57 protein-coding genes (2 of these 57 cut by a window edge) are annotated in these 57,087 nt (G+C 53.7%); 28 read left to right on the forward strand and 29 right to left on the reverse strand.

Going from position 1 to position 57,087, the window contains the following annotated elements:
- The 5 genes from C3708_RS01920 to C3708_RS01940 all read right to left on the reverse strand — a co-directional run.
- Positions 1 to 198, reverse strand: partial view of an ABC transporter permease gene (locus C3708_RS01920; protein WP_103945981.1) — the beginning only. 747 nt of this gene lie to the left of the window's left edge; 198 of the gene's 945 nt are visible here — the first part of the coding sequence; it begins with the start codon at positions 196 to 198; the stop codon falls past the left edge of the window.
- A gap of 1 nt (position 199) precedes the next feature.
- A complete protein-coding gene (locus C3708_RS01925) occupies positions 200 to 1,213 on the reverse strand; it encodes an ABC transporter ATP-binding protein (RefSeq protein WP_103949306.1) in 1,014 nt (337 codons plus the stop codon).
- A gap of 17 nt (positions 1,214 to 1,230) precedes the next feature.
- Entirely contained in the window at positions 1,231 to 2,376 is a 1,146-nt protein-coding gene (gene ydcS / locus C3708_RS01930; RefSeq protein ID WP_095282169.1) for a putative ABC transporter substrate-binding protein YdcS, read from the reverse strand.
- 293 nt (positions 2,377 to 2,669) lie between these two features.
- Positions 2,670 to 4,079: a PLP-dependent aminotransferase family protein gene (locus C3708_RS01935; protein WP_103949307.1), complete on the reverse strand. Its 1,410-nt coding sequence runs from the start codon at positions 4,077 to 4,079 to the stop codon at positions 2,670 to 2,672.
- An 81-nt stretch (positions 4,080 to 4,160) separates the two neighbouring features.
- Entirely contained in the window at positions 4,161 to 4,352 is a 192-nt protein-coding gene (locus tag C3708_RS01940; RefSeq protein WP_095282171.1) for a cold-shock protein, read from the reverse strand.
- Positions 4,353 to 4,780: 428 nt separating this feature from the next.
- On the opposite strand from C3708_RS01940, the gene C3708_RS01945 reads away from it, so the two are divergent.
- The 4 genes from C3708_RS01945 (at position 4,781) to hslJ (ending at position 7,868) form a co-directional block, all read left to right on the forward strand.
- Complete coding sequence (locus C3708_RS01945; RefSeq protein ID WP_103949308.1) at positions 4,781 to 6,187, forward strand: cytochrome ubiquinol oxidase subunit I; 1,407 nt, start codon at positions 4,781 to 4,783, stop codon at positions 6,185 to 6,187.
- Complete coding sequence (gene cydB, locus C3708_RS01950; protein ID WP_103945984.1) at positions 6,187 to 7,197, forward strand: cytochrome d ubiquinol oxidase subunit II; 1,011 nt, start codon at positions 6,187 to 6,189, stop codon at positions 7,195 to 7,197. Before C3708_RS01945 ends, cydB begins: the two co-directional genes overlap by 1 nt.
- Complete coding sequence (locus C3708_RS01955) at positions 7,197 to 7,325, forward strand: DUF2474 domain-containing protein (protein ID WP_095282174.1); 129 nt, start codon at positions 7,197 to 7,199, stop codon at positions 7,323 to 7,325. Before cydB ends, C3708_RS01955 begins: the two co-directional genes overlap by 1 nt.
- Before the next feature lie 129 nt (positions 7,326 to 7,454).
- Entirely contained in the window at positions 7,455 to 7,868 is a 414-nt protein-coding gene (hslJ, locus tag C3708_RS01960) for a heat shock protein HslJ (protein WP_095282175.1), read from the forward strand.
- Here hslJ and C3708_RS01965 read toward each other — a convergent pair whose 3' ends face one another.
- Positions 7,869 to 8,135 (reverse strand): DUF333 domain-containing protein, encoded by a 267-nt coding sequence (locus C3708_RS01965; RefSeq protein ID WP_095282176.1) that lies wholly within the window; start codon positions 8,133 to 8,135, stop codon positions 7,869 to 7,871.
- Positions 8,136 to 8,392: 257 nt separating this feature from the next.
- Between C3708_RS01965 and nifJ the strand changes: the two genes are divergently transcribed.
- The 3 genes from nifJ to ttcA all read left to right on the forward strand — a co-directional run bounded on the left by nifJ (position 8,393) and on the right by ttcA (position 13,652).
- Entirely contained in the window at positions 8,393 to 11,917 is a 3,525-nt protein-coding gene (gene nifJ / locus C3708_RS01970) for a pyruvate:ferredoxin (flavodoxin) oxidoreductase (RefSeq protein WP_103949309.1), read from the forward strand.
- Between the two features lie 302 nt (positions 11,918 to 12,219).
- Positions 12,220 to 12,432: a KTSC domain-containing protein gene (locus C3708_RS01975; protein WP_095282178.1), complete on the forward strand. Its 213-nt coding sequence runs from the start codon at positions 12,220 to 12,222 to the stop codon at positions 12,430 to 12,432.
- A 284-nt stretch (positions 12,433 to 12,716) separates the two neighbouring features.
- A complete protein-coding gene (gene ttcA / locus C3708_RS01980; protein ID WP_095282179.1) occupies positions 12,717 to 13,652 on the forward strand; it encodes a tRNA 2-thiocytidine(32) synthetase TtcA in 936 nt (311 codons plus the stop codon).
- 45 nt (positions 13,653 to 13,697) lie between these two features.
- On the opposite strand, the gene dbpA is transcribed toward ttcA, so the two are convergent.
- The 3 genes from dbpA to zntB form a co-directional block, all read right to left on the reverse strand.
- Positions 13,698 to 15,071 carry an ATP-dependent RNA helicase DbpA gene (gene dbpA, locus C3708_RS01985; RefSeq protein WP_095282180.1) on the reverse strand — a complete coding sequence of 458 codons (1,374 nt, stop codon included), beginning with the start codon at positions 15,069 to 15,071 and terminating at the stop codon, positions 13,698 to 13,700.
- Positions 15,072 to 15,128: 57 nt separating this feature from the next.
- Positions 15,129 to 15,248, reverse strand: a complete 120-nt coding sequence (locus tag C3708_RS23660; protein WP_370446860.1) for a hypothetical protein — start codon at positions 15,246 to 15,248, stop codon at positions 15,129 to 15,131.
- A 307-nt stretch (positions 15,249 to 15,555) separates the two neighbouring features.
- Entirely contained in the window at positions 15,556 to 16,539 is a 984-nt protein-coding gene (gene zntB, locus C3708_RS01995; protein WP_103949310.1) for a zinc transporter ZntB, read from the reverse strand.
- 201 nt (positions 16,540 to 16,740) lie between these two features.
- Between zntB and C3708_RS02000 the strand changes: the two genes are divergently transcribed.
- Positions 16,741 to 17,859: a GGDEF domain-containing protein gene (locus C3708_RS02000; RefSeq protein WP_233210385.1), complete on the forward strand. Its 1,119-nt coding sequence runs from the start codon at positions 16,741 to 16,743 to the stop codon at positions 17,857 to 17,859.
- A 31-nt stretch (positions 17,860 to 17,890) separates the two neighbouring features.
- On the opposite strand, the gene C3708_RS02005 is transcribed toward C3708_RS02000, so the two are convergent.
- Positions 17,891 to 19,045 carry a methyl-accepting chemotaxis protein gene (locus C3708_RS02005; RefSeq protein WP_103949311.1) on the reverse strand — a complete coding sequence of 385 codons (1,155 nt, stop codon included), beginning with the start codon at positions 19,043 to 19,045 and terminating at the stop codon, positions 17,891 to 17,893.
- A 454-nt stretch (positions 19,046 to 19,499) separates the two neighbouring features.
- Between C3708_RS02005 and C3708_RS02010 the strand changes: the two genes are divergently transcribed.
- From C3708_RS02010 to C3708_RS23665, 3 genes are all read left to right on the forward strand, one after another.
- Complete coding sequence (locus C3708_RS02010) at positions 19,500 to 21,629, forward strand: bifunctional diguanylate cyclase/phosphodiesterase (RefSeq protein WP_103949312.1); 2,130 nt, start codon at positions 19,500 to 19,502, stop codon at positions 21,627 to 21,629.
- Between the two features lie 91 nt (positions 21,630 to 21,720).
- Complete coding sequence (locus C3708_RS02015) at positions 21,721 to 22,953, forward strand: sensor domain-containing diguanylate cyclase (RefSeq protein WP_103945990.1); 1,233 nt, start codon at positions 21,721 to 21,723, stop codon at positions 22,951 to 22,953.
- 73 nt (positions 22,954 to 23,026) lie between these two features.
- Positions 23,027 to 23,170: an Ecr family regulatory small membrane protein gene (locus tag C3708_RS23665; RefSeq protein WP_157738401.1), complete on the forward strand. Its 144-nt coding sequence runs from the start codon at positions 23,027 to 23,029 to the stop codon at positions 23,168 to 23,170.
- Positions 23,171 to 23,221: 51 nt separating this feature from the next.
- Here the strand turns inward: C3708_RS23665 and C3708_RS02020 are convergent, their stop codons facing one another.
- Positions 23,222 to 24,838: an ABC transporter substrate-binding protein gene (locus C3708_RS02020; RefSeq protein ID WP_103949313.1), complete on the reverse strand. Its 1,617-nt coding sequence runs from the start codon at positions 24,836 to 24,838 to the stop codon at positions 23,222 to 23,224.
- Between the two features lie 184 nt (positions 24,839 to 25,022).
- On the opposite strand from C3708_RS02020, the gene mpaA reads away from it, so the two are divergent.
- The gene (gene mpaA, locus C3708_RS02025) at positions 25,023 to 25,736 is read left to right on the forward strand and encodes a murein tripeptide amidase MpaA (RefSeq protein WP_095282186.1); all 714 of its coding nucleotides are present in this window, start codon (positions 25,023 to 25,025) and stop codon (positions 25,734 to 25,736) included.
- Here mpaA and ycjG read toward each other — a convergent pair.
- Entirely contained in the window at positions 25,727 to 26,692 is a 966-nt protein-coding gene (ycjG, locus tag C3708_RS02030; protein WP_103949314.1) for an L-Ala-D/L-Glu epimerase, read from the reverse strand. The two genes, mpaA and ycjG, sit on opposite strands and share 10 nt — an antisense overlap.
- Positions 26,693 to 26,787: 95 nt before the next feature.
- On the opposite strand from ycjG, the gene tpx reads away from it, so the two are divergent.
- Both tpx and C3708_RS02040 read left to right on the forward strand, forming a co-directional pair.
- Complete coding sequence (tpx, locus tag C3708_RS02035) at positions 26,788 to 27,294, forward strand: thiol peroxidase (RefSeq protein WP_103949315.1); 507 nt, start codon at positions 26,788 to 26,790, stop codon at positions 27,292 to 27,294.
- Positions 27,295 to 27,429: 135 nt separating this feature from the next.
- Positions 27,430 to 27,789: a glyoxalase superfamily protein gene (locus C3708_RS02040; RefSeq protein WP_095282189.1), complete on the forward strand. Its 360-nt coding sequence runs from the start codon at positions 27,430 to 27,432 to the stop codon at positions 27,787 to 27,789.
- Positions 27,790 to 27,893: 104 nt separating this feature from the next.
- Here C3708_RS02040 and C3708_RS02045 read toward each other — a convergent pair whose 3' ends face one another.
- The 8 genes from C3708_RS02045 to pspA form a co-directional block, all read right to left on the reverse strand.
- The gene (locus C3708_RS02045; protein ID WP_095282190.1) at positions 27,894 to 28,130 is read right to left on the reverse strand and encodes a DUF2543 family protein; all 237 of its coding nucleotides are present in this window, start codon (positions 28,128 to 28,130) and stop codon (positions 27,894 to 27,896) included.
- 12 nt (positions 28,131 to 28,142) lie between these two features.
- On the reverse strand, positions 28,143 to 29,684 hold the full coding sequence (tyrR, locus tag C3708_RS02050; protein ID WP_103949316.1) for a transcriptional regulator TyrR: 1,542 nt from the start codon (positions 29,682 to 29,684) through the stop codon (positions 28,143 to 28,145).
- Between the two features lie 106 nt (positions 29,685 to 29,790).
- Complete coding sequence (locus tag C3708_RS02055; protein WP_103949317.1) at positions 29,791 to 30,840, reverse strand: YcjF family protein; 1,050 nt, start codon at positions 30,838 to 30,840, stop codon at positions 29,791 to 29,793.
- Complete coding sequence (locus C3708_RS02060) at positions 30,837 to 32,234, reverse strand: YcjX family protein (protein WP_103949372.1); 1,398 nt, start codon at positions 32,232 to 32,234, stop codon at positions 30,837 to 30,839. The genes C3708_RS02055 and C3708_RS02060 overlap by 4 nt, the downstream gene beginning before the upstream one ends.
- A gap of 113 nt (positions 32,235 to 32,347) precedes the next feature.
- Complete coding sequence (gene pspD / locus C3708_RS02065) at positions 32,348 to 32,566, reverse strand: phage shock protein PspD (RefSeq protein WP_103945992.1); 219 nt, start codon at positions 32,564 to 32,566, stop codon at positions 32,348 to 32,350.
- Positions 32,567 to 32,581: 15 nt separating this feature from the next.
- Entirely contained in the window at positions 32,582 to 32,941 is a 360-nt protein-coding gene (gene pspC, locus C3708_RS02070; protein WP_095282194.1) for an envelope stress response membrane protein PspC, read from the reverse strand.
- Positions 32,941 to 33,165: an envelope stress response membrane protein PspB gene (gene pspB, locus C3708_RS02075; RefSeq protein ID WP_095282195.1), complete on the reverse strand. Its 225-nt coding sequence runs from the start codon at positions 33,163 to 33,165 to the stop codon at positions 32,941 to 32,943. The genes pspC and pspB overlap by 1 nt, the downstream gene beginning before the upstream one ends.
- 54 nt (positions 33,166 to 33,219) lie before the next feature.
- Positions 33,220 to 33,888, reverse strand: coding sequence for a phage shock protein PspA (pspA, locus tag C3708_RS02080; RefSeq protein WP_103949318.1), 669 nt, complete (start codon positions 33,886 to 33,888; stop codon positions 33,220 to 33,222).
- 151 nt (positions 33,889 to 34,039) lie between these two features.
- Between pspA and pspF the strand changes: the two genes are divergently transcribed.
- From pspF to pdeR, 10 genes are all read left to right on the forward strand, one after another.
- A complete protein-coding gene (gene pspF / locus C3708_RS02085; RefSeq protein WP_165790587.1) occupies positions 34,040 to 35,032 on the forward strand; it encodes a phage shock protein operon transcriptional activator in 993 nt (330 codons plus the stop codon).
- Positions 35,033 to 35,119: 87 nt separating this feature from the next.
- Positions 35,120 to 36,760 (forward strand): ABC transporter substrate-binding protein SapA, encoded by a 1,641-nt coding sequence (gene sapA / locus C3708_RS02090; protein ID WP_103949319.1) that lies wholly within the window; start codon positions 35,120 to 35,122, stop codon positions 36,758 to 36,760.
- Positions 36,757 to 37,722 carry a putrescine export ABC transporter permease SapB gene (sapB, locus tag C3708_RS02095; protein ID WP_095282199.1) on the forward strand — a complete coding sequence of 322 codons (966 nt, stop codon included), beginning with the start codon at positions 36,757 to 36,759 and terminating at the stop codon, positions 37,720 to 37,722. Before sapA ends, sapB begins: the two co-directional genes overlap by 4 nt.
- Positions 37,709 to 38,599, forward strand: a complete 891-nt coding sequence (gene sapC / locus C3708_RS02100) for a putrescine export ABC transporter permease SapC (RefSeq protein ID WP_095282200.1) — start codon at positions 37,709 to 37,711, stop codon at positions 38,597 to 38,599. Before sapB ends, sapC begins: the two co-directional genes overlap by 14 nt.
- Entirely contained in the window at positions 38,599 to 39,591 is a 993-nt protein-coding gene (gene sapD / locus C3708_RS02105) for a putrescine export ABC transporter ATP-binding protein SapD (RefSeq protein ID WP_103949320.1), read from the forward strand. Before sapC ends, sapD begins: the two co-directional genes overlap by 1 nt.
- Positions 39,592 to 40,398, forward strand: a complete 807-nt coding sequence (sapF, locus tag C3708_RS02110; protein WP_095282202.1) for a putrescine export ABC transporter ATP-binding protein SapF — start codon at positions 39,592 to 39,594, stop codon at positions 40,396 to 40,398.
- Positions 40,399 to 40,523: 125 nt separating this feature from the next.
- On the forward strand, positions 40,524 to 41,312 hold the full coding sequence (gene fabI / locus C3708_RS02115; protein WP_012017568.1) for an enoyl-ACP reductase FabI: 789 nt from the start codon (positions 40,524 to 40,526) through the stop codon (positions 41,310 to 41,312).
- 143 nt (positions 41,313 to 41,455) lie between these two features.
- Positions 41,456 to 42,457, forward strand: coding sequence for a CMD domain-containing protein (locus C3708_RS02120; protein WP_103949321.1), 1,002 nt, complete (start codon positions 41,456 to 41,458; stop codon positions 42,455 to 42,457).
- 87 nt (positions 42,458 to 42,544) lie between these two features.
- Positions 42,545 to 44,479 carry an exoribonuclease II gene (locus C3708_RS02125; RefSeq protein WP_103949322.1) on the forward strand — a complete coding sequence of 645 codons (1,935 nt, stop codon included), beginning with the start codon at positions 42,545 to 42,547 and terminating at the stop codon, positions 44,477 to 44,479.
- Positions 44,480 to 44,801: 322 nt separating this feature from the next.
- The gene (gene pdeR / locus C3708_RS02130; protein WP_095282205.1) at positions 44,802 to 46,793 is read left to right on the forward strand and encodes a cyclic di-GMP phosphodiesterase; all 1,992 of its coding nucleotides are present in this window, start codon (positions 44,802 to 44,804) and stop codon (positions 46,791 to 46,793) included.
- Here the strand turns inward: pdeR and C3708_RS02135 are convergent.
- Positions 46,790 to 47,659: a crotonase/enoyl-CoA hydratase family protein gene (locus C3708_RS02135; protein WP_095282206.1), complete on the reverse strand. Its 870-nt coding sequence runs from the start codon at positions 47,657 to 47,659 to the stop codon at positions 46,790 to 46,792. The two genes, pdeR and C3708_RS02135, sit on opposite strands and share 4 nt — an antisense overlap.
- Positions 47,660 to 47,852: 193 nt before the next feature.
- On the opposite strand from C3708_RS02135, the gene C3708_RS02140 reads away from it, so the two are divergent.
- From C3708_RS02140 to osmB, 3 genes are all read left to right on the forward strand, one after another.
- Positions 47,853 to 48,035 carry a hypothetical protein gene (locus tag C3708_RS02140; protein ID WP_095282207.1) on the forward strand — a complete coding sequence of 61 codons (183 nt, stop codon included), beginning with the start codon at positions 47,853 to 47,855 and terminating at the stop codon, positions 48,033 to 48,035.
- Positions 48,036 to 48,077: 42 nt separating this feature from the next.
- Positions 48,078 to 48,830: a DNA-binding transcriptional regulator YciT gene (locus C3708_RS02145; RefSeq protein WP_103949323.1), complete on the forward strand. Its 753-nt coding sequence runs from the start codon at positions 48,078 to 48,080 to the stop codon at positions 48,828 to 48,830.
- Between the two features lie 267 nt (positions 48,831 to 49,097).
- Positions 49,098 to 49,316 carry an osmotically-inducible lipoprotein OsmB gene (gene osmB / locus C3708_RS02155; RefSeq protein WP_095284293.1) on the forward strand — a complete coding sequence of 73 codons (219 nt, stop codon included), beginning with the start codon at positions 49,098 to 49,100 and terminating at the stop codon, positions 49,314 to 49,316.
- Between the two features lie 101 nt (positions 49,317 to 49,417).
- Here the strand turns inward: osmB and yciH are convergent, their stop codons facing one another.
- The 5 genes from yciH to pgpB form a co-directional block, all read right to left on the reverse strand.
- Complete coding sequence (gene yciH / locus C3708_RS02160; RefSeq protein ID WP_103949325.1) at positions 49,418 to 49,744, reverse strand: stress response translation initiation inhibitor YciH; 327 nt, start codon at positions 49,742 to 49,744, stop codon at positions 49,418 to 49,420.
- Positions 49,744 to 50,481: an orotidine-5'-phosphate decarboxylase gene (gene pyrF / locus C3708_RS02165; protein ID WP_103949326.1), complete on the reverse strand. Its 738-nt coding sequence runs from the start codon at positions 50,479 to 50,481 to the stop codon at positions 49,744 to 49,746. The genes yciH and pyrF overlap by 1 nt, the downstream gene beginning before the upstream one ends.
- 185 nt (positions 50,482 to 50,666) lie before the next feature.
- Positions 50,667 to 51,836, reverse strand: coding sequence for a lipopolysaccharide assembly protein LapB (gene lapB / locus C3708_RS02170; RefSeq protein WP_095282211.1), 1,170 nt, complete (start codon positions 51,834 to 51,836; stop codon positions 50,667 to 50,669).
- A gap of 6 nt (positions 51,837 to 51,842) precedes the next feature.
- The gene (locus C3708_RS02175; RefSeq protein ID WP_095282212.1) at positions 51,843 to 52,151 is read right to left on the reverse strand and encodes a LapA family protein; all 309 of its coding nucleotides are present in this window, start codon (positions 52,149 to 52,151) and stop codon (positions 51,843 to 51,845) included.
- 148 nt (positions 52,152 to 52,299) lie between these two features.
- Positions 52,300 to 53,067, reverse strand: a complete 768-nt coding sequence (pgpB, locus tag C3708_RS02180) for a phosphatidylglycerophosphatase B (RefSeq protein WP_103949327.1) — start codon at positions 53,065 to 53,067, stop codon at positions 52,300 to 52,302.
- Positions 53,068 to 53,262: 195 nt separating this feature from the next.
- On the opposite strand from pgpB, the gene ribA reads away from it, so the two are divergent.
- Positions 53,263 to 53,853, forward strand: a complete 591-nt coding sequence (gene ribA, locus C3708_RS02185; protein ID WP_095282214.1) for a GTP cyclohydrolase II — start codon at positions 53,263 to 53,265, stop codon at positions 53,851 to 53,853.
- A gap of 34 nt (positions 53,854 to 53,887) precedes the next feature.
- Here ribA and acnA read toward each other — a convergent pair whose 3' ends face one another.
- The 3 genes from acnA to C3708_RS23670 form a co-directional block, all read right to left on the reverse strand.
- Positions 53,888 to 56,563 carry an aconitate hydratase AcnA gene (gene acnA / locus C3708_RS02190; RefSeq protein ID WP_103949328.1) on the reverse strand — a complete coding sequence of 892 codons (2,676 nt, stop codon included), beginning with the start codon at positions 56,561 to 56,563 and terminating at the stop codon, positions 53,888 to 53,890.
- 166 nt (positions 56,564 to 56,729) lie between these two features.
- Complete coding sequence (gene ymiC, locus C3708_RS23810) at positions 56,730 to 56,828, reverse strand: small membrane protein YmiC (RefSeq protein ID WP_331251887.1); 99 nt, start codon at positions 56,826 to 56,828, stop codon at positions 56,730 to 56,732.
- A 134-nt stretch (positions 56,829 to 56,962) separates the two neighbouring features.
- Positions 56,963 to 57,087 carry the 3' portion of a hypothetical protein gene (locus tag C3708_RS23670; RefSeq protein WP_157738402.1) on the reverse strand. The gene runs 52 nt beyond the window's last position, so 125 of the gene's 177 nt are visible here — the last part of the coding sequence; its start codon lies off the right edge, out of view — the gene reads right to left on this strand; its stop codon occupies positions 56,963 to 56,965.

Below are 57,087 nucleotides of genomic sequence, written 5' to 3' on the forward strand. Positions count from 1 at the left end.
CGACATGGTGAAGTCGTCGAAGGTGTAAAAACCTTGCCACAGCAGGGTCAGCAGCGAGCCAAGATAGACAATCCCGAACCACATCAGCGGGCCAAGCAGCAGCAAAAATAGCCCGAGCGACGGTTTGCGCCAGAGCAGCGTGGTGACCCGGCTGAACGGGCCACGGGATGAGGGCGCAGGAGAAACGCTCATATCCATCTCACCTTTCCTCATGCAGGGGCACCATTGCCTCGCGCGACCAGGAGGCCAGCACCTGCTGTCCAGGGGCAACGTCCGCTGGGATATGTGCCCCGCTCAGATTGGACTGGCTGACCAGCAATTTTGCACCATCGGCCAGACGCAGTTCAAACCGTGTTGCCGCGCCCTGATACTGCACCGCCTGCACCACGCCCTGAACCTGAACGTCTCCGCTCTCATTGAGGCGAATATGTTCTGGACGGAGCGAATAGATGCCCTCCATACCACACACCTGTCGGGCAACGGCTGCATCAAACACGTTTGAAGTGCCGACAAAACTGGCGACAAACGGCGTACGCGGGCGCATATACAGCTCGCGCGGGGTATCGACCTGCTCAATGCGCCCGTTGTTGAACACGGCCACGCGATCGGACATCGACAGCGCCTCGCCCTGATCGTGAGTGACGAAAATAAAGGTAATCCCCAGCTCCTGTTGAAGCTTTTTCAGCTCAAACTGCATCTGCTCGCGCAGCTTTAGATCCAGCGCACCGAGAGGTTCATCCAGCAGCAGAACGCGCGGTTCGTTGACCAGCGCACGGGCGATGGCGACGCGCTGGCGCTGGCCGCCGGAAAGCTGCGATGGCTTACGCTTTTCCGCGAAACCTAATCCCACCTTTTCCAGCGCATCGCGCGCCATCGTCTGGCGTTTCTTTTTATCGACCCCTTTCACCATCAGCCCGTAGGCGACGTTGTCGATTATCGACATATGCGGGAACAGGGCGTAATCCTGGAACACGGTGTTTACATCGCGTTCCCACGGTGGAAGCTCGCTGGCTTCTTTGCCAAAGATTTTAATCGCCCCGCCGCTCAGTTGTTCAAACCCGGCAATCAGGCGCAGGCAGGTGGTTTTGCCGGAACCCGAAGGCCCCAGCATAGAGAAAAACTCGCCGTCGCGAATGCCGATGGTGACACCATCCACTGCCCGAACGTCGCCGTACAGACGGGATACATCGTTAAATTCTACTGCGTACGTCATGTTCTGCTCCCTGGCGATTAACGGCCGCCCATGATGGCGATGTAATCCTGCGTCCAGCGGCTGTATGGAACATATTTACCGCCTTCGGCAATTGGGGTTTTCCAGAACAGGATTTTGTCGAACTCGTTATAACCGTTGGTTTCACAACCTTTGTCACCGAGTAATGTGCTGGCTTTACAACCTTCTGCAACCACCGGCAGAGAGCCAAACCACGCCGCCAGATCGCCCTGCACTTTTGGCGTCAGCGACCAGTTCATCCACTTATAGGCGCACATCGGGTGTTTGGCTTCGGCGTGCAACATGGTGGTATCTGCCCAGCCCGTCACCCCCTCTTTCGGGAAGACGGTCGCGATAGGTTGATTTTCGCCTTTCAGGGCGTTGGCCTGATATGGCCAAGCGCTCGATGCCACCACGCCTTCATTTTTGAAGTCGCTCATCTGGACAGTGGTATCGTGCCAGTAACGGTGAATAAGCGCGTGTTGATCGCGCAGCACTTTCAGTACGGCTGAGTATTGTGCTTCGGTGAGCTGGTATGGGTCAGTAATGCCCAGCTGTGGCTGGGTTGCTTTGACGAACAGCGCCGCATCAGCAATATAGATTGGGCCATCGTAAGCCTGAACGCGGCCTTTGTTGGTTTTGCCGTCCGGGAGATTTTGCTCTTTAAAGACCACGGCCCAGCTGTCCGGCGGTGTCGGGAAGGTTTTGGTGTTGTACATCAGTAAGTTCGGCCCCCACTGATACGGTGTGCCATACACTTTCCCGCCAACGTTAAACCATTCGCCTTTCACGATGCGCGAATCAATGGTTTTCCAGTTGGGAATCAGATCCGGATTAATGGGCTGAACACGTTTGCCCATAATCAAACGTAAAGAGGCATCCCCCGACGCGGTGACCAGATCATATCCGCCTTTCGCCATCAGGCTGACCATCTCATCGGAGGTCGCCGCCGTTTTAACATTCACCGCGCAGCCGGTCTCTTTTTCAAACTGCGTCACCCAGTCGTAATTTTTATCCGTCTGGCCGCGCTCGATGTAGCCCGGCCAGGCGATGATATCCAGTCGTCCCTCGCCTTTCCCAACCTCTTTCGGCGGCTCAGCGGCTTGCACGGTCATGATCGTCATGCCGAGCGCACACAGGCTGCTGCGGGCAAATTTTTTGCTCATTTGATTTACTCCTGTCGCAATGAAATTTGGCGGCAGCCATGCCGTAAAAATATCTCCCTTAATAAACGTAGACTGCGCAAATGCGCCGCACCCTGCGGCTTTGGGAAATTTCATCAGGTTGTGACAGAGGGCGCATTCCCTGTTAACTGGATTATAGACAAGGAGTTAGCGGCGAGCAGCGTTATGCAGATTTCCTATGACAGACCTGCGGAAATAAACCCGACGGCTGTCATAGGATAAGGATTGTTTATTTATGCGGGGTTATTACGCCTGTGAAAAATAAGCCTTTCGGCTTATTTCAGCATCGCGCTAATTAATTTAGCCAACTGGATAACAGCCTGTTCTTCGCGCTCGCCCCACGCCCAGGAAGTATTAAAGCGAAAGAACGGCGTCCAGACATCTGAGGTAGAGAACATTTTGCCCGGTGCAATGCTGATGTGGTGCACCAGCGCCTGTTCAGAGAGCTTTCCTGCGTCTAACGGCACAGGCAGTTCCAGCCATAAAAAATAGCCGCTGTCGTTGTGGTGAATTTTGACTTCCGCAGGCAAATGGCGCATCAGCGATTGCCACGCCTGCTGTTTGCGCTCGGCGAGCGTACGGCGCAGACGGCGAAGATGAGCGTCGTAGCGTTTGGTGGCGAGATAATCCACCAGCGCGAGTTGCATCGGGGAGCTGGTCGAGAGTGTGCTCATTAACTGTAGCTGCTGAATACGACGCGCATGTTTGCCCGCAGCGACCCAGCCGATACGGAATCCGGCAACCAGGCATTTCGAGAATGACGAGCAGTGCAGCGTCATGTCCTGGCTGTCCCAGGCTTTGGCTGGCAGCGGTTTTTCGCGACCAAAATAGAGCTCGCTGTATACGTCATCTTCAATCAACGTAACGTTATGCCTGGTCAGCAATGCAACCAGATGCGCCTTTTTCTCAGCGCTGAGGGTAAATCCGAGAGGGTTCTGGCTGTTGGTCATCAACCAGCAGGCTTTCACCGGATAGTCGTTTAACGCCTGTTCAAGCGCATCGAGATCGATCCCCTCGCGCACGTCGGTGGCGATCGACAGCGCTTTAAGTTTCAGTCTTTCCAGCGCCTGAAGCGCGCCGTAGAAACAGGGGTTTTCGACGATCACCCAATCGCCTGGCTCAGTCACAGCTTGCAAACTCAGGTTGAGCGCTTCCAGCGCACCGGCGGTGATCACGATCTCCTCCGGCGAAATATTCATCCCCTGCTGGGCATAGCGGCGGGCGATAGCGTGGCGGAGATCGACGTTACCGGGCGGCAGGTTTTCAATCACGCTCATGGCGGTCGCTGTTTTGCTGACATTGGCAAGTGATCGATTGAGTTGCTGAAGCGGAAAGAGTCTGGGATCAGGAAAAGCAGAAGCAAAGGGTAAAACAGAGGGGTCGCGGCTGGCCTGCAGGACATCAAAAATATAGGTATTGATATCGACCATTTCGTCGCGCATCACCTGCGCGGGTGGCGCAGGCTGCTGCTTAACCGGGCGCGGAGCAACGTAGTAACCCGATTGTGGGCGAGCAACGATTCGCCCCTGACTTTCCAGCGTTTGATACGCATGACCGACAGTCATGAAACTCATGCCGCTGCTGGCAACTTGCTCACGCAACGACGGTAGCTTATCTCCCGGCAACCACACGCCAAGTTCGATTTGCGAAATGATTTGCTGCGCCAGGCGCTGGTATTTTTTCATCGTTCTCTCCTTGCTTCACACCAGTGTATATCAGCAGGAGAAAATTGGCAGTTTTAAAAAACTGTTATGGTAAACGCGATGTTATGACGGGCGATGACTGTACTGAGCTTGCTCCGGGAAAGACGAGGCCGCCAGGTGGTCAAGGGTCATCATGGACGATTTGCAGAAAATGCACTTCGCACCGTGTGGATTTTTTTCGGACACATCAAAGATAGAGGTGCGGTATTGCGAGCCATGACAGCATGGGCAGCGAAAATGGATATAAGAAATCATATGATTCTCCAGTAAACGTAGAAACGTAAATAAGCTAATTGGGGCCATTCAAGGCGATAGTGGTCTGAGACAAAACTAATCAGAGTGTAAAGAGAAGACCCAAGAGGCTGCGGAGAGGCACAACGTGATGAGAAATGCTTTGAGACGACGTCAGATATTTTTTGGCTATCAAACCGATGAAGCATTAACGCATGGCGGAGAGAACAACGCAAGCCCTTTTAATGAAGAAAAGTGATAAAAAGAAAATTTTTATGCCCTGAACTTTTATCCGGATTATCAGTCAGCTGCGTTTACCTGTTCACTATATCAGATGATTAAAGCCCGCCACTTTTTCAAACTGTTATACATAAAAATCCCTTTTCTGCGTCTGATAGTTCCATTTAGCGCCCTATACCATAACACCACACCGATTGACATTGAGGCTGTGCATGTTTGGTTTAGATGCTTTTCACCTGGCACGGATACAGTTCGCATTTACTGTATCCTTCCACATTATTTTTCCGGCGATCACCATCGGTCTCGCCAGCTATCTGGCCGTGCTCGAAGGGCTTTGGCTGAAGACCAAAAAACCGGTCTGGCGCTCGCTATACCATTTCTGGTCCAAAATATTCGCCGTTAACTTCGGGATGGGCGTGGTCTCCGGGCTGGTGATGGCCTATCAATTTGGGACCAACTGGAGCGGATTTTCGCAATTCGCGGGCAGCATTACTGGCCCACTGCTGACCTACGAGGTGCTCACCGCCTTCTTCCTTGAGGCGGGTTTCCTCGGCGTGATGCTGTTTGGCTGGAATAAAGTCGGGCCAGGCCTGCACTTCTTTTCCACCTGCATGGTCGCGCTGGGGACGATTATTTCCACGTTCTGGATACTGGCGTCGAACAGCTGGATGCAGACGCCACAGGGCTATGAAATCGTCAACGGCGTGGTCGTGCCGGTCGACTGGTTCGCGGTGGTGTTTAACCCCTCCTTCCCTTATCGTCTGTTCCATATGTCCATTGCGGCTTTCCTGAGCAGCGCTCTCTTCGTCGGCGCATCGGCGGCCTGGCACTTATTGCGCGGCAACAATACGCCTGCCATCCGCCAGATGTTTTCGATGGCGCTGTGGATGACGCTGATCGTCGCGCCGATTCAGGCGATGGTCGGAGATATGCATGGCCTGAATACGTTAAAACATCAGCCCGCCAAAATTGCGGCCATTGAGGGACACTGGGAAAACCCGCCGGGTGAACCGACGCCATTATTGCTGTTTGGCTGGCCGGATATGGAACAGGAACGCACCCGCTATGGGCTCGAAATCCCGGCACTTGGCAGCCTGATCCTGACGCACAGCCTGGATAAACAGGTTCCGGCACTGAAGGATTTCCCGAAAGAGGATCGTCCCAACTCGACGATTGTGTTCTGGTCGTTTCGCATTATGGCAGGGCTGGGAATGTTGATGTTGCTGCTCGGCGTGGTGGCCGTGTGGCTGCGCTATAAGCAGCGTGTATATACCTCACGCCCGTTCCTGTGGTTTGCCTTACTGATGGGACCATCGGGCCTCGTCGCTATTCTGGCTGGTTGGGTAACGACCGAAGTCGGGCGTCAGCCGTGGGTGGTTTACGGTCTGCAACGCACGTCTGATGCGGTTTCTGCCCACGGGGATCTGCACATGAGCGTGAGCCTGCTGGCCTTTATCGTGGTCTATACCTCGGTGTTTGGCGTCGGTTACAGCTATATGGTTCGCCTGATCAAAAAAGGCCCACAGGAGCACGAAACGTATGCCACTGAACACGATGGCCGCCCGGCGCGTCCGCTTTCTGCTATCAGCCCTGAAGTTGTCACTAAGGAGAAACCGTAATGGGTATTGATCTTTCCATTATCTGGTTTGTGATCATCGTATTCGCCACGCTTATGTATATCGTGATGGACGGCTTCGATTTAGGTATCGGGATTCTGTTCCCAACCACTCAGGATGCCGACGATCGCGATGTGATGGTCAACAGCGTCGCCCCGGTCTGGGACGGAAATGAAACCTGGCTGGTTCTCGGTGGTGCGGCGCTTTTTGGCGCATTTCCACTGGCCTATGCGGTCATTATTGACGCGCTAACCATTCCGCTGACCCTGATGCTGATTGGCTTGATTTTCCGTGGCGTGGCCTTTGAGTTTCGCTTTAAAGCCACACCCACACACCGACCTTTTTGGGACAAAGCCTTTATTGGTGGCTCGATTCTGGCGACATTCAGCCAGGGCGTAGTCGTTGGCGCAGTGATTAATGGTTTTGCCGTAACAAACCGCACTTACAGCGGCGGTCCGTTTGACTGGTTCACGCTGTTTAATCTGTTTTGCGGTGTCGGCCTCACGGTGGCTTACGCCCTTCTGGGCGCGACCTGGCTGGTGATGAAAAGCGAAGATCCGCTACAAGCAAAAATGCGGAAGGTATCAAAACAGCTTTTAATCGTGTTACTGCTGGTTATCGCTGCGATCAGCCTGTGGACACCGCTGGCGCACCCGACTATCGCTGAACGCTGGTTTAGTTTGCCGAATCTGTTTTTCCTGCTGCCTGTGCCTTTACTGGTCGTTGTATTGACCGGCTGGGCATGGAAAAAACTCGGTGATACAGAGAGTCACAACGCGCCGTTCGTCCTGACCCTCGGGCTGATATTTCTGGGATTCAGCGGGCTGGGCATCAGCATCTGGCCTTACATTATCCCGCCGTCGATTACGCTGTGGCAGGCCGCTGCTCCGCCACAAAGTCAGGGCTTTATGCTGGTGGGCGCGCTGCTGATTATTCCCATCATCCTGGTCTACACCTTCTGGAGTTACTACGTATTTCGCGGAAAAGTTCAACATGGGGAGGGGTATCACTGATGCAACAGCCAGTTTGGAAGCGCCTGATGTGGTTAGCCGTTATTTGGGGTGGCAGCGTACTTGCGCTGGCCGCCGTCGGGATGTTTTTCCGCATTCTAATGACTGCCGCAGGCTTTAAATCGCATTAACTTCTCTTAACGCCGGGTGGCGCGCCCTGCCCGGCCTTCTCGCACTTTCAGATAAACACCCATGACAATCCTCAGGTTATTGTTAAAATACTCACATATATTCATCGTATTTATAGTTTGAGAAGCAATATGAAAAAGCTCGTGGCGTTAAGCCTGGTTTCCCTGGCGCTTGCAGGTTGTGTTAATCCCGGCAAGGCATCTGTTCAGGCGGAACAACTTGAGGGGCACCGTTTTGTGCTGGAAAGCGTGAATGGTGTGGCAATAAAACCCAGCGCCGTACCGCCAGAAATGAGTTTTGGCAAAAAAATGGCCGTCTCCGGCGTGATGTGTAACCGCTTTAGCGGTCAGGGAAAATTATCAGAAGGCGAGCTGAAGGTTAAAGCTATGGCAATGACACGCAAGCTTTGTGTTGAACCACAGCTGAACGAGCTGGACGCAACGATCGGCGATATGCTGAGCAAAGGCGCACAGGTTGACCTGACTGAAGATCAGCTCACGCTGGCCACAGCCGAAAAAACGTTGATGTTTAAACGCGCAGAGTAGTCAGTAATTACCGCATGAACCCACGGCAAGCGACTGTTCACTACAGCGTTTGCCATTGGGCAATGCGCACATACCGATAGCAGAACCATCAAGTTGACGGGCTACGGACAATGAACCGCCGACCATCGCGCAACTTGCCTGTCCTGAACTGGACATTGCCGCTTTCATACCCGGCGTAACATGTGCTGCGGTTGCCTGCTGAACCGGCTCATTGCTGCATGCAGACAACAGTAACGCCGCACACCCTACCCAAAACGCTGAACGCATTCTCTCTTCCCCATAAAGTCGCGAAACCTAAGCATAATAGGCATCCCCCGCCGCGCCGTCGAGAGCGGAAGTGCGTATTTATGCACTCCCGAAACAATTTCTTGCTCTTTTTTTGCCAGAAAGTTGATCTGAGTAAGGGTCGCGAGGACACAAAAGCGAAAATCGCAAAGCCAGACCTTTGCTAAAATAAGGATATAACTACAGGACTCGTCGACGTTTCACGGGTCCCTCTTTTTTGCGCAATGTAAGGGTGTCACATGATCACTATTGACGGTAATGGTGCGGCCGCGTCCGTCGCGTTTCGCACCAGCGAAGTTATCGCCATTTACCCCATTACACCAAGTTCGACAATGGCGGAACAGGCTGATGCCTGGGCTGGTAACGGGTTAAAAAACGTCTGGGGTGATGTTCCCCGCGTCGTTGAGATGCAGTCTGAAGCAGGTGCCATTGGTGCGGTACACGGCGCGCTGCAAACCGGCGCGCTGTCGACATCGTTTACCTCATCGCAGGGTTTACTGCTGATGATCCCGACGTTGTATAAGCTGGCGGGACAGTTAACCCCCTTTGTGCTGCACGTCGCGGCACGTACCGTTGCTACACACGCCCTGTCGATTTTTGGCGATCACTCTGATGTGATGGCAATCCGCCAGACGGGTTGCGCCATGCTCTGCGCCAGCAATGTGCAGGAGGCGCAGGACTTCGCGCTAATTTCCCACATTGCGACCCTCAAAAGCCGTGTGCCATTTATTCATTTCTTTGATGGTTTCCGTACGTCACACGAAATCAATAAAATCGTCCCGCTCTCGGACAACACCATTCTGGATTTGATGCCGCAGGCGGAGATCGACGACCACCGCGCCCGTGCCCTGAATCCGGAGCATCCGGTCATTCGTGGAACCTCCGCCAACCCGGACACCTATTTCCAGTCCCGTGAGGCCACCAACCCCTGGTATAACGCGGTGTACGATCACGTTGAACGGGCCATGAACGATTTTGCTGCTGCCACCGGGCGTGAATACAAGCCTTTTGAATACTACGGGCACCCGCAGGCCGAGCGCGTTATCGTGCTGATGGGCTCAGCGATTGGTACTTGCGAAGAAGTGGTGGATGAATTGCTGGCCCACGGTGAAAAAGTCGGCGTGGTCAAAGTGCGTCTTTACCGTCCTTTCTCCGCAAAACATTTACTTTCTGTCCTGCCTGAAAGTGTGCGTTCCGTTGCCGTACTCGACCGCACCAAAGAGCCGGGCGCGCACGCAGAACCGCTGTATCTGGATGTGATGACGGCGTTGGCGGAGGCCTTTAACAGCGGCGAGCGCGAAACGCTACCGCGCGTGATCGGCGGTCGCTACGGCCTGTCGTCGAAAGAGTTCGGCCCAGATTGCGTAATGGCGGTGTTTAACGAGCTGAGCGAAACCAAACCTAAGCCGCGCTTTACCGTCGGGATTTATGACGATGTCACCAACCTTTCCCTGCACTTGCCGGAAAACACGTTGCCGTCGACATCAAAGCTCGAAGCCTTGTTTTACGGTCTGGGCAGCGACGGCAGCGTCTCAGCGACTAAAAACAACATCAAAATCATCGGTAATTCAACACCGTGGTATGCGCAGGGTTATTTTGTCTACGACTCTAAAAAGGCAGGCGGTCTGACCGTTTCGCATCTGCGCGTTAGCGAAAAACCGATCCGCTCGGCCTACCTGGTGTCACAAGCTGATTTCGTCGGCTGCCACCAGTTGCAGTTTATCGATAAATATCAGATGGCTGAACGCCTGAAACCGGGCGGGATTTTCCTGATTAACACGCCGTACAACGTCGACGAAGTGTGGTCCCGTTTGCCGCAGGAAGTTCAGGCAGTATTGAACCAGAAGCAAGCGCGTCTGTTTACCGTCAACGCCGCAAAAATTGCCCGCGAATGCGGCCTGGCGGCGCGTATCAATACCGTAATGCAAATGGCATTCTTCCACCTGACCAACATCCTGCCGGGCGACAGCGCGCTGGCAGAGCTGCAGGGTGCGATTGCCAAAAGTTACAGCAGCAAAGGTCAGGATCTGGTTGAGCGTAACTGGCAGGCGCTGGCCCTGGCGCGTGAATCAATTTCCGAGATCCCGCTTCAGCCGGTTAATGCCAGCAGTGCCAACCGTCCGCCGGTAGTCTCCGACGCCGCCCCAGATTTTGTCAAAACCGTGACCGCCGCAATGCTGGCCGGTCTTGGCGATGCCTTGCCCGTCTCTGCGCTTCCGCCGGACGGCACCTGGCCTGTCGGCACCACCCGCTGGGAAAAACGCAATATTGCCGAAGAGATCCCAATCTGGAAGGAGGAGCTGTGTACTCAGTGCAACCACTGCGTCGCGGCCTGTCCGCACTCGGCGATCCGCGCTAAAGTGGTTTCCCCGGAGGACATGGAAAACGCCCCTGCCAGCCTGCATTCGCTGGATGTGAAATCCCGCGACATGCGTGGACAGAAATACGTGCTGCAGGTCGCACCGGAAGATTGCACCGGCTGTAATCTGTGCGTCGAAGTGTGCCCGGCGAAAGATCGTCAGAACCCAGAAATCAAAGCCATCAATATGATGTCGCGTCTGGATCACGTTGAAGAAGAAAAAGTGAATTACGACTTCTTCCTCGACCTGCCAGAAATCGATCGCACCAAACTCGAACGTATTGACATCCGTACCTCGCAGCTGATTACCCCGCTGTTTGAATACTCCGGCGCGTGCTCTGGCTGTGGCGAAACCCCTTACATCAAGCTGCTTACCCAGCTGTACGGCGACCGTATGCTGATCGCCAACGCCACCGGCTGTTCTTCTATCTATGGTGGTAATTTGCCGTCAACACCATACACAACGGATGCGAACGGTCGCGGCCCGGCGTGGGCAAACTCCCTGTTTGAAGACAACGCCGAATTTGGGTTGGGCTTCCGCCTGACGGTCGATCAACACCGCGCCCGCGTCATGCGTTTGCTGGAACAATTTGCCGATAAACTCCCGACCGCGCTAAATGAAGCCCTGCACAGTGATGCCACGCCAGAAGTGCGCCGCGAGCAGGTCGCCGAACTGCGTCAGCATCTTACTGGCGTAGAAGGCGCGCAGCAGCTGTTAACCGACGCCGATGCGCTGGTCGAAAAATCGATCTGGCTGATTGGCGGTGACGGCTGGGCGTATGACATCGGATTCGGTGGGCTGGACCATGTTCTGAGCCTGACGGAGAACGTCAACATTCTGGTTCTCGATACTCAGTGCTATTCCAACACTGGCGGTCAGGCATCTAAAGCAACACCGCTAGGCGCTGTAACCAAGTTTGGCGAACACGGTAAACGCAAAGCGCGTAAAGACCTGGGCGTGAGCATGATGATGTACGGTCATGTGTATGTCGCGCAGATCTCGCTCGGCGCACAGTTGAACCAGACGGTGAAAGCCATTCAGGAAGCGGAAGCGTATCCGGGGCCATCGCTGATCATCGCCTACAGCCCTTGCGAAGAGCACGGTTACGAGCTGGCACTCAGCCACGATCAGATGCGTCAACTGACGGCAACCGGATTCTGGCCGCTGTATCGCTTCGACCCGCGTCGTGCGGATGAAGGGAAGCTGCCGCTGGCGCTGGACTCTCGTCCGCCGTCGGATGCGCTGGCTGAGACGTTGATGCAGGAACAACGCTTCCGTCGCCTCAATGCTCAGCAGCCAGAAGTGGCCGAGCAGCTGTGGAAAGACGCGGCGGCCGATCTGCAAAAACGCTATGACTTCCTGGCTCAGATGGCCGGGAAAGGCGAAAAATCGACCAGCGAGTGATAAAAAAAAGCCCGGAGTATTCACTCCGGGCTAATCCTGTCAGTTTTGGATGATAGTTAAATTAAACACACACTCAGCACATTATCGGATTAAGAATCTTAAAGGCATATAACAGCGCTAATTCTACCTTTCTGTGAGTCGCTTGAATAATTTTTATTTCATATCATTCAGTGCATTACATTCACAATAATTATTTCTAATAACCTAACAATAAATAATGAATGATAATGATTTCGGCTTGCACCCAGGCCCGCGCTGATAGATGATAAATTTCCTTTTTAAGCCGTAAGGGACACATCATCATGGTCCATCACCCTGTCAGATCGTCACGCATCGCATCCATTGGCTATGATGAGCGCAGCGCCACGCTGGAAATTCGTTTTCTCGATCGCCGAACGCTTCAGTATCAGCGTGTGCCGGCGAGAATTTACAACGATTTTTTGCAGGTGGTGTCAAAAGGTCGGTTTTATGACGGCGTCGTAAAGGGGAAGTTTAAGGAAATCATCATATACTGATTTTTATAACCCTATGAGCTGAAGGATAGTTTCGTGTTTACCCGCTTATCGATTGCTGCCCTCGCCCTTTTGACATGCTTGTGGATGGTATTAATTTTTGATTTCGGCAATGTGATGCATCATCTCAGCGAAATTCTACAGGCGCTGGAGGCTGATTAGCCGCTACTGCCCTTCTGAACAACACCCAAAGGCTCCCGACATCGCTAAAACGTGCTGACATTCTTGCCCGGAATCCGTACCATACAGACGCTGCTTTAGCCACAAACGAATTGAGCCTCTATTACATGTCGCAAAACCAAGAAATTACTAAAAAAGAACAATACAACCTGAATAAACTGCAAAAGCGTCTGCGCCGTAATGTCGGTGAAGCCATTGCAGACTTCAATATGATTGAAGAAGGTGACCGCATTATGGTTTGCCTGTCAGGGGGTAAAGACAGTTACACGATGCTGGAGATCCTGCGCAATCTTCAGCAAAGCGCACCGGTGAACTTTTCACTGGTGGCAGTCAATCTTGACCAGAAGCAGCCTGGCTTCCCTGAGCACATCCTGCCGGAATATCTGGAACAACAGGGTGTCGAGTATAAGATTGTCGAAGAAAATACCTACAGCATTGTTAAAGACAAAATCCCGGAAGGCAAAACTACCTGCTCTTTATGCTCGCGCCTGCGTCGCGGTATTTTGTATCGCACCGCAACGGAATTAGGGGCTACCAAAATCGCGCTGGGCCACCACCGCGACGACATTCTGCAAACGCTGTTCCTGAACATGTTCTACGGCGGCAAAATGAAAGGGATGCCGCCTAAGCTGATGAGCGATGACGGTAAACACATCGTGATTCGCCCGTTGGCCTACTGCCGCGAAAAAGACATCGAGCGTTTTGCCGAGGCGCGTGAATACCCAATCATTCCTTGCAACCTGTGCGGCTCGCAGCCGAACCTGCAACGTCAGGTGATCGGCGACATGCTGCGTGACTGGGATAAACGCTACCCTGGCCGCATTGAAACCATGTTCAGCGCCATGCAAAACGTGGTGCCTTCGCACCTGAGCGACGTCGAGCTGTTCGATTTCAAAGGTATTAAACACGGCGGAGAAGTCGTGGACGGCGGTGATCTGGCTTTTGACCGGGAAGAGATCCCAATGCAGCCAGCAGGCTGGCAGCCGGAAGAAGATGATTCTCAGCTGGATGAAATGCGACTGAACGTCGTGGAAGTGAAGTAAAAATCTGGCGTCTCAGAAACGGTATCTGAGACGCCTTTTAATGGCTTATTTCAGCAAACGCACCTTACAGGTTTTGCCTTTAATCTTCCCGCCCTGCAGCTGTTTCCACGCTTTGTTCGCCACTTTCTGACGCACAGCAACATAAACGTGCGACGGATGCACCGCGATTTTACCGATATCCGCACCGTCCAGACCAATATCACCGGTCAGCGCACCTAACACATCGCCCGGACGCATTTTGGCTTTCTTACCGCCGTCGATGCACAGAGTCGCCATTTCAGCGGCCAGTGGCGTGATGCTGATATTGCCCAGCGCTGGCATCCAGTTCAGTTTTAATTGCAGCATTTCAGAAAGAATGTTAGCGCGCTGCGCCTCTTCCGGCGCACACAGGCTGATCGCCAGCCCGCTGTTGCCCGCACGCGCCGTACGGCCAATACGGTGAACGTGAACTTCCGGGTCCCACGCCAGTTCGTAGTTGACCACCAGCTCCAGAGATTTGATATCCAGACCACGCGCGGCAACGTCTGTTGCCACCAGCACGCGCGCGCTACCGTTAGCGAAACGGACCAGCGTCTGATCGCGATCGCGCTGCTCCAGATCGCCATGCAGAGAAAGTGCGCTTTGCCCTGCTTCTGCCAGCGCGTCGCAAACAGCCTGACAATCTACTTTGGTATTACAAAACACCACGCAGGACGCGGGCTGATGTTTGCTCAGCAGTTTTTGCAGCAGTGGAATTTTGCCGTTTCGTGAAGTTTCGTAGAACTGCTGTTCAATAGACGGGAGTGCATCCACGGTATCGATTTCAATCGCTACCGGATTGTTCTGCACGCGACCGCTGATCGCAGCGATAGCTTCAGGCCAGGTTGCAGAAAACAGCAGAGTTTGACGTGATGGAGGCGCAAAACGAATGACTTCATCAATTGCGTCGGTAAAGCCCATATCCAGCATACGGTCCGCTTCGTCCATCACCAGCGTTTGCAGGGCATCCAGCGAAACGGTGCCTTTTTGCAGGTGATCGAGCAGACGACCAGGGGTGGCGACAATAATATGCGGCGGATGCTGCAACGAATCGCGCTGAGCGCCGAACGGCTGTCCACCGCACAGCGTTAGTACTTTGGTGTTTGGCAGGAATCGCGCCAGACGGCGTAACTCGCCTGCAACCTGATCCGCCAGCTCGCGCGTCGGACACAGCACCAGCGATTGAGTCTGGAACAGGCCTGCGTCGATCTGCTGGAGCAAACCGAGGCCAAATGCAGCCGTTTTTCCACTGCCCGTTTTGGCCTGCACGCGAACGTCTTTTCCTTCCAGGATCGCCGGAAGCGCGGCAGCTTGTACAGGGGTCATCGCAAGATATCCCAACTCGTTCAAGTTATCGAGTTGGGCGGCAGGCAGAACATTTAGCGTAGAAAAAGCGGTCACAATGTATTCTCAAAGTAAAAATCACGGTCAGTTGGCGCGTATCCTCGCAGATCTGCGCTACCGATGCGACAATTTAATCGGTTCTTCATCCGGCGGTGGGTCCGGCATAGGCTGCGGACGCGGGATCGGATCGGGGACGGGCACCGGATCAATGGGTATTGAATCAGGCACCGACATGTTTGGGTAAAGCAGTGCTAAAAGAAAGCTCATGATTCCCTCCAGTTTATCGGGGTGACCCTTTTAGGGTAGACGCTGAGGTTCTGGAGGCAAAAAAAAGCCGACTAATTTAGTCGGCGTCGTACGAATCAATTGTGCTATGCAGTAATTCAAAAAAGGAAGTAAGACAATATGGAGCGCAACGCCCATCGCTTGACGTTGCATTCACCTGCGGGAGTAATACTGCACCGAACGGGGTAGTCGTTTATTGACTTCGCTCAAACAAAATCGCGTTTTGAAGCCTGGCGACGATGAGAAAAGTGTAAATTTACAGCCATTTACTACGATGCAACCACCACGCAACACCACCTATCAGAACGACTAACATGATACAAAAAGCGGAAAAGCCAAATCGGTACGCGCCACCCGGAATCCCCCCGAGGTTAACGCCGAACAAACCGGTCAAAAACGTGCTGGGTAAAAAGACCATTGCCATTAATGACATGGTGTACGTTCTGCGCGACAGCGATTCCTGCATCACCGTCGCAATTTCATCGGTCATGACTGCCGTACGGGCAATACACGAGTCTATCTCGTCAAGGCCACGCCCTAATCGGTCAGCGATATCCTGCATCCGTCGGCGCTGATCGTCATTCATCCACGGCAAACGCTCGCTGGCCAGTCGCGCGAACACATCGCGCTGCGGGGTCATATAGCGGCGCATCACTATCAGCTGTTTACGCAGCAACGCCAGAAAACCGCGCGGCGGAATTTGCTGATCGAGCAGGTTATCTTCGAGATCGATAATTTTATCATGCAGCTCTTCGATAAATTCACTGGCGTGATCGGTCAACGCATCACAAATATCAACCAGCCACGCGCCGCAATCGACAGGCCCGGTTCCTTCTTTCAGGTCATTGACCACGTCATCCAGCGCCAGCACCTTGCGCTGACGGGTAGAGACAATCAGGCGCTCATCCATATATAAGCGCATGGCGACTAGCTGATCCGGACGTTCGTCAGTGCTGCCATTGATACAGCGTAACGTAATCAATGTCCCTTCGCCGAGGCGGCTGACGCGTGGGCGCAGGCTTTCGCCAGCCAGCGCATCGCGTACGCTGTTTGGCAGCAGCGGCGTAGTGGCGAGCCACTGTGCGCTGTCTGGATGCGTGTAATTCAGATGCAACCAGCAAGGATGCTCGCTGTCGATGACATCGCTATCTTCCAACTGTCGCGCACCGCCCTTTCCGTCGAGTAACAACGTAAACACCGCGTCCGGTACGTTAACGTCCGATCCCTTAATGCCTTCCACAGCGCTTCCCCCATTTTGCAATCACCACGTCAGTCTAGCGTCCAAACCGGCTTAATCAATATCTACCGATAGCATAGCGCTGAATCTATTCATAAATTGCCGTTTTTTATACGCTAAAGCTTTACAGAAAGTTGCAAAACAGTAGAGTTACAAAAATGCTGCCATTTTGTATTTAAATGTATCTTTAACGAGTGTATGACGATGAAAAAGCCCTGTGCGGCCTTCGATGTCCGTCTCGCAGAAATGCGGACCATCGCCATTAAAACCAGCGTCACCTGGTTCCTGTGGGTAAACATGTTGTTCTCCTCCTTTATCCTTGGGCGCAACTATTTTTCCGCCTTTGAGGCCGAAGTGCTGTTCCACCACCCTGCCGCACTGCTTGAAACCATGATGGTGTTTGATCTGACGCTCTCAGCCGGTGTTTTATTCATCATGCGTATGGCTCCGCTACAAAACGCACACTGGCTCGGCGCGTTAGCAAAATGGACGGTGGTTGCCTTAAGTCTGTGCTGGGCGGGCTGTTTTTTCGTACTTATCGTCAGCGACGACGTGCGTATTATTTTCCCTTCCGCCGCCTTACTACTCTTTACCGCGCTGATTTCGCTCTACTTTGATCCCAAAGTTCTGCTGAGTTTTATTCTGCCAATCTGGCTGACCATCCTGATCACATCGCTTTTTTACCGCGACAGCCTGACGGTGATGAATGGATTGCAGTGGATATTACTGGCGGGATTGATTGAATCCGGCAGGCGTATACTCAACCGTTGGTTCTTGCTTGCGCTGCGCCGTGAACAGGAAAACGCAGATCTGATCCAGCAGCTTGGGCTACTGGCCAATAATGACCCGCTTACCGGCATAGCGAATCGGCGTTCATTTGAAACACAAATGGACCACGCGATATTACGCCACCAGCAGGACGGAAAAGGGTTTGGGCTGATCATGCTCGACGTCGATCACTTCAAACTTTACAACGATTATTACGGACACCAAAAAGGCGATCTGTGTTTGATGGCCATTGCCCGAGCACTGGAATCCGCTGCCCTGACTTCCAGCGCAATTGTCGGGAGGTTTGGTGGCGAGGAGTTTATATTGCTGTTACCGGATGCCGATGCTGAGTCACTTGAGACGGCGGCGCAAAACATTGCCGCTGTGCTACAGGCTCAGAATATTCCTCATGCCGCCTCTCCCGTGAGCGACCGGGTGACGGTGAGCCAGGGGTTAGCGCTTTGGCAACCGGGAGTGAGTGCACGTGAACTGATCGCAGGTGCGGACAAAGCGCTGTATCAGGCAAAACAGGAAGGGCGAAACCGCTATAAATAAAAAAGCCTGGCGAACCAGGCTTTTTATCTTATCAGAACGAGTGTTCCGCATGACGGGGATAACCGCCGTGCTCCTGTTGCACGGCATCCTGCCAGTCAGATTGCGACCCACTTTCCAGTCTGAAATTTCGGGTGCGCGTCTGAAGCTCAATCACCTGATTTTTCAGCACGTCGGACGAGCCAGACAATTCATCGACCATTGCGACGTTACTCTGCGTCACACGTTCCAGCTCAGAGAGCGCCTGTGTAATCTGGGTGATACCCTTTTCCTGCTCTGCCGTGGTGGCAGAAATCTCATCCATCAGCTTGCTGACATGCCCGGAACCGTTGACGATTTCGTGCATGTTTTTTTCTGCCTCAGACACCACGGTTACGCCCTGAGTGACGTTATTGCTGGTCACGTCGATCAGTGACTTAATACTTTTCGCCGCTTCCGCGCTGCGATGAGCCAGATTACGCACTTCACCCGCCACCACCGAGAAGCCTTTACCGTGATCGCCCGCTCTTGCCGCTTCGACCGCCGCATTCAGCGCCAGAATGTTAGTCTGGAAGGCAATGCCGTCAATCAGCGAAATAATTTCTGTCATTTGCTGCGCGCATTCCGTAATCGACTGCATATTGTTAGCAACCTGCCCCATCAGCTCACCGCCTTTGCGTGCCTGCACCGTCGCGAGATTCGCGCGTTCGCTGGCCAGACGGGTGTTGTCTGCGTTGTTGCGGGTGCTTGCCGCCATTTGCTCCATGCTTGCAGCGGTCTGAATGAGTGAGGCCGATTGTTGCTCTGTTTTGACCGATAGCTGAGCGCTACGAGAAGAGAGTTGTTCAGAAAGGGTCATGGCAGTTTGCGATGAGGCGCGTATTTCACGAACCAGAGTCGCAATGTTACTCGATAAGCTGTTGATCCCCGGAATGAGGCGGCCTGCACAGTTATTACCAAACTCAGGAATGGAGACGGCAAGATTGCCCGACGTCACTTCTTCAATACTTTTTTTCACGGTATTGATCGGCGTCACAAGATATTTTGTCATGTAGGACCACAGCAACAAGACCGCAAGCACATTAATAATATTTACTGCGATAAAAAGCGATGTACTTTTCGATAAAGCCCAAATCAAACCATCAATCACTAAAAGCACGACCAGCAGAAAATAAATAATAAATGTCCTTACGCTAATATTTCTAAGCATAATTTATCCCATACCACAAGTCGGAGGAGGTATAATGGTTATAGCATTCGCCATTTCTTTTTCCACCACATTTTAAGTGGCATTTATCATTCACCTTTGGATCTTAATAATTTAACTTAAGTTGGAGCTTTTGCTCATCCCACACCTGAAAAGCAGTCATACCCTCTCTTATGACCTTATTTATTTTGTGACAACAATCGTTAGCCAACCAATAATTAAATATCACCCCCCAGTTTATTAAGAGTTAATGTTGCTGGTGATTAAAATCATGTAGCGCCGCTTAAGTAATTAATGAGAGAATATATCCGGCGCGCAATTCTATCAGTAAAAAATAACGCGTTTGTTGTTGATTTTTGATAAGCAACTAATCTTGGAATTAGTTAGAGTAAGCCACGGCGGTGATGAGTCACGCACCGGATGAACTCAATAACGACTTTTAGAGTGGGATTGCATAATGCTCGATGTGTCCTGGGACCCCGTACTCATCGCCATCTCATTCCTGGTGGCCTTTATCGCTTCATTTGTAGCGTTAGACAGTGCTGGCAAAATTTCAGGCGCCAGCCGCAAGGCTGCAATCTGGTGGCGTATGGCCGGAGGTGCAACGCTTGGGATTGGCATCTGGTCAATGCACTTCATCGGTATGCTGTCGATGAAAATGCCCATGCCCATGAGCTATCAGTTCTGGCTCACCGCCGGATCGCTTGGCATCGCCATTCTTGCAGCGACCAGTGCCATCAATATTGCAGTGCCCGGTAACTCCCTTTCGTTTATGCGCTGGCTTTTTTCTACACTAATCCTCAGCACTGGCGTTGTCGCGATGCACTACACCGGGATGGCGGCGTTAATGTTACACGAGGAAATCAGCTGGAATATGAACATCGTGTCGCTTTCCGTGGTGATTGCTATCGTGGCTTCCGGCGCTGCCATCTGGCTCGCCTTCCACTTACGCCACAGACATAAAGGCGTGTTTATCAACCGCGTGGCAGCCGCCCTGGTGATGGGGCTGGCCATTTGCGCGATGCACTACACCGGGATGAGTGCGGCGAGCTTTCAGCATGAGGCCCACACGATGTCCGGCGGCGTAAGCGAGTTGGGACTGTCCATTTGGGTCTCCGCCACCACCCTTGCGCTGCTCGGTATCATGCTCATTATTTCCCTTGTGGATTCTCATTTTCGCACTCATCGCCTGACGGAGAATCTACGCCAGCTCAATAAACAGCTTGAGCTTAAAGCGCGTTTTGACGCCCTCACTGGGCTTGCCAATCGACACCAAATGGATCTGAGCCTGCAGGATTGCCTGCACACTTCGCTGCTCAATAAAAAGCAGTTTGCGGTGATGTTTCTTGATATTGACCACTTCAAACTGATCAACGACGCGTGGGGACATCAGATGGGCGATGAACTGTTGATCAGCGTCGCACAGCGCATCACCGCCAAACTGTCGCAAGGGATGACTCTCGCCCGGCTTGGCGGCGATGAGTTTATCCTGCTGCTGCCCGACAGCGATGACGACAAAATATCGTCCCTTTCAATGACCTTGCTCGATGAGATCCGTCGGCCTTTCGCGATTGGCGGGCACGCGCTCAACATCACTCTGAGCCTTGGCGTGAGCCTCTATCCGCAGCACGGTGAAACGCTCCACGAACTGAAATTTAAAGCCGATGCAGCGATGTATCACATTAAGCAAGAGGGGCGAAACGGTTGGGCAATCTACCGCCCGGAGATGTCGAAAAGTATTTCAGCGGAACCGTCCTTCCTGCAGGATTTAACTCAGGCGCTGGAACGCGAGCAGTTTGAACTCTGGTATCAACCCACCTATCTCGCCGAATTAAAAGAGATCCACGGTTTTGAAGCGCTGCTGCGCTGGCACCATCCGGAACAGGGTGTTCTGCTGCCGAATGTGTTTCTGCCGTCCCTGGAAAAAACCGGGTTAATCATTCCCGTCGGTGTATGGGCGATTGAACAGGCGTGCCGGCAATTGCGCTTCTGGACGGAACAAGGATTTAGCCAGTGGACGCTGTCATTTAATTTGTCCCCTATTCAGTTTGAGCAACAGGATATATTCGAGGTCATTTCCGGCACAATGCAAAAATACAACCTCGAACCATCACGTTTGATTCTGGAAGTGACAGAAAGCACTGCGCTAAAAAACCTGGAGCGCAGCATTGAATTGTTAGATACATTTAACTATGCCGGGTTTACGGTCTCTATCGATGACTTTGGCACCGGATACTCTAACCTGTTGATGCTCAATGTGCTTCCGGCGAAAGAGCTGAAAATAGATAAAAGCTTTATTGATAGCATGCTCGAAAACGATAAAAGCAAAAAAATCGTCGAAACGATTATTCACGTTGCACGCACTATGGATATGGTCGTCGTCGCCGAAGGCATTGAAACCGAAGAGCAGCAACTGATGCTGGCAAGCCTGGGCTGTGATTATTTACAGGGCTATTATTTCTCTCGCCCGCTCCCGGCGGAACAAGTTCCGTGGCTGGTATTACAAAATAAATCTGACAAACAAATTATACCAATCGGTAAAAATCAAATAGAACCGGCGCTTAATTCACAAAAAAACCATGCCTGATGTGCTGAAGTAGAGTATGTTTTTGTTACGCCCGCGTGGGTATATTGCGTCGTAAACATCAGGCAGGTCTGCCGATGAATGGGAAGAATCTATGTCGCCACACAGCTTTGATGCGCTGAATTTCATCAAAACACCGGTATGGTTAGTTTCACCCGTTTCTGAACACCTTATTTTCGCCAATATTGCGGCGACTGACATGATGCGTAATAAAACGCTCAACGATATGCGTATGGGGGTTTATTCCGCCAGTGCGCAGCTACAGCTGGCAATGTATGTTCCGGATCTTAAATCTGAACTCGACATCGTTGAGATCTGGACGGTGTGGCGAAATGGCCAGGAAACGACGCTGAGCTGCCAGCTTTCCCTCGCGCACCATGAAACTGCGGGAGACGTTATTGTCTTTGAAGGCATCGTATCGCAGGCATCCTCTGGGCTTAAAGCCAGCCGATCCGCGAACTACCAGCGCAAAAAACAGGGCTTCTATGCCCGCTTCTTCCTGACCAACAGCGCGCCCATGCTGTTAATCGATCCTGCCCGTGACGGGCAAATCGTTGACGCCAATCTGGCGGCACTGAATTTTTACGGCTACAGCCACGATGATATGTGCTGTAAACACACCTGGGAAATTAATACCTTAGGCCGCGATATTTTACCGATCATGACCGAGATCGCGCGTTTGCCCGGCGGACATAAGCCGCTTAATTTCGTTCACCGACTGGCCGACGGGTCTACTCGCCACGTACAAACTTACGCAGGTCCGATTGAAATCTACGGTGATAAGCTGATGCTGTGCATCGTTCATGATATCACTGAGCAAAAACGGCTGGAGCAAGAGCTGGAGCACGCGGCATTGCGTGATTCCATGACCGGCCTGCTCAATCGTCGGCAGTTTTATCTCATCACCGAACAAACCAATCCCTCTCATTTGCCCGCCCAGCAGCAATTCAGTTTATTGCTGGTCGATACGGATCATTTCAAAAGTATCAATGACGTATTTGGTCACTCAAAAGGCGATGAAGTATTGATCTCATTGTCACGTATGCTCGAAGCGTGTAGCCGTAAAGATGATTTTGTTTTCCGCTGGGGCGGAGAAGAATTTGTGATCCTGCTTCCGCGCACCTCACTTGATGCGGCGATGCAGGTGGCTGAAACCATCCGCGCAGAAGTGGCACGCATTGCGATCCCCGGTCTGCCTCGTTTTACAGTCAGTATCGGCGTCGCACGGCATAATCCTGACGAGAGCATCGACGACCTGTTTAAACGTGTCGATGACGCCTTATACCGTGCCAAAAACAATGGCCGCAATAAAGTGCTTGCCGCCTGAAACTGGCGAAATGATTAAGGCCCCGTTACAATGCCCACTCTAATAAACGGATTTCAGGTGGGTAACTTTTGCTATGGGGAAAACAGAAGTCATACTCATCTTAATTATTTTATGCGTTATTATATCGGGGCTATGGTTTATTTTTAGCGGGGAGATGTGGCATCTGGTGGGGTTCCTGGAAAGCAGTCTTTACCCGTCGATAAACGCCCCTGAATGACGCACGAATTAAGACGTTAAGGCCCGTCACTGACGGGCCTTATTGTTGGTGTTAATGTTTCTCGATATACATCGTCCGGCTGTATGCCACATCTTCTGCGTTATTAATCGGATACCCTTTTACCCACGGCTTAATCAGGCGACCGTTGGTATATTGATAAATTGGCGCGATAGGCGCTTTTTCCGCAAGGATCTTCTCCGCGGCATTGTAATCGGCATTACGCGCTTTTGCCGTGGTTTCCAGCGACGCCTGATTAATAATCTTGTCGTAAGCCGGATCGTTAAAGCGCGAAATATTACCGCTGTGCGTCGAGGTCAGCAGCGACAGGAAGGTTGACGGCTCGTTGTAATCACCGACCCAGGATGCGCGAATCACATCGAAATTGCCGGTGTTACGGCTGTCGATGTAGGTTTTCCACTCCTGGTTTTGCAGCTTCACGTCCACGCCGAGGTTTTTCTTCCACATCGACGCCACTGCAATGGCGATTTTCTGGTGGTTTTCAGACGTGTTGTACAGCAGCGTCAGTTTTAGCGGACGCTGCGGGCCATATCCGGCGGCCTGCAACAGCATTTTGGCCTGCGCATTAAGCTCCGCCTGCGGCATCTGCTCGAACGGCGAGGTTTCTGGCGTAAAGCCTGCCGTTACATCCGGAGTAAAATGCCACGCCGGTTTTTCGCCGGTCCCCAGCACTTTCTCGGCCATAATCCGGCGATCGATAGTCATACTCAGCGCCAGACGCACGCGCTGGTCAGCCGTTGGGCCTTTCTGGGTGTTAAACGCGTAGTAATAGGTGCCCAACTGCGGCGGGGTATACACCTGTCCCGGAATATCTTTGAGCAGCTTCTGATAGAGATTTTTTGGGAAGGATTCGGTGATATCAATATCCCCCGCCAGATAGCGCTTGGTGGCCGATGACTCCTGATTGATCGGGATAAAAGTGACTTTTTTCAGCACGGTTTTGGCGTTATCCCAGTACGAGGTATTCGGCTCAACCACCAGCTTTTCATTCACCACGCGATCGGTCAGGACGTAAGCGCCGTTGCCGACCAGTGCGCCAGGACGGGTCCACTCTTTGCCACTCTCGACGTTGGCTTTTTGTACCGGGTAAAACGCAAAACTGGCCGTCAGATTGGCAAACCACGGCAGCGGTTTATCGAGCTGCACGCGCAGGGTTTTCGCATCAACCGCAGTAATACCAAGCTGGTTGGGCTGCGCTTTACCGTCGATAATATTTTGGGCGTTCGTTATTCCCGCCAGTGCTGCGAACCAGGCAAAAGGCGAAGTGGTTTTCGGGTCAACCAGACGCTGCCAGCTGTAGACGAAATCCTGCGCCGTCACCGGCGTACCATCAGACCACTTGGCATTATCGCGCAGGTTAAACGTCCAGGTGCGATTGTCGTTGCTCTGCCATTTGGTGGCGACACCAGGGATCAACTCGCCCTTTTCGTTCTGATTGACCAGGCCTTCGAACAAATCACGGATCACCTGGATTTCCGGCAAACCGACGGCTTTCGCCGGGTCTAGCGATGCCGGTTCGTCCTTAATATGGCGAACCAGTTCCTGTTTTTGCGCAAGAGTGGTTCCCTGAGGAATATCAGCAGCATAAGAAACGGAAGAGAGTCCGCACAGCCACAGCGCAGTACAGAGCAGCGAAACAGGATGCTTCATGAGATCCCCTTTGAAAGAGTGGGTAACAAGCAGATGCGTAATTATTTGTTTCAAAACAGAGAAATGCAAATATCTTCGCGCGGAAAGTTGAGATCGGGCCAGTTTATCGCAGCGTTGAAACTATTTGATTAACCGCGTGTTTTACACAACACTGGCTATAAAGAACTCGCTATCAGGATTTCGTATGTCACTTACCCGCCCAAGAACGGAACGTGGCGCTTTTCCGCCCGGAACAGAACACTATGGCCGCTCATTTTTAGGCGCTCCGCTGATCTGGTTTCCTGCCCCGCAGGCCGACCGCCACAGCGGGCTTATCATTGCGGGCACGCACGGAGATGAAAACTCCTCCATCGTTACCCTTTCCTGCGCCCTGCGCACGCTGGCGCCAGACCTGCGCCGTCATCACGTGGTGTTAACCGTGAACCCGGACGGCTGTCAGCTTGGGCTGCGCGCCAACGCGCGCGGCGTCGATCTCAACCGCAACTTCCCGGCGGCCAACTGGCGCGCGGGAGAAACCGTCTATCGCTGGAACAGTGCGGCGGACGAGCGTGACGTGGTGTTGCTCACCGGAGAAAAACCGGGCTCGGAGCCTGAAACGCAGGGGCTATGTCAGCTGATCCACCATCTTAAACCGGCATGGGTAGTGTCGTTTCACGATCCGCTAGCCTGCATCGAAGATCCGCGCCATACGGAATTAGGCGAATGGCTGGCGGATGCCTTCGCCCTGCCGCTGGTCACCAGTGTGGGCTACGAAACGCCAGGCTCCTTTGGTAGCTGGTGCGCCGACCTCGGCCTGCACTGTATCACCGCCGAGTTCCCGCCCGTTTCATCGGATGAAGCGAGCGAGAAATACCTGAAAGCCATGACCGGGCTGCTGCGCTGGCACTCTCAGAGGTGAAGCGTACCGGTGGTAAAATTCAGCGCGGGTGATACGTCGACCGCAAGCCAGGTTGGCCCATCAAGATCGGCGAAACTCACCTGTTCTGTTAACGGCAGCGCCGCGCTGATGGCTCTTGAAGTGCAAAGCATACACCCGAGCATCAGCGCAAATCCCTCTGCACGGGCCTGCTTCGCCAGCGCCAGCGCTTCGGTCAGTCCACCGGTTTTATCGAGCTTAATATTCACCATTTCATAACGCCCTTTCAGACCTGCCAGGCTCTCGCGCGTATGGCAGCTTTCGTCTGCGCAGATGGGCAGCGGATGAATGAAGTTTTCCAGCGCGGCATCTTCCGCTGACGGTAGCGGTTGTTCGAGCATCGCCACGTTTAAATCCGCCAGCAGCTGACAGCGTGCAGCCAGCCCTTCACTCCGCCAGGATTCGTTGGCGTCGACAATCAGCGTCGCGTCAGGCACCGCGCCGCGGATCGCCACCATCCGCTCGCTGATCAGATGATCGTCGAGTTTGACTTTCAACAGCCGCGCACCGGATTCATACAGCGCTCTGGCGCTGGCGGCCATTTGCGACGGCTCGCCGATGACCACGGTTTGCGCCGTGACGATAGTCTCCGGCAGCGCCACGCCGAGCGACTCAGAGATGGTGTGATTCAGGCGATGCGCCTCCAGCGACCACAACGCACAGTCGACGGCATTGCGCGCCGCGCCCGCCGGTAATGCCTGCTGCAGCGCCTCGCGGGTCATGCCCTTTTCCAGCTCAGGAACGATGGTCATGATTTGCGCCATCACCGAGGCCAGGCTTTCGCCGTAGCGCGGATACGGGGTGCATTCGCCCGCGCCTTTTATCCCGTCCTCTTCAATTTCTACCACCACCACGCAGGCTTCGCTGCGGCTGCCGCGAGAGATCACAAACGGCGTATGCAATGGCCATGCTTCTTCATAGACCTTGACGGTTCTCATCACTCGCTCCTGTAGGGCAAAATAGGTTTGCCGTGTTATCCGCTGTTGTCATACACTAACCACGACGTTAACTATATGTAAACAGGAAGATATCTATGTCACAACTCGTTCATTTCCAGGGCAACCCGGTTTCTGTTGCAGGTTCCATTCCGCAGGCAGGCAGCAAAGCGCAGGCTTTTACCCTCGTGGCAAAAGATCTGTCTGACGTAACGCTGGCTCAATTCGCCGGTAAACGCAAAGTGCTGAACATTTTCCCGAGCATCGACACCGGCGTTTGCGCGGCGTCCGTGCGTAAATTCAACCAGCTGGCCACCGAAGTGGATAACACTGTTGTACTGTGCATTTCCGCTGACCTGCCGTTCGCCCAGTCCCGCTTCTGCGGCGCAGAAGGCCTGAGCAACGTTATCACGCTTTCTACCCTGCGTAGCCCAGATTTCCTCGAAAACTACGGTGTGGGTATCGCCGAAGGTCCACTGAAAGGCCTGGCCGCACGTGCGGTACTGGTGATTGATGAAAACGACGCTATTATCTTCAGCGAACTGGTGAACGAAATCACCAACGAGCCAGATTACACCGCAGCGCTGGACGTGCTGAAAGCGTAAGAGAATTGCCCGGCGGCACTTCGTTTGCGCGGGCCTACGGGTTTTGTAGGCCGGGTAAGCGCAGCGCACCCGGCGATGAAAGCTCCGCAATGCGGAGCTTTCTTTTTCCCAGTCCCGGAGCGAACAGGAGTAAAAATGATCTCTTTTGAAAAAAGCATTCCCATTTTTCGCATGTTCGACGAACGAAAGGCACGCGAATTTTATCTGGGTTTTCTCGGGTTCAGCGTCGAGTTCGAACACCGCTTTGAACCTGATCTGCCCCTGTATATGGGCATCAGCCGCAACGGCCTGCAGATACATCTCTCAGAACATCATGGCGACGCCTGCCCTGGCGCGACGCTGTTCGTTCCTGTGCACAATATTGAATTATTAAGGGATGAGCTGAAGCAAAAGCATTATGGCTATGGGCGGCCAGATATCGTGCAGCAGGACTGGGGGAAAATCCTGGAGGTGTGCGATCCGTTTGGGAACAGGATTCGGTTTTGCGAAGAATAAACAAGATGGCCGCTGCTAATATAGCGCGAACCAAATGCCCTTCGGGTCGCGTATAAATAGTCAGCGGACATCGCACTCAATACGGTTGTATCAGACTCACCCCATCACCACGTATTCAAAAACTCCGCAATCTCATCAATACGCGTTGCATCGATACCGGCCTCTTTCGCCATTTCACTCTGCGCTTCCTCGCTGATCTCCTCGTTACCCATCAAGCGCGTGATCAGCGACTGGAAATAATAGGCCACTGCGTCGCGTTCGGCTTCGCTCACTGGCTTTGCGGATTCCTTCGAATATTCATCCGCGATGTCATAAAACTTTAAAGGGATTTCGTTGCTCATACTTTTTCTCTTTTATTCATCAGGTTTTTTCTGGTTCAGACCGTACTCGCGCAATTTGTTGGCGATGGCCGTGTGCGACACGCCGAGGCGTTTTGCCAGTTTGCGGGTGCTCGGGTAGTTGCGATAAAGCTGGGTCAGCACCGAACGCTCAAAGCGGCTGGTGATATCATCCAGCGATCCTTCCATCGCTTCTTCGCCAACAGACACCGTTCCGGCATCGTAATCCGGTAGCAGTATGTCCTGCGAGCGCAGCTCATAACCTTCAAGCTGCGTGAGCGCACGATAGACGGCGTTTTTCAACTGGCGGATATTTCCCGGCCAGCCGTAGCGCGTCAGCATCGAACCCAAATCCGCAGAGAGCTTAGGTCGCGGCACGCCCTGCTCGTCGGCAAAGCGCGCCACGAACAGTTCAGTCAGCGGCATTACGTCCTGCGGACAGTCGCGCAGCGGCGGAATATTCAGGGTCAGGACGTTTAGTCGATAATAGAGATCTTCCCGGAACACCCCTTTCTGCACCAGTTCAACCAGGTTTTTCTGCGTCGCACAAATCACCCGCACATCCACGTGAACTTCATGATCTTCTCCAACGCGGCGGAAAGTGCCGTCGTTGAGGAAGCGCAGCAGTTTGGCCTGCATCCGCGGCGACATCTCACCGATTTCATCCAGCAATACCGAGCCACCGTTGGCCTGCTCAAAGAAGCCTTTTTTGCCTTCCGGCGCGTGACCGAACAACTCGCTCTCAACGGCATCTTCTGGAATCGACGCGCAGTTTAGGGCCAGATAGGGTTTAGCCGCGCGCGGGCTGGCGGTGTGAACCGCATGAGCCAGTAAATCCTTACCTGTTCCCGTTTCACCGGTAATCAGCAGCGGCGCGGTGAGATTAGCCAGCTTACGCGCCTGATCCACCACGTGCTTCATTTTCGGGCTAACGGCGATAATCTGGCTGAACGCGCCGACATCCTGGTTAGACAGATTCTGCAACTGACGCCCCATTCGAATGGTGGAACGCAGCATAATCACCGCACCGGTAAGCACGCTGACATCATTCTCACCGCGCAGATGAACCGGGGTAATTTCCATCAGGAAGTTCTGTCCGCCGATCACCACATGCTCGCTGTGCGTGCCCTGCGGGTTGCTTTCGAGCCAGCGCTGGAAATTAAAACCGGCGATCAGTTGCGCTGCATGATGGCTACTCAGCTTGTCCTGGCTCTGGCCGAAGAGCTGACAGCTGGCCTGGTTGGTACGCTCAATTTTACCTTTCAAATCGAGCGACAAAAATGGCTCAGGCATGGCTTCAAGCAACGCACTCAGCGCCAGATGTTCACGTTCAGACGGCATCCACGGCACGGTACGGACATCCGTAACGCCAGCGATACGGCGAATTTCAGCCATCAGGCTGCTGAATGTATTGAATTCGATTTCGGCAAAATTGAGGTAAATTCGCCCGATAGGGTCGATGTCGATGCCGCGCAAATCAATGTCACGCAAAACAAGGAGATCGAGTAATTCGCGGGTCAGGCCGATACGGTCCTGACAGAACACTTCCAGACGCATGGGAAATTCACTCTTTAAGCCAGTCACTTTAAAATGATATGTCAGATATCGTCTGGCTGGAAGCTCGCTGTCAACAAATATTGACAGCGAGGTGAATTCTTACGCTTTATTGTGATTTTTTGCTCAGTGTCTCTTTCAACTGACCGACAAGTTCGCGGCGAAAATCACCAAGACGCGGTTTATCGTCGTTAATCCACGGCAGAGGACGGCATAATTCCATCGCTTTAATCCCCAGTCTCGCGGTCAACAGCCCGGCACCGATCCCTTGCGCAGCACGCGTGGATAAACGCGCGGCAAGATCCTGAGACATCCAGTCCATGCCCACTTCACGCACCAGTTCGCTGGCTCCGGCAAACGCCATATTCAGTAGCACCAGACGGAAAAGGCGCAGACGGCTGTAATACCCAAGTTCGATGCCATACAGCGTGGCAATGCGGTTGATGAGGCGCAGATTGCGCCACGCGATAAACGCCATATCCACCAGCGCCAGCGGGCTAACGGCAATCATCAGCGTCGATTCCGCCGCCGAACGGCTAATCTCCCGCCGCGCCTGTGAATCGAGAACCGGCTGCACGATGTTTGCATACAGGCTGACGATCTCGCGGTCGTTTTGTGTTTCATGAATAGCCGCATACCAGCGTTGCAGGGCCGGATGCGACTGGTCGATACCCGCCTGACTGGCCAGCTGTTCGCAAAATGCGCGCCCTTTTCCGGTCGCATGGCTGTGCAGCAAATCGCGCGCTTCGTCGCGCTCATGCGCACGCTGGCGCAGTCGCCACAAACGACGCCATTCAGTGGCAATTGAACCGACACCCGCGCCGATGATAAGAGCGCCCGCCGCGCATCCGCCCAGAGCCACCCAGTCCTGGGTTTGCCAGGCATTCATCGTCCACTGCACGCCCTGGCCGACCACACTCACGCCAAAAAGCGTCAGCCCGGCAGTGACCATTTTGCGCCACAGGCTGCGTTTGGGCCGCAGCGCCGCCTCAACCACCGCTTCTGCCTGCCCCTCGTCCGCAAGCAGTTCATCGGCGACAACGGGCGCAAATTTCTCAGCGTCCGGGCCACTGAAGGCCTGAGCAGTTTTAAACGCTTCGGCCCGCTCTTGCTCAAGCTGGCCGGTAAAATCGATGCGTGGCTTTAACGGTTCCGTCATCGCAGCTTATCTCCTATTAAAAACTCCAGCGCCGCGTCGAGGCGAATGTGCGGCAACGGCTGGTCAACGTTCATCACCTGAGGGCGAAACGCCTCAAACTGAAATCCCTGATTTTGCCAGAATGCCTGCCCCGGCAATCGCGCCGGTACTTCACCGGGATAGACGGTCAGCGGCTCGCCGTCGCTCAGGCGATTACCGCGCAGCGCCGGGATTTTCTCACCGTTGACGTCAATCAGCCCGCTCTGCGTCGCCTGCACCGCCGCCAGCCCCAGACAATCCATGCTGATCCCTTCGAACGCAGCGTTTTGCCACGCGTCCTGAACAAGCTGTTGCAGCAGCGAGACCATATTCGCATGCTGATCGACCGTCACATGATCGGCTTTGGTGGCGGCGAACAGCAGCTTATCGATAACCGGCGAAAACAGACGGCGGAACAGTGTCCGCTGTCCGTAGTGAAAACTTTGCATCAGTTGGGTGAGTGCCAGGCGCATATCGTTGAAGGCCTGCGGCCCGCTGTTCAGCGGTTGCAGACAGTCCACCAACACAATCTGGCGGTCGAAGCGCAGGAAGTGGTTTTTATAAAACCCTTTCACCACTTTCTCGCAGTAATAGTTAAAGCGATCGCGCAACATCGCGACGTTGGTGTGTTTGTCCGCCATCGCCAGTTTTGACTCACCCCAGCTTTCGACATCCGGCCACGGGAAGAATTGCAGCGCAGGCGCCCCCGCCATTTCACCAGGTAGTACAAAGCGGCCTGGCTGAATAAAGTGCAGCCCCTGCTGTTTGCATTGATGAAGATAATCGGTCCAGGCCTGTGAAATGGCAGCCAGTCGGTTTTCGTCCGCCGGGGCCAGCGGGTCCAGCCCGGCGCACAGCTCACGCCATTTTGCCGACCATTCCGCACGTTGCCCCTGCAACAGGCCGGTCATTTGCCGCGACCAGCTCAGGTAATCCTGGGCCAGCATCGGTAAATCGAGCAGCCATTCACCGGGATAATCGACGATTTCAAGGTACAGCGTGGAGGTGTCTTTGAAATGGCGCAGCACGGATTCGTTAGAACGAAAGCGCAGCGCGAGGCGAATTTCACTCACCCCACGCGTCGGTGTCGGCCAGGCGGGCGGTGTGCCATACAGCTGCGCCAGCCCTTCGTCGTAGGTAAAGCGAGGAATACCAAAATCGCGCTGCGGCACACGTTTTACGCCCAGCAGACGCTCTTCCCGCGCCGCGCTCAGCAGCGGCAGCCGTGCGCCAGCATGTAAGTTAAGCAACTGGTTAACCATCGCGGTGATAAACGCGGTTTTGCCGCTGCGGCTTAATCCCGTGACCGCCAGTCGCAAATGGCGGTCTACGCCACGATTAACCAGTGAATTAAATTCGTTTTTAAGTCGCTTCATCGCCATCCTGTTTTGCCTGAAGGAATTATTATTCTTAAAAATATGACATGGGGGCAAAATGAAAGGAATAAAACCTATGACAAAACGGCACATTTCCGGCGTGCCGTCTGATGTTATTTCAGTTTCCCCGAAAAGCGCATAGCCAGTTTCTTCAGCAGCGGCTCCAGCGCCACGGCCAGTAACATTCTGACTGGTTTACGGGCAACAGACTTCACCGCCCAACCCGCGACACCTGCCGGGCCATAACGTAGCGCGGTCAGTAAAACGAATTTGCCTGCGATAACCAGGCCCGGTTTCATTTTCTGACCGGCCTGCTGCCAGTTTTTGTTCATTGTAATTTCTCTCCGTTAAAGCTGGCGAAAACGGCTGCGCAGCGTGAACGTGTCGGAGGTGACGTAACGTTCCATTTCGCGCAAACGCTTCTCGCCGGAAGCCAGTTCGGCATCCACCGCATCCAGCAAATCACTGCTGGTCGGCGCATCTTCCGATGCCATCGCACTGTCTGGCATCGGGTCGAGCACAAAGGATAAGACGATGTACGCCACCAGGGTAAAGAAGGCCAGTCCGAAGAAGATAGACAGCACGGTGACCGCGCGGACCAGCTTGACGGGAACGTCGAGATAGTGCGCCAGACCGGCACAGACACCGCGCACCATCCCCTGCTGGGGAATGCGCCACAGCTTTTTATTCAGATTCAGTCCGCCCATTAATTGTCCCTCCAGTTCGGATGCTCCGCGTCCAGAATCGCTTCCAGCGACTGGATGCGTTCACGCATTTTTTTCGCGTCATCGGTGAGCTGCAACAGGCGTTGCTGTTCGCTTTGCGAAAGCTCACCGCGGGAAGAACGGTTGCTGTAGTGCAGCCATAACCAGATCGGCAGGACAAACAGCACGAAAATGGTCAGGGGAATAGCCAGAAACAGCGCACTCATAGGGTCTCCTTGTCTTACGATGCGTTGCGGCACGCGAAGGTGCCGCATTCATTATTATTGGTTGTCTTGCTTCATTTTGGCTTTCAGCATCGCAAGCTGCTCGCTGATTTCGTCATCCGCCTTCAGATCGGCAAATTGCTGATCCAGCGTTTTCTGTTTGCCGAAGCTGTGGCTCTCGGCCTCGGCTTCCATATGATCGATACGACGTTCGAACGATTCGAAACGCGCCATCGCTTCATCAATTTTACCGCTATCCAGCTGACGGCGAACGTCGCGGGATGAGCTGGCAGCCTGATGACGCAGCGTCAGCGCCTGCTGGCGAGCGCGGGTTTCGCTGAGTTTGTTTTCCAGCTCCGCAATCTCTTTTTTCATGCGGGTCAGGGTTTCATCCACCAGCGTGATTTCATGCTCCAGCGTAGCGACGATGTCGGTCAGCTTCTGTTTTTCGATCAGCGCCGAACGGGCCAGATCGTCTTTCTCTTTACGCAGCGCCAGTTCTGCTTTTTCCTGCCATTCGGTCTGCTGGGCAGTCGCCTGCTCAATGCGGCGAGAAAGCTGTTTCTTTTCGGCCAGCGCACGGGCAGAGGTGGAACGGACTTCAACCAGCGTGTCTTCCATTTCCTGAATCATCAGACGCACCAGCTTCTGCGGGTCTTCCGCTTTTTCCAGCAGCGAGTTGATGTTGGCGTTCACGATGTCGGCAAAACGAGAAAAAATACCCATAATTCAATCCTCACAGTTCTGTTATCGGGCGATGCCCTGCTGATGAGCTAATACAAATCCCGTGCCAATTTTTTATCTTATTGATTTATATGATTGTGGTTGATTTTACACCACAGAGAACCTACTCTCACCTGGTGAATATCGCTAACGAGTGGTTAATTTCATCATGGCTGATTACAAAGACAATTTATTGGGTGAAGCGAACAGTTTTCTTGAGGTGCTGGAGCAGGTTTCGCGCCTCGCCCCGCTCAATAAACCGGTGCTGATTATCGGTGAGCGCGGGACCGGGAAAGAGCTGATCGCCAACCGCCTGCACTATCTTTCCGGACGATGGGACGGCCCGTTCATCTCTCTTAACTGCGCGGCGCTGAACGAAAATCTGCTCGATACGGAGCTGTTCGGCCATGAGGCGGGCGCCTTTACCGGTGCGCAAAAACGTCATCCAGGGCGTTTCGAACGCGCTGACGGTGGGACGCTGTTCCTTGATGAACTCGCTACCGCGCCGATGTTGGTTCAGGAAAAGCTGTTGCGCGTTATCGAGTACGGCGAGCTGGAGCGTGTCGGGGGCAGCCAGCCGTTGCAGGTCAATGTGCGTCTGGTGTGCGCCACTAATGCCGACCTTCCACAGATGGTGGCGGAGGAGAAATTCCGCGCAGACCTTCTCGACAGGCTGGCCTTTGACGTGGTGCAGCTTCCGCCGCTGCGCGAACGCCGCAGCGATATCATGCTGCTGGCCGAGCAGTTTGCCATTCAGATGTGCCGCGAGCTCGGCCTGCCGCTATTCCCCGGTTTTAGCGACTACGCGCGGGAAACGCTGCTGGATTACCGCTGGCCGGGCAATATTCGCGAGCTGAAAAACGTGGTCGAGCGCTCCGTCTATCGCCACGCCAGCAGCGAAACCGAGCTGGATAACATTATTATCGATCCCTTTTATCGCGCCGCACCGACGAAACTGGAACCCGCGCCGCACGCCGATGCCCCTTCTCTGCCGCTCGATTTACGCCAGTTCCAGCATATTCAGGAACAGCAGTTACTGGAACAGAGCCTGAAAGAGGCAAAATATAACCAGAAGCAGGCTGCCGAACTGCTGGGTCTGACCTACCATCAATTAAGGGCATTGCTCAAAAAGCATCAAATGCGCTGACATTATCGGCACTTACCCGCAGACATTTTCCGAATCGGGGGTAAGTGCGATACACTTTGCAGATCGAATCTAAAAACCCTGAAAATTATGCGTCTGGTTTTATCGTCCCTGATTGCACTCGGTCTGTTTAGTCGCCTGGTCTTTGCTGCGCCCGAACCGACTGCGCTTCCTGATATTCGCGACAGCGGTTTTGTCTATTGCGTGAACGGGCAAGTCGACACCCTGAACCCACAAAAAGCAGGCAGCGGCCTGATTGTCGACACCCTCGCCGCACAGCTTTACGATCGCCTGCTTGATGTCGATCCTTATACTTATCGCCTGGTGCCGGAGCTGGCTCAGAGCTGGGAAGTGCTGGATAACGGCGCGACCTACCGTTTCCATCTGCGCGACGACGTGGCGTTTCAGTCCACCCCGTGGTTCAAACCGACCCGCAAGTTGAACGCCGATGATGTGGTGTTTACCTTCCAGCGTATTTTTAATCGCAACCACCCCTGGCATAACGTCAACGGCGGCAGTTTCCCGTATTTCGACAGCCTGCAGTTTGCCGATACGGTAAAAGACGTGCGCAAGCTGGACAATCGGACGGTGGATTTTCGCCTGACGCGCCCGGATGCCTCTTTCCTGTGGCACCTCGCGACCCACTATGCGTCAGTGATGTCAGCGGAATACGCCGATAAACTGACGAAAGCCGATCATCAGGAACTCCTCGATCGCCAGCCGGTCGGGACTGGCCCGTTCCAGATGGCAGAATACCGCTCCGGGCAGTATATTCGGTTACAACGTCACGAACACTTCTGGCGCGGCACACCGCTGATGCCGCAGGTGGTAGTCGATTTAGGTTCTGGCGGAACCGGCAGATTATCTAAACTGCTGACCGGCGAATGCGATGTGCTCGCCTGGCCTGCTGCCAGCCAGCTGACGATTCTACGTGACGATCCGCGTTTGCGTCTGACTCTGCGCCCCGGCATGAACATCGCCTATCTGGCGTTTAATACCGATAAGCCGCCGCTCAATAATCCTGCCGTACGCCACGCTCTGGCGCTTGCCATCAATAACCAGCGCTTAATGCAATCCATCTATTACGGCACGGCGGAAACGGCAGCATCGATTTTGCCGCGCGCGTCGTGGGCCTATGACAGCGAAGCGAAAATCACCGAATACGATCCGGCAAAATCACGCGAACAGCTGAAAGCGCTGGGCGCGACCAACCTCACCCTGCAACTGTGGGTCCCGACCAGTTCCCAGGCGTGGAACCCGAGCCCGCTAAAAACGGCGGAACTGATCCAGGCCGATATGGCTCAAGTTGGTGTCAAAGTGGTGATTGTGCCGGTAGAAGGCCGCTTCCAGGAGGCGCGTCTGATGGACATGAATCATGACCTGACCCTCTCCGGCTGGTCGACGGACAGTAACGATCCCGACAGTTTCTTCCGCCCGCTCCTGAGCTGTGCCGCCATTCGTTCCCAGACCAACTACGCTCACTGGTGTAACCGTGAGTTTGACACGGTGCTGCAAAAGGCGCTGTCATCTCAGCAGTTGGCCTCTCGCATCGAAGCGTACGACGAAGCGCAGAATATTCTGGCCCGCGAACTGCCGGTGCTGCCGCTGGCCTCTTCCCTGCGATTGCAGGCCTATCGCTATGATATTAAAGGTCTGGTGCTCAGCCCATTTGGTAACGCTTCGTTCGCTGGCGTGTCACGTGAGAAACCCGATGAGGTGAAAAAACCATGATTATTTTTACCTTACGACGCCTGCTGCTGCTGGCGATCACGCTGTTTTTTCTGACCTTTATCGGCTTTAGCCTGAGCTACTTCACGCCCCACGCCCCGCTGCAAGGCTCGTCCTTCTGGGACGCATGGTTATTCTGGTTTAACGGCGTGCTGCACTGGGATTTTGGCGTTTCGAGCATTAACGGCCAGCTGATCTCCGAGCAGTTGAAAGAGGTGTTTCCGGCGACTATGGAGCTGTGCATTCTGGCCTTTGGTTTTGCCCTGATGGTCGGTATTCCGGTGGGGATGCTGGCGGGGATCACACGCAATAAATGGCAGGATAAACTGATCAGCGCGTTGGCCCTGCTCGGCTTCTCAATTCCGGTCTTCTGGCTGGCGCTGTTGCTTACGTTGTTCTTCTCCCTGACGCTGGGCTGGCTGCCGGTCTCCGGGCGTTTCGATCTGCTCTACGCCGTCAAAACTGTCACTGGCTTTGCCATTATCGACGCCTGGCTTTCTGACTCCGTCTGGCGTCACGAGATGATCATCAGCACCCTGCGCCATATGGTGCTGCCGGTGCTGACGCTGGCGGTTGCGCCGACCACGGAAGTGATCCGCCTGATGCGCACCAGCACGATTGATGTTTTTGACCAGAATTATGTGAAAGCGGCCGCCACGCGCGGTTTGTCACGTTTGACGGTCCTGCGTCGTCACGTACTGCACAACGCCCTTCCGCCGGTGATCCCACGCCTGGGGCTGCAATTTTCGACCATGCTGACCCTGGCGATGATCACCGAGATGGTGTTCAGTTGGCCAGGGCTCGGACGCTGGATGATCAACGCCATTCGTCAGCAGGACTACGCGGCGATTTCCGCCGGTGTGATGGTGATCGGCTCGCTGGTGATTATCGTGAACGTGATTTCTGACATTTTGGGTGCGATGGCCAACCCGCTGAAACATAAGGAATCGTATGCCTTACGATAGCGTATACAGGGAAAAGCGTACGCCCGGCGTAGTTCGGACCGTGTGGCGCAAATTCTACGGCGACACCACGGCGATGATCGGTTTATACGGCTGTGGCGGCCTGGCATTGCTGTGTATTTTTGGCGGCTGGTTTGCCCCGTATGGCCTGGATCAGCAGTTCCTCGGCTATCAACTGCTGCCACCCTCATGGTCACGCTACGGTGAAGTATCGTTCTTTCTCGGCACTGACGATTTAGGCCGCGATGTTCTGAGCCGTCTGTTAAGCGGCGCCGCACCAACCGTGGGCGGTGCGTTCGTCGTCACTTTCGCTGCCACCTTCTTCGGCCTGGCGCTCGGCGTGTTTGCCGGAGCGACGCACGGCCTGCGTTCGGCGGTGCTGAATCATATTCTCGATACTCTGCTGTCCATTCCGTCCCTGCTGCTGGCAATCATCGTCGTTGCTTTTGCCGGACCACACCTGTCGCATGCGATGTTTGCCGTCTGGCTGGCGCTGCTGCCGCGCATGGTTCGCTCAGTTTATAGCCTGGTGCATGACGAGCTGGAAAAAGAGTATGTTGTCGCCGCCCGTTTAGACGGCGCGACCACGATGAATATTCTTTGGTTCGCGGTAATGCCTAACATCGCTTCGGGGCTGGTGACTGAAATCACCCGTGCTCTGTCGATGGCGATTCTCGATATTGCCGCGCTCGGTTTTCTCGATCTCGGCGCGCAATTGCCGTCACCGGAATGGGGCGCGATGCTCGGTGATGCGCTGGAGCTGATTTATGTCGCACCGTGGACGGTGATGCTGCCCGGTGCCGCCATCATGGTGAGCGTGCTGCTGATTAACCTGCTGGGCGACGGAATTCGCCGCGCGATTAACGCGGGGGTGCAATAATGCCGTTACTTGATATCCGCAATCTGACGATTGAATTTAAAACCGGCGAAGGCTGGGTGAAAGCGGTCGACAGGATCAGTATTACGCTTGCCGAAGGCGAAATCCGCGGGCTGGTGGGTGAGTCTGGCTCCGGTAAGAGCCTGATCGCTAAGGCGATCTGCGGCGTCGCCAAAGACAACTGGCGCGTCACCGCTGACCGTATGCGATTTGATGATATCGATCTTCTGCGCCTGTCGCCACGCGAGCGCCGCAAGCTGGTCGGGCATAACGTCTCGATGATCTTCCAGGAGCCGCAGTCATGTCTCGACCCGTCTGAACGGGTTGGCGAACAGCTGATGCAGAATATCCCCGGCTGGACCTACAAAGGCCGCTGGTGGCAGCGCGTCGGCTGGCGCAAACGCCGCGCGATTGAGCTGTTGCACCGCGTCGGCATTAAAGATCACAAAGATGCAATGCGCAGCTTCCCGTATGAACTGACGGACGGCGAGTGCCAAAAGGTGATGATCGCCATCGCACTGGCCAATCAGCCGCGCCTGCTGATCGCCGATGAGCCGACCAACGCGATGGAACCGACGACGCAAGCGCAGATTTTCCGCCTGCTGTCGCGCCTCAATCAGAACAACAACACCACCATTTTGCTGATCAGCCATGACCTGCAAATGCTGAGCAAATGGGCGGATAAAATCGACGTGATGTACTGCGGTCAGACGGTGGAAACGGCCATCAGCGAAGAGCTGGTGAATACGCCGCATCATCCTTATACCCAGGCGCTGATCCGCGCGATCCCCGATTTTGGCAGCGCGATGCCGCATAAAAGCCGCCTCAATACGCTTCCGGGGGCGATTCCCCTGCTGGAGTCGCTGCCAATCGGCTGTCGGCTGGGGCCGCGCTGCCCTTACGCCCAGCGCGAATGTATTGAAACGCCACGGCTGACCGGCGCGAAAAACCATCTGTACGCCTGTCATTTCCCGCTGAACATGGAGAGAGAGTAAATGGTCGAAACGTTGCTGGAAGTTCGCAACCTGAGTAAGACCTTCCGCTATCGCACGGGGCTGTTTCATCGCCAGACCGTCGAAGCGGTGAAGCCTCTCAGCTTTACCCTGCGCGAGAAACAGACGCTGGCAATCATTGGCGAAAACGGTTCCGGGAAATCCACGCTGGCGAAAATGCTGGCGGGGATGGTTGAACCGACGGCGGGCGATGTGCTGATAGACGATCATTTTCTGTCGTTCGGGGACTATTCGTTTCGCAGCCAGCGCATTCGTATGATTTTCCAGGACCCGTCGACATCGCTCAATCCGCGTCAACGTATCTCGCAAATTCTCGATTTTCCGCTGCGCCTGAATACGGATCTGGAGCCGGAGGAACGGCGTAAACGCGTGATTGAGACACTCCGTCTGGTCGGTCTGCTGCCCGATCACGTCAGCTATTATCCGCACATGCTCGCCCCCGGCCAGAAGCAGCGTCTGGGGCTGGCGCGCGCGCTGATCCTGCGCCCGAAGGTGATTATCGCCGATGAAGCGCTGGCATCTTTAGATATGTCGATGCGTTCCCAACTGATCAATCTGATGCTCGAATTGCAGGAGAAACAGGGTATTTCGTATATCTACGTGACTCAGCATCTCGGGATGATGAAACACATCAGCGACCAGGTACTGGTCATGCATCAGGGTGAAGTGGTCGAGCGCGGAAGCACCGCCGACGTGTTGGCTTCACCGCTGCACGACCTGACCAAACGGCTGATTTCCGGTCATTTCGGTGAAGCGCTGACGGCGGATGCGTGGCGAAAAGACAGGTAACCGCTTTACTATAAAGTGGTCGGATTAACTCTGAACGCGACACGTGATATTATCGCCGCGTTTTAACGACGAGCGCCACGTATGAGAGGGCGTTCGCCATAACAATGAATATAAGGATCTAAGCTATGGGTTTTCTTTCCGGTAAGCGCATTCTGGTGACTGGCGTCGCCAGCAAACTGTCCATCGCCTACGGCATCGCACAGGCTATGCACCGCGAAGGCGCTGAGCTGGCGTTCACCTACCAGAATGACAAGCTGAAAGGCCGTGTTGAAGAGTTCGCCGCACAGCTGGGTTCCAGCATCATTCTGGAATGCGACGTTGCTCAAGATGAAAGCATCGATGGCATGTTCGCAGAGCTTGCGAAAGTGTGGCCGAAATTTGACGGTTTCGTGCACTCAATCGGTTTCGCACCGGGCGATCAGCTGGACGGCGACTACGTGAACGCGGTAACCCGTGAAGGCTTCAAAATCGCTCACGACATCAGTTCTTACAGCTTTGTGGCAATGGCTAAAGCCTGCCGCACCATGCTGAACCCAGGCTCTGCATTGCTGACCCTGTCTTACCTGGGCGCTGAGCGTGCGATCCCTAACTACAACGTAATGGGCCTGGCGAAAGCTTCTCTGGAAGCCAACGTGCGCTACATGGCGAACGCGATGGGTCCAGAAGGCGTACGTGTTAACGGTATCTCTGCTGGTCCAATCCGTACTCTGGCCGCTTCCGGTATCAAAGACTTCCGTAAAATGCTGGCGCATTGCGAAGCCGTTACCCCGATTCGTCGCACTGTGACCATCGAAGATGTGGGTAACTCCGCAGCATTCCTGTGCTCTGACCTCTCTGCTGGCATCTCCGGCGAAGTGGTTCACGTTGACGGCGGTTTCAACATCGCGGCAATGAACGAGCTGGAAATCAAATAAGTTGTGTCACTCTCTTCCCTCCGGGGAAGAGAGTTTCTCCCCGTCGTTATTCCGTTCTGCTATTTGTTATCACCTAACAATATTTTTCCCCTTGCAAGCCATGCGCCAGGATATTGATCGCCATTTGAGATCAAGGAACGCACATGGAACAACGCCGTTTTTCCGGCAAAGGCCACTGGTATCACGAAACCCAGACAAATCACTGTCCGGATGATGTTCTGCCGCTGGTTCCCGAGGCCGCTCATGTCGACGATCGTTTTTTACTCGATTTAACGCTGCCCGCTGAGATTGTGACCCCGTGTGAAAGTTGGCTTAAGCCTGCCAGAGCGTTATGCCACGTGCTTTTTCCGCTGCATATCGCCGTCAATCGGCTGCATACGCTCAGCGCCTACGACCGGCTGAGCACAGCGTTAACCGTGGCGCAGGCGTGTGGCGTTCAGCGCCTGTGTAACCACTACGCCGCCCTGCTCGCGCCTCTTCCCGGACCGGATTCCTCACGAGAAAGTAATCAACGCCTCGCCCAAATCACTCAGTACGCCCGCCAGTTAGCAAGCTCACCCGATATCATTGATGACAAAGCGCAGCAGCAGCTGGATGAAGTGGGTCTGACAACCTACGACGTGATTGTGATTAATCAGATAATCGGCTTTGTCGGCTTTCAGGCACGCGTGGTTGCCGCTTTCCAGGCCTTACTGGGCTATCCCGTTCGCTGGCTTCCTGGGCATCACATTCCTCCGCACGCGCGGGTGACGGATATTAATATGAGTGAGTGGGAACCCCTGTTCCCTGGTGTCGAGTTACGCTATGCCACCGCGCAACAGCTTGAATTGCTCGCTCGCTGGCAAACGGAGCCCGCATTAAGGGAACTGACGGCGGTGCTTTGCCACGAACCGGAGATACTCAACGGCACGGGCGAGATCCTGAAAAGTGGTATTCAAGAGGCAAATAGTCGCTATTCCACTCATCATGCCGTTGCGGCGGCGACAGAACTTTTGGCCGTCTCTCCCGACCGATTCAGCGCCGCGCAATTTACCCCGCTACTTGATGAGGGCATTCCCCCCGTGGAGGCAATTAATTTGCTGACCTGGTGCGCTTTTTGCGGTTGGCTCAGCCGTCTGAAAATTGCCTTAAACAAGGGTGACTGAGCCTGGTAAATCCCTAAATGCGCTTGCTGTAGCAGTGAGATTCGCGTAAAACTGTCAGCCGCTCAATGGCCACGAAAATAGAATACTATGCTTCAGGACAACCCGCTGCTAGCGCAGCTTAAACAGCAATTGCATTCCCAGACGCCGCGCGCTGAAGGGGTGGTAAAAGCCACGGAAAAAGGCTTTGGCTTCCTGGAAGTCGATGCACAGAAAAGCTACTTCATCCCGCCTCCACAGATGAAGAAAGTGATGCACGGCGATCGTGTAACGGCAGTGATTCATACCGACAAGGATCGTGAATCCGCCGAGCCAGAAGAATTAATCGAACCTTTCCTGACCCGTTTTGTCGGGAAAGTACAGCGTAAAGACGATCGTCTTTCCATCGTTCCGGACCATCCGCTGCTTAAGGATGCGATTCCATGCCGCGCTGAACGCGGCGTTGAACATGATTTCAAACAAGGTGACTGGGCCGTTGCCCAGATGCGTCGCCATCCGCTGAAAGGCGACCGTGGTTTTTACGCAGAACTGACCCATTTCATTACCTTCGGCGACGATCATTTCGTGCCGTGGTGGGTAACGCTCGCCCGTCATAATCTGGAAAAAGAAGCGCCAAATGGCGTGGCAACAGAAATGATGGACGAAGGTCTGGAGCGTCGCGATTTGACTGCCCTGAACTTCGTTACTATCGACAGCGCCAGCACCCAGGATATGGATGATGCGCTGTATGTGGAAGAAGGCAGCGACGGCAAACTGCACCTGACTGTCGCGATTGCCGACCCGACGGCGTGGATCGCCGAAGGCAGCAAGCTGGACGATTCCGCTAAAATTCGCGCGTTCACCAACTATCTGCCGGGCTTCAATATCCCGATGCTGCCACGTGAACTCTCTGACGATCTCTGCTCGCTGCGTGCGAACGAAGTGCGTCCGGTACTCGCGTGCCGCATGACCGTGGATGCTGACGGCACGATTGAAGACGATATCGAATTTTTCGCCGCAACTATCGAATCCAAAGCGAAGCTGGCGTACGACGATGTCTCTGATTGGCTGGAAAATAGCGGCAGCTGGAAACCAGAAAATGAGGCTATTGCTCAGCAAATCACGCTGTTGCAACAACTCTGCCTGAGCCGTGGCGAATGGCGTAAAACCCATGCGCTGGTGTTCAAAGACCGCCCGGATTATCGCTTTGTGCTGGGTGAAAAAGGCGAAGTGCTGGATATCGTTGCCGAACCGCGTCGTATCGCTAACCGCATCGTTGAAGAGTCAATGATCGCCGCCAACATTTGCGCCGCACGCGTGCTGCGCGACAAACTCGGCTTCGGCATTTACAACGTGCATACCGGTTTTGATCCGGCGAACACCGAAGCACTGGCTGCTCTGCTGAAAACGCACGACGTTCACGTAGATCCGCAGGAAGTGCTGACCTTAAACGGCTTCTGCAAACTGCGCCGCGAGCTGGATGCGCAACCGTCTGGTTTCCTCGACAGCCGTATTCGTCGCTTCCAGTCCTTCGCAGAAATCAGCACCGAGCCAGGCCCGCACTTTGGTCTGGGCCTTGAGGCGTATGCGACCTGGACTTCACCGATCCGTAAATACGGCGACATGGTTAACCACCGTCTGCTGAAAGCGGTTATCAAAGGTGAAACCATTGCCCGTCCGCAGGAAGATACCACCGTGCAGATGGCGGAACGCCGTCGCCTGAACCGTATGGCTGAACGCGATGTCGGCGACTGGCTGTATGCGCGCTTCCTGAATGACAAAGCCGGTACGGACACCCGTTTTGCGGCTGAAATCATTGACGTGAGCCGCGGAGGGATGCGCGTGCGTCTGGTCGATAATGGTGCCGTTGCCTTTATTCCGGCCCCGTTCCTGCACGCGGTCCGCGATGAACTGACCTGTAGCCAGGAAAATGGCGCAGTACAGATCAAAGGCGAAACGGTTTATAAAGTCACGGATGTGATTGATGTGAACATCGCTGAAGTGCGTATGGAAACCCGGAGTATTATCGCGCGCCCTGTCGCCTGATAAGTTTTAAAAATGTCGGCTATTTCTTTTAAGGGAAAGCCGACATTTTTCTTCCCCTGATAAATCGCACACTCATCACTTTTTCTTAATATTTTCCTCTCGTTCCCCACAAAAACCATCACCATTATCTACAGTAAAAGTAATCCGTCATTTTTGGTTACTGGAATTTTTATCCACGTGTATCCTTTTAAGCCCATCTCGTTTTAATATAAGAATGCAGGGAAAAACAATAAGTTCACTTCGGTTTTGCCGCTGTCATACCACGGGAAAATCGAATGTAAATGCATAATTTTTGCGCCATTGAGCAGGTTCGGGAGAGAGCATGATTGACGATTTGGAGCAAAATTTGCTGTTTCGTTACATGGGCACACACAGCCCCTGGTGGCGTTTGACAGCTGACAGCAATGCTCTGCATCTGGCCGCCAGTGAAAACGCTGATATCACCCAGGTGGTTGCCTTGAGCGACGATCAGGCCGAACTTGTTCGCCAGCTTACCGTCATCACTTCCAGCATTACCATGACGCTTTCCCTCTATGGCTCCGACGTTCCCGTGCATCTGGTGGGGCGCAAAATCAATAAAAAGGAGTGGGCTGGCACCGCTTCTGCCTGGAATGACACCCCTTCCGTGGCGCGCGATCTGGTGCAAGGGTTATCCTTCGCCGAACAAGTCGTTTCTGAAGCTAACTCGGTGATTGTTATCCTCGATCAGCAGGGCAATATTCAGCGCTTTAACCGCCTGAGCGAAGAATATACCGGCATGAAAGAGCATGAAGTCATCGGGCAAAACGTCTTTAAATTGTTTATGAGCCGCAGTGAAGCGGCGGCCTCTAAACGCAATATTTCTGGTTTTTTCCGTAACGGCAGTTCGTACGAAGTAGAACGCTGGATCAAGACCCGCAAAGGGCAACGATTGTTTCTGTTCAGAAACAAATTTGTTCATAGCGGTAGCGGGAAAAATGAAATATTCCTTATCTGTTCTGGCACGGATATTACTGAAGAACGCCGGGCACAGGAACGTCTTCGCGTACTGGCCAATACGGACACCATCACCGGCCTGCCGAATCGTAATGCGATTCACGAATTAATCAGCAATGCTATCGAAACACGCGGCGAATCCCAGGTCGGGGTGGTCTATCTCGATCTCGATAACTTCAAAAAAGTTAACGATGCTTACGGGCATATGTTTGGCGACCAACTATTGCAGGCGGTCGCACTGGCTATCCTGAGCTGTCTGGAAGAAGGCCAAATACTGGCGCGTCTGGGCGGCGATGAATTTATTGTGCTCGCGACGGATACCTCGCAAAGCTCGCTTGAGGCGATGGCTTCACGTATTCTGACGCGTCTGCGCCAGCCCTTCCGTATTGGCCTGATCGAAATCTACACCGGCTGTTCACTCGGGATTTCGCTGGCACCACAGCACGGCACCGATCGAGAAAGTATTATTCGCAACGCCGATACGGCGATGTATACCGCTAAAGAGAGTGGACGCGGCAAGTTCTGCGTCTTTTCGCCGGAAATGAATCAACGCGTGTTCGAATATTTGTGGCTGGATACCAACCTGCGCAAGGCGCTGGATAACGATCAACTGTTAATTCACTATCAGCCCAAAATGACCTGGCGCGGCGAAGTGCGGAGTCTGGAAGCACTGGTGCGCTGGCAGTCCCCTGAGCGCGGTTTAATCCCGCCGCTGGAGTTTATCTCGTACGCCGAAGAGTCGGGCCTGATTGTCCCGCTAGGGCGCTGGGTTATGCTCGACGTGGTACGTCAGGTGGCGAAATGGCGTGATAAGGGAATCAATCTCCGGGTGGCGGTGAACGTCTCTGCCCGCCAACTGGCAGACCAGACCATATTCAGCGATTTAAAACAGGCGCTAAAAGATCTGAACTTTGAATACTGCCCGATTGACGTAGAGCTGACCGAAAGCTGCCTGATAGAAAACGAAGAGCTGGCCCTGTCGGTTATTCAGCAATTCAGCCAACTGGGGGCGCAAATTCATCTTGATGACTTTGGGACCGGATATTCCTCGCTATCGCAGCTGGCGCGTTTCCCGATTGATGCCATTAAACTTGATCAGGTATTTGTTCGCGATATTCATAAACAATCGATTTCCCAGTCGCTGGTGCGGGCCATTGTCGCTGTGGCTCAGGCACTGAATTTACAGGTCATTGCTGAAGGCGTTGAGAGCGCGAAAGAAGACGCCTTTCTGACCAAGAATGGCGTCAACGAACGGCAAGGTTTCTTATTTGCTAAGCCGATGCCCGCTGCCGCATTCGAGCGCTGGCTAAAACGCTATCAGGCGAAGAAGATGCGTTAGCTGGCTTTACGCATTCCTGCCGCGTTGTGACGATTTTGCAGCATCACCAGACGTTCCATATAGGCAATGTCTTTCGGCTCCAGGCAGAATGCCGCATCCACCCAGTCCTCGGTGATATCCATTAACTCACTACGTGGAAGTTGCAGCACGCGCTGACGGGCACGCAGCATCGCCCTTACGCCGTTCAACTTGGGCTGTAGAGTATCGATAAACGTGCGCGTCGACACATACCCATGACCCGGCTCAAACAGCACATCGACCAGTCCGTACTGCTCATGCCATTCCGCCGTATGCGATTCTCCTCGGTAGATGAGTTCCTCAGCGAGTTTCATGCCTGCGCGACGGGCGACCAGCGAATATCCACCCATGCCGGGGAACAGGTTAAAGGCGATTTCCGGAAATCCCAGGCGCGCGTCGCGCTGCGCCAGCACAAAATGATGCGCTAACGCTGCCTCAAAGCCGCCACCGAGCGCACTGCCCTCCACCATCGCCAGTGTAATGGCTCCTGTATCAAAACCGCGTGAAGCGGCGTGGACACAATCCACACAGGCGCGAGCGTAAGCACGCAACGCCTCGCGGCGACCATTCTGGATGCATTCGACAAAGAAGCGTAAATCGCCTCCCGTGTTATACATGTCCGGGACCAGTGAACCGGTCACCCAGAAATCCACAACAAAGCCTGACTGTCGTACCAGCCACGACATGTTCATGATTTCCTCGATTAACGCGTGATTGAAACAGGGACGCGGTTGAGCGCGGAGCATCATCCATACCGTACGCCGTTCTTCTTCGTAATAGCCTGCGAGCTGGGTGAAACGATCAGGGTCGGTGAACAGTTTGCAGGTAGCTTGGTTAATGACTGTCATAGTCCAATTCCTCATATAAAAAAGCGCCTTGCGCGCAGTTTTAGACTAATCCACTCCCTAACCCGTCTGCATGAGAAGGAATAAATATATCACTTTCATTTATGTAATTTGGTTAGTGTATTTTTTCCCTTCTCTTTTGAGAGCAATTTCTGCATCATTGAAATTATTAACTTTTCGTTCTGAGGGTGAGATGATGTCAGAAGTTGACGCGCAGCGAGTGGCACAACGTATTGATACAGTGCTGGATATTCTGGTGGCGGGTGATTATCAGTCTGCAATTCGTAATCTTGAGATCCTGAAATCTGAATTACTGGCACAGCATGGCGCAGGTCAGATGGCGGAGCCCTCCCAGCCAAAAGCCCCGTGGGAAGTGTAATCTTCACCCTTTTTTCGTTTTCGTTCTCTTTATATGGATGCTATGAATTCCCGACAACAAATCATTCTGCAGATGGTGATCGACAAAGGACGCGTGAGTGTCGTCGAATTAGCTAAAACGACCGGCGTTTCAGAGGTAACTATCCGTCAGGATCTGAATCTTCTGGAAAAGCAAAGCTACCTTCGCCGCGCGCACGGTTACGCCGTACCGCTGGACAGCGAAGACGTTGAAACGCGCATGATGACTCACTTTGCGCTTAAACGTGAGCTAGCCGAATTTGCCGCCACGCTTGTCAATAATGGCGAAACCGTTTTTATTGAGAACGGCAGCAGCAATGCCCTCCTGGCGCGCACCCTGGCAGAACAAAAAGACATTACCATTATCACGGTCAGCAGTTATATCGCCCATCTGCTGAAAGAAACCCAGTGCGAAGTCATTCTGCTGGGCGGGATTTATCAGAAGAAAAGTGAAAGCATGGTTGGGCCACTAACGCGTCAGTACGTTCAGCAGGTTCACTTCAGCAAAGCCTTTATCGGAATTGACGGCTGGCAGCCAGAAACGGGGTTTACCGGCCGCGATATGATGCGTTCTGATGTAGTGAATGCCGTACTGGAAAAAGGCTGTGAAGCCATTGTGCTCACCGACAGTTCTAAATTTGGTGCTGTGCATCCGTACACGATGGGCCCGATTTCGCGCTTTAACCGCGTGATTACCGATCAACGTTTGAGCGATGAGCATCGCCAGCAATTGCAACGCGACGGACTGACCGTCGATATCGTCAAACACACCGCCTGACCCTCCTCCGCGCCCTATTCCACGGGCGCTTATTGCATCCTTTTTCCATCTGAGACGATTCTGAACATCCCTTTAAGATTTTTTACCTGTCGTTTCGCCAGCAAAAATTTAAAATTACTATTAGCGATATAACAGGAAGTGACTATCACCTGCGTGATTTTGTAACACCTGCGCGACCAGGTTTCACGGAAATGACGCTGAAGTATTTCATTGTCTATACTTACAGATAGCTTATTTCCGTGAATCGATAATTCAGGAGAAAGTATGATGAATTTAACCAGCAAAAAATTAGCCGCAGCGGTTTTGGCAGTAACTCTCGCAATGTCTCTGAGCGCATGTTCTAACTGGTCCAAACGTGACCGTAACACCGCGATTGGTGCGGGTGCGGGTGCAGTTGGTGGGGCCGTATTAACCGATGGTAGTGCCCTGGGAACCCTGGGTGGTGCAGCAGTCGGTGGTATCATCGGCCATCAGGTGGGTAAATAAGATATATAAAATAGCCACTGCATAATTGGATTAATTCAGAACGATATTTTCTGACTTACGCACCAGAAAAAAAGCCACGGTAAATACCGTGGCTTATTATTTTAGCCGCCTGCCAGTTTGACTTTCATTCCCCTGGCTTCAAGCAGCGTCTTTATTAAGTCGCGATTGTCGCCCTGAATTTCAATTACGCCGTCTTTCACTGCTCCGCCACATCCGCATTTCTTTTTCAATTCAGCAGCGAGTTTAGCCAGTGTTGCGTCGTCTTCATCAATGCCCGTAATCAGGCACACACCTTTGCCTTTACGTCCGCTGGTCTGCCGCTGGATGCGCACAATACCATCGCCCTTTGGCCGCTGAACGGCGGCTTTAGGTTCATCAATACGGCCACTGTCCGTTGAATAGACCATACGGCTGTTGGAATCGCTCATTACGCCCCCTTTTTCAATGACGCATTAATCGCTTTTAAGGTTTGCGCAGGGTCGGCTGATTGCGTGACCGGGCGTCCAATAACCATATAGTCGACGCCCGCCGCCAGCGCCTGTTCGGGCGTCATAATACGGCGCTGATCGCCCGCGTCAGTACCCTGCGGGCGAATGCCAGGGGTCACCAGTTTAAACGCTTGACCGAGTTCCGCTTTGAAGCGTACCGCCTCCTGAGCAGAGCAGACTACGCCGTCCAGCCCGCAGTTTTGCGTCAGACGCGCCAGACGCTCGGCATGTTCAGCAGGTGACAACGTCACGCCAAGATCCAGTAAATCACTGGCTTCCATGCTGGTCAACACGGTGACGGCAATCAGCAATGGTGCATCTTTGGCGAACGGCACCAGCGCTTCGCGCGCGGCAGTCATCATGCGCGCCCCGCCCGATGCATGAACGTTCACCATCCAGACGCCGAGGTCAGCCGCTGCGGCGACCGCATGTGCCGTGGTGTTGGGAATGTCATGGAATTTGAGATCGAGAAATACATCAAAGCCACGCTGCTGCAGGTCACGCACGATTTGCGGTCCAAACAAGGTGAACATCTCTTTGCCGACTTTGAGGCGGCAGTCGCGTGGGTCAATGCGATCGACAAAGGCGAGCGCGCTGTCGCGATTGTTATAGTCGAGTGCAACAACAACGGGAGATTCAGTAACTACGCGGGAAGAAGAGGATGCAACATACGTCATGACCAGCCCTTTTCGTCTATGGGCGCCGCAGTGGCGCGGGATAGATAAACGGCGAGCATTCTACCTGTCAGCGGAACAAATTGACAGAATCCATTTACCCCTTGCCAGACTATAGACCGCACGGTGCTGAATCAATCTTGAAACACAATAAGTATGTTGTAACTAAAATGCGGTTTTTTAAAAAATTACTGCCCGTCCAGGCCGCGAATCGGTTTAATGGTTGACCAGGCACGGCATGAAGGGCAATGCCAGTAAAGCGTGTAGGCGGTAAATCCGCATTTCGAACAGCGATAGCGCGGTTTACTGCGCACCTGCTCGCCCACCATATCACGCAGCACCATCAGGCTCTCTTTCGCACGCCCTTCTTCCGCTTCGTTCAGGTGGTAATCCATCAGTTTGTGGAAGACACGCATGGTGGGATGGCGCTGAAGCTGGCGTGTGATGTAAACCTGAGCCGTATCGTTGCCTTCGTGCTGCTCGACGACGTCCGCCAGCATCAGTTCAGCCGTCGCACCGGTATTCTCTTCCACACAGCGACGTAAGAACGCCACCCATTCATCCGGGCGGCCAAGCTGTTGGTAGCAGGTTTGCAGCATCTCCAGCGTTTCGCTGACCAGCTCTTTATCCTGGTCGATCACGCGCAGCAGGCATTCTACGGCTTTGGCAAATTCGCCCTTCGCCATAAATACGCGCCCCATCATGATGGAGATGCGCGCACTGTTGCGATCGGCAGAAGCGCCCTTTTTCAACAATGCCATGGCTTTTTCCATGTCATCGCTGCCCATTTGCTGCAACGCGAGCTCACAGTAAAAGTGGGCGATTTCGACACGCTGTTTGTCTTTGCCAAGTTTGACCAGACGCTCTGCCGTATCGATGGCTTTTTGCCAGTCGCTGGTCGCCTGATAAATTTGCAGGAGTTGTTGCAACGCGCTGACGCGAAACTCTGTTTCGTCCACCAGCTGACTGAACATGTCTTCCGCGCGGTCGTAAAGACCGGCGGCCATGTAGTCACGGCCCAGCTGCTGGACCGCCAGCAGACGCTGATCGTAGGTAAGCGAGGCGCTTTCCATCAATGTCTGGTGGATACGGATGGCACGATCGACTTCGCCACGCGAGCGGAACAGGTTTCCAAGGGTGAGATGCGCCTCAACGGTGCCGGTGTCCTCTTTTAACATGTCAAGGAACAGGTCGACCGCTTTATCCTGTTGGTTGCTCAGAAGGAAGTTCACCCCCGCTACATAGTCGCGAGAAAGGCGGTTTGCTTCGTCCTGCTTATTTTGTTGCGCACTTCTGCGGCCCATATACCAGCCATAGGCTGCGGCTACAGGCAAAAGCAGAAACAACAACTCCAGCATATTCGTTTATTCCTTCACAACCGGAACACCAGTATTCACCGGTACGTCGGTCACAGGCGCAATTTGATTTTCAAGACGTTTGATTTTACGTTCCGCGCGCGCAAGAGAAACACGAACTTTTAACCAGAACAGGCCACAAACAAGCCAGCCGATGGCAAATCCGGCGGCGAATAAAACAGCAAGCAAGCTCGAAACACGATACTCGCCCTGCGCCAGCAGATAATTGAAGGTCACCAGCTGATCGTTTTGCGCACCCAGTGTGACCGAAATAACAAAAATCGCTAACACCAGTAAGAATATGAGTAGATATTTCACATGACTTCCCGTTATGTGGTTCAGGCGAATAAAGTGTGTTCAACTCGCCGCAATCAGCCTTATAAACTACCATTTTAGCCGCGAGCGTGAAACGGAAAAAGTAGCAGGGTCCAATATGATTTGAGGGCTAAACCACGAATTTCAACCGTCAGACCTCTTCTTGCTCTCGTTCTTCTATCTCTTTGTTCTCTTCTGGCGGCGGCGTGAGCGGTCCGCAAAGCCGTTGGGCAAGCCAGGTAGCAAACGTCACCAACAGCCAGGAAATCAACGTCGCCACCACCAGGTCGCGCGGCCAGTGCATCCCTAACAGCAGGCGACTGCCCATCACGCCTGTCGCCCAGACCAGTAAAATAGCGATGGTGATAGTGCGACGGCGCGGCCAGAGTAGACCGACAGCTAACAGCGCCCAACTGGCCGCAAACATGGTGTGCCCGGACGGAAAGGCGAATCCGGTCTCTTTTTGCCAGTGTTTGCGTAAAAATTTCGGAATTTCCTGCGCTTCCGCCAGCTGCTCTTTCACCAGATGGCCGCGCTCTTTACGCTTTAAATTGTAGAAGGTATCTACCGGAATATGATGCGTTTTTTCAAGCCACACCACAAAAGGACGCGGTTCCTGAACGTGGTCTTTAACCCAGGACTTAATTCCCTGCCCGACGATTATCGCCGCGCCGAGAATGACAAACAGCATGATCGCCGGACGAAGCCGAAAACGTAGGCACCACAAAAACCACGCGCAGAGAATACCGTGCGTGATAATCCCCCACGGCTGAGTCACGGTCTCCGTTACCCAATACAGCGCCTTTAGCCACGTGGCGTTTTGCCCAGGTTGCCAGGCCCAACCTGAAATCCATACCGCTAAGGGCATAATGAGTAGAATAGCGGCACCGGCAGCCGTGCGGCGGGCAATCGAAAGCATGTTGTCTCCTTTTTCGCTAAGCTCAACAATCATAACCGAATTTAACGCAATCCGTGAAAATGTCGGATTGTGCGTTTAACGTTCGTATAGCATGAGCCCGGCTAGGTGAACGCCGCCAGCTTGTGGCAAAATAGCGGGATACTAAAGCCGAAGGGCGACTGGCACGAAACGTGTCAGCATACTCTGGAGAATCACATGCAGCTTAAACGTGTGGCAGAAGCCAATCTGCCAACCCCATGGGGCGATTTCCTGATGGTGGGTTTTGAAGAACTGGCAACCGGGCAGGACCACGTCGCTCTGGTGTTTGGCGACATCTCAGGACAGACACCGGTGCTGGCACGCGTCCATTCAGAGTGTCTGACGGGCGATGCCTTATTCAGTCTGCGCTGTGATTGCGGTTTCCAGCTCGAAGCGGCGCTTTCTCATATCGCTGAAGAAGGTCGAGGCGTACTGCTCTATCACCGCCAGGAAGGCCGTAATATCGGTCTGCTGAATAAAATCCGCGCCTACGCGTTGCAGGATCAGGGCTACGATACGGTTGAAGCCAACCATCAGCTTGGCTTTGCCGCTGACGAACGTGACTTCACCCTGTGTGCGGATATGTTCAAACTGCTCAGCGTGGACGAAGTGCGTCTGCTGACGAACAACCCGCGCAAAGTGGAGATTCTGTCTGAGGCCGGAATCAATATCGTGGAACGCGTGCCGCTGATTGTGGGTCGCAATCCAAAAAACGCCCACTACCTTGATACCAAAGCCGCGAAGATGGGCCACTTGCTGAGCGAGTAAATCGAATGGCCCGGCTTTCGCCGGGCCTGTACCGTTAGTTCAGCATATTACGAATCACATAATGCAAAATGCCGTCGTTCTGGTAGTACGTCAGTTCGGTCGCCGTGTCGATACGGCAGCGGCAATCCAGCACTTCTGTTTTGCCGTCCGCACGCGTGAGCTGCACCGGAACGGTCGCGCCCGGTTTCAGGTTTTGCAGATCCCTGACAGCAATCCGCTCTTCACCGGTTAAACCCAACGTTTTACGCGTGACGCCCTGCGGGAACTCCAGCGGTAAAATCCCCATGCCGATCAGGTTTGAGCGGTGGATACGTTCAAACGATTCGGAGATAACCACGCGAACGCCGAGTAGGCGTGGTCCTTTTGCCGCCCAGTCACGACTGGAGCCAGAGCCATACTCTTTACCCGCAATCACAGCAAGCGGCGTGCCTTCCTGCTGATATTTCATCGCCGCATCGTAGATCGAAATCACTTCCGTTCCCGGCAGATGTCGCGTCATACCGCCTTCAACGCCCGGCACCATTTCATTACGAATACGGATATTGGCAAAGGTCCCGCGCATCATCACTTCGTGGTTGCCGCGACGAGAACCGTAGGAGTTAAAGTCACGGCGCTCCACGCCGCGTCCCTGCAGATATCGCCCTGCCGGGCTGTCAGCTTTGATACTGCCCGCTGGAGAGATGTGGTCGGTGGTGACAGAATCGCCCAGCATCGCCAGGATGCGAGCGCCCTGAATATCGACCAGCGGTTCCGGCTGGGCTTGCATATCATCAAAGAACGGCGACAGGCGAATATAGGTCGAATCGCTCTGCCAGCCGTAGGTGTCAGAACGTTCCACCGCGATAGTTTTCCACTCCGGCGTGCCTTCAAAGACCTCGGCATACTCTTTGCGGAACATCTCAGTGGAGACCTGTTCCACGGCGCGTGCTATTTCTCGTGCCGACGGCCAGATATCTTTCAGATAAACCGGATCGCCCTTGCGGTCGTGACCAATCGGGTCGCTTGCCAGGTTAATGTTCATATTACCCGCCAGCGCATAGGCCACAACCAGCGGCGGCGAGGCCAGCCAGTTGGTTTTGACCAGCGGATGAATACGGCCTTCGAAGTTACGGTTGCCCGAAAGCACCGCGCCCACGGTCAGATCGCCCTGCTTGATCGCCTGCTCGATAGGATCCGGTAACGGACCGGAGTTACCGATACAGGTGGTACAGCCGTAGCCCACCAGGTTAAAGCCCAGTTCGTCGAGGTATGGCGTCAATTTGGCCTTGGCCAGATAGTCCGAAACGACTTTCGATCCCGGCGCTAACGAGGCTTTGACCCACGGCTGGCGCTTGAGGCCCAGGGTAACCGCCTTTTTCGCCAGTAGCCCGGCAGCCATGAGCACACTTGGGTTAGACGTGTTGGTGCAGGACGTTATCGCGGCAATCACCACGGCACCGTCGGGAAGCTGATACTGATGCCCGTTCATAACATAATCAACCGGGCGTCGGTCTTTTTGCGCAGTATTGAGTTCCAGTTCGTTGCTGGCGGCAAACGCTTTCGGCACATTTTGCAGCGCGACGCGATCCTGCGGACGTTTTGGCCCCGCAAGGCTGGCTTCGACTTCATCCATATCCAGCTCAAGCGTGCTGGTGAAGACGGGTTCATCGCCGGTATTTCGCCACATGCCCTGCGCTTTGGAATACGCCTCGACCAGTGCGACCTGTTCATCGCTACGTCCGCTCAGGCGCATATACTCCAGCGTCACCCCGTCGATTGGGAAGAAGCCGCACGTTGCACCATACTCCGGCGCCATGTTGGCAATGGTCGCGCGGTCAGCCAGCGGTAAAGAATCGAGACCGTCGCCGTAAAATTCAACAAACTTACCTACCACGCCGTGCTTACGCAGCATTTGGGTAACGGTCAACACCAGGTCGGTAGCAGTAATGCCTTCACGCAGTTTGCCCAGTAGTTTGAAACCTACTACGTCCGGGATCAGCATCGACACCGGCTGGCCGAGCATCGCAGCTTCGGCTTCGATCCCGCCCACGCCCCAGCCCAACACACCGAGTCCGTTGATCATTGTGGTGTGGGAGTCGGTCCCCACCAGGGTATCAGGATAAGCAATCCACTCTTTGCCCTGCAATTCACTCCACACCGCTTTGCCCAGATATTCCAGGTTTACCTGGTGGCAAATCCCGGTACCCGGCGGCACGACGCTGAAACGGCTGAAGGCTTGCTGGCCCCATTTCAGGAAAACATAGCGTTCGTGGTTACGCTCCATTTCCAGACGCACGTTCTCTTCAAACGCGTCGTCATCACCGAAATGGTCAACCGTTACGGAGTGGTCGATAACAAGATCGACGGGAGAAAGCGGGTTCACTTTGGCGGTATCACCACCGAGACGTTTGACGGCTTCACGCATGGCAGCCAGATCGACAACAGCGGGCACGCCGGTGAAGTCCTGCATTAGCACCCTTGCCGGACGGTAGGCAATCTCTCGATCGGCATGGGCAGTTTTAAGCCACCCCGCCAGGGCATGGATATCATCAGCAGTGACGGACTCGTCATCCTGCCAGCGTAAAAGGTTTTCCAGTAACACTTTCAGCGACTTGGGCAACTGCGAAATGTCCCCAAGTGTCCTGGCGGCCAGCGGCAAGCTGTAGTAGTGATAAGTCTTATTTTCGGCCTGCAACGTGTCCTTACTGGCTTCGCGTAGGGTTAACGACATAAGCTCCTCCTTAATGACAGGGATAACCCGACAATCATCGGGGCTGTAATTAAAGATAACACAAAGATGTCGTAACGTTTTGATAACAACCCGAATTGATAAATCGGGATAATCAATCAACGAAGAGGAACAAACAAAAAACCTCGCCGGAGCGAGGTTTTAGCGTTTAGTTTAAGGCCAGCCAGATTAGCTGAGCCCAGAACAGGACGGATACGGTAAAAGCCCCCATCCAGGACCAGTATTTCATGTTTTGTAGGGTATTCATCATCTGACACCAGACTTTATATTTGTATGATTGTTGGGGTATTTCCCCGTTCTTTATTGCTGATGTGTATTTATAAAAGAGTACAAAAGTGCACGGGTATCACCTGGATATTCGCAGGCTAACATTATTATCAATTATTGTTTTTTCGATTCGTCTTCAGCGAACATATCAATAAAAGCTTGTTGCTGAGCGGAGAGTTTCCAGGATGCAGGCACGCTGGTCACAGGTTCTTTACCTACTTTATGGCTGTTGTCACCTG

It is taken from the genome of Lelliottia sp. 7254-16 (assembly GCF_002922995.1).
Lineage (GTDB): Bacteria > Pseudomonadota > Gammaproteobacteria > Enterobacterales > Enterobacteriaceae > Enterobacter > Enterobacter jeotgali.

Coding starts and splice junctions, on each gene's coding strand:
- C3708_RS01925 (WP_103949306.1), bottom strand. CDS start 1,213: ATGACGTACGCAGTAGAATTTAACGATGTATCCCGTCTGTACGGCGAC.
- ydcS (WP_095282169.1), bottom strand. CDS start 2,376: ATGAGCAAAAAATTTGCCCGCAGCAGCCTGTGTGCGCTCGGCATGACG.
- C3708_RS01935 (WP_103949307.1), bottom strand. CDS start 4,079: ATGAAAAAATACCAGCGCCTGGCGCAGCAAATCATTTCGCAAATCGAA.
- C3708_RS01940 (WP_095282171.1), bottom strand. CDS start 4,352: ATGATTTCTTATATCCATTTTCGCTGCCCATGCTGTCATGGCTCGCAA.
- C3708_RS01945 (WP_103949308.1), top strand. CDS start 4,781: ATGTTTGGTTTAGATGCTTTTCACCTGGCACGGATACAGTTCGCATTT.
- cydB (WP_103945984.1), top strand. CDS start 6,187: ATGGGTATTGATCTTTCCATTATCTGGTTTGTGATCATCGTATTCGCC.
- C3708_RS01955 (WP_095282174.1), top strand. CDS start 7,197: ATGCAACAGCCAGTTTGGAAGCGCCTGATGTGGTTAGCCGTTATTTGG.
- hslJ (WP_095282175.1), top strand. CDS start 7,455: ATGAAAAAGCTCGTGGCGTTAAGCCTGGTTTCCCTGGCGCTTGCAGGT.
- C3708_RS01965 (WP_095282176.1), bottom strand. CDS start 8,135: ATGCGTTCAGCGTTTTGGGTAGGGTGTGCGGCGTTACTGTTGTCTGCA.
- nifJ (WP_103949309.1), top strand. CDS start 8,393: ATGATCACTATTGACGGTAATGGTGCGGCCGCGTCCGTCGCGTTTCGC.
- C3708_RS01975 (WP_095282178.1), top strand. CDS start 12,220: ATGGTCCATCACCCTGTCAGATCGTCACGCATCGCATCCATTGGCTAT.
- ttcA (WP_095282179.1), top strand. CDS start 12,717: ATGTCGCAAAACCAAGAAATTACTAAAAAAGAACAATACAACCTGAAT.
- C3708_RS23660 (WP_370446860.1), bottom strand. CDS start 15,248: ATGTCGGTGCCTGATTCAATACCCATTGATCCGGTGCCCGTCCCCGAT.
- C3708_RS02000 (WP_233210385.1), top strand. CDS start 16,741: ATGAAAAAGCCCTGTGCGGCCTTCGATGTCCGTCTCGCAGAAATGCGG.
- C3708_RS02005 (WP_103949311.1), bottom strand. CDS start 19,045: ATGCTTAGAAATATTAGCGTAAGGACATTTATTATTTATTTTCTGCTG.
- C3708_RS02010 (WP_103949312.1), top strand. CDS start 19,500: ATGCTCGATGTGTCCTGGGACCCCGTACTCATCGCCATCTCATTCCTG.
- C3708_RS02015 (WP_103945990.1), top strand. CDS start 21,721: ATGTCGCCACACAGCTTTGATGCGCTGAATTTCATCAAAACACCGGTA.
- C3708_RS23665 (WP_157738401.1), top strand. CDS start 23,027: ATGGGGAAAACAGAAGTCATACTCATCTTAATTATTTTATGCGTTATT.
- C3708_RS02020 (WP_103949313.1), bottom strand. CDS start 24,838: ATGAAGCATCCTGTTTCGCTGCTCTGTACTGCGCTGTGGCTGTGCGGA.
- mpaA (WP_095282186.1), top strand. CDS start 25,023: ATGTCACTTACCCGCCCAAGAACGGAACGTGGCGCTTTTCCGCCCGGA.
- ycjG (WP_103949314.1), bottom strand. CDS start 26,692: ATGAGAACCGTCAAGGTCTATGAAGAAGCATGGCCATTGCATACGCCG.
- tpx (WP_103949315.1), top strand. CDS start 26,788: ATGTCACAACTCGTTCATTTCCAGGGCAACCCGGTTTCTGTTGCAGGT.
- C3708_RS02040 (WP_095282189.1), top strand. CDS start 27,430: ATGATCTCTTTTGAAAAAAGCATTCCCATTTTTCGCATGTTCGACGAA.
- C3708_RS02045 (WP_095282190.1), bottom strand. CDS start 28,130: ATGAGCAACGAAATCCCTTTAAAGTTTTATGACATCGCGGATGAATAT.
- tyrR (WP_103949316.1), bottom strand. CDS start 29,684: ATGCGTCTGGAAGTGTTCTGTCAGGACCGTATCGGCCTGACCCGCGAA.
- C3708_RS02055 (WP_103949317.1), bottom strand. CDS start 30,840: ATGACGGAACCGTTAAAGCCACGCATCGATTTTACCGGCCAGCTTGAG.
- C3708_RS02060 (WP_103949372.1), bottom strand. CDS start 32,234: ATGAAGCGACTTAAAAACGAATTTAATTCACTGGTTAATCGTGGCGTA.
- pspD (WP_103945992.1), bottom strand. CDS start 32,566: ATGAACAAAAACTGGCAGCAGGCCGGTCAGAAAATGAAACCGGGCCTG.
- pspC (WP_095282194.1), bottom strand. CDS start 32,941: ATGGGCGGACTGAATCTGAATAAAAAGCTGTGGCGCATTCCCCAGCAG.
- pspB (WP_095282195.1), bottom strand. CDS start 33,165: ATGAGTGCGCTGTTTCTGGCTATTCCCCTGACCATTTTCGTGCTGTTT.
- pspA (WP_103949318.1), bottom strand. CDS start 33,888: ATGGGTATTTTTTCTCGTTTTGCCGACATCGTGAACGCCAACATCAAC.
- sapA (WP_103949319.1), top strand. CDS start 35,120: ATGCGTCTGGTTTTATCGTCCCTGATTGCACTCGGTCTGTTTAGTCGC.
- sapB (WP_095282199.1), top strand. CDS start 36,757: ATGATTATTTTTACCTTACGACGCCTGCTGCTGCTGGCGATCACGCTG.
- sapC (WP_095282200.1), top strand. CDS start 37,709: ATGCCTTACGATAGCGTATACAGGGAAAAGCGTACGCCCGGCGTAGTT.
- sapD (WP_103949320.1), top strand. CDS start 38,599: ATGCCGTTACTTGATATCCGCAATCTGACGATTGAATTTAAAACCGGC.
- sapF (WP_095282202.1), top strand. CDS start 39,592: ATGGTCGAAACGTTGCTGGAAGTTCGCAACCTGAGTAAGACCTTCCGC.
- fabI (WP_012017568.1), top strand. CDS start 40,524: ATGGGTTTTCTTTCCGGTAAGCGCATTCTGGTGACTGGCGTCGCCAGC.
- C3708_RS02120 (WP_103949321.1), top strand. CDS start 41,456: ATGGAACAACGCCGTTTTTCCGGCAAAGGCCACTGGTATCACGAAACC.
- C3708_RS02125 (WP_103949322.1), top strand. CDS start 42,545: ATGCTTCAGGACAACCCGCTGCTAGCGCAGCTTAAACAGCAATTGCAT.
- pdeR (WP_095282205.1), top strand. CDS start 44,802: ATGATTGACGATTTGGAGCAAAATTTGCTGTTTCGTTACATGGGCACA.
- C3708_RS02135 (WP_095282206.1), bottom strand. CDS start 47,659: ATGACAGTCATTAACCAAGCTACCTGCAAACTGTTCACCGACCCTGAT.
- C3708_RS02140 (WP_095282207.1), top strand. CDS start 47,853: ATGTCAGAAGTTGACGCGCAGCGAGTGGCACAACGTATTGATACAGTG.
- C3708_RS02145 (WP_103949323.1), top strand. CDS start 48,078: ATGAATTCCCGACAACAAATCATTCTGCAGATGGTGATCGACAAAGGA.
- osmB (WP_095284293.1), top strand. CDS start 49,098: ATGAATTTAACCAGCAAAAAATTAGCCGCAGCGGTTTTGGCAGTAACT.
- yciH (WP_103949325.1), bottom strand. CDS start 49,744: ATGAGCGATTCCAACAGCCGTATGGTCTATTCAACGGACAGTGGCCGT.
- pyrF (WP_103949326.1), bottom strand. CDS start 50,481: ATGACGTATGTTGCATCCTCTTCTTCCCGCGTAGTTACTGAATCTCCC.
- lapB (WP_095282211.1), bottom strand. CDS start 51,836: ATGCTGGAGTTGTTGTTTCTGCTTTTGCCTGTAGCCGCAGCCTATGGC.
- pgpB (WP_103949327.1), bottom strand. CDS start 53,067: ATGCTTTCGATTGCCCGCCGCACGGCTGCCGGTGCCGCTATTCTACTC.
- ribA (WP_095282214.1), top strand. CDS start 53,263: ATGCAGCTTAAACGTGTGGCAGAAGCCAATCTGCCAACCCCATGGGGC.
- acnA (WP_103949328.1), bottom strand. CDS start 56,563: ATGTCGTTAACCCTACGCGAAGCCAGTAAGGACACGTTGCAGGCCGAA.
- ymiC (WP_331251887.1), bottom strand. CDS start 56,828: ATGAATACCCTACAAAACATGAAATACTGGTCCTGGATGGGGGCTTTT.